This window comes from Paenibacillus sp. PsM32 (assembly GCF_030433815.1).
GTDB lineage: Bacteria > Bacillota > Bacilli > Paenibacillales > Paenibacillaceae > Saccharibacillus > Saccharibacillus kyungheensis.
The window spans coordinates 57,672-115,342 of sequence record NZ_JARUWY010000010.1 but is presented as its reverse complement, the minus strand read 5'-3'; the positions used below and the strand labels follow the sequence as shown (position 1 = coordinate 115,342).

Genomic DNA, 57,671 nt, shown 5'->3' with positions numbered 1-57,671 from the left:
TCGATCTTCAAAATATTCGTGATAACTATCAATATTCACTTGCGATTCGATTACTGACCAATCTGCCATCTGCTCGGCAACATGCTGGTAATCATCAAGAATGGCGCAGTTCAGCTTCATCGTCTAGTACTCCTTTGGTTATTCTATAGAATGATCAGAATACTTTTCAATTTTTCCAACTTTCCATGATCCATCTTTTTCTAAATCCATACTGATGATCCATTCTTTTATTACTTCTCCATAAACTTTGTTGCTGTTTTCATCCCATCCTTTTACATCTACAGAAGTAACTTCAGTAGTTAGCATAGCTTGCTTTTTACTAATATACCACACTGTTGAATGATTAACTTTTATGTTTTTTCCATAATTTTCGCTATTACGATACAATTGATTTTGGATATATATTTTATAATCTTCTTTATGTCCGGGGCGTTTAGCATAGTCTTTTAAATAATTTACATAGGAAGTGGAACGTGAAGATAAATACTTTGTAAAATTCTGATCATTATACGATTGAATAAAACGTTCGAATCCATTCTCGATTTTTGAAATCATTTTCTTTTGATTCGATTGAGTATTTTTTTTTATAGAGATAGCTGTCTCTGGAATATAACCAACATATTCACTCCCATAACTCCTCAGCACTTTCCAACCTTCTCCACGATCTAGTAATGTTAATTTAGTGCTTATTTTTTTAACAAGAACATTAGATTCTATTGTTCCTTCTACATAAATAATTGCTTTGTTTTTTTGAATATAATCCACTTTGTAAATATTAGGCTTGATATTCCATACAAAATCATTAAAAAAAGGAAGGATCTTATAAAATACTTTTTTTTGCATATCTTGATCCAAAATAGAAGGGTCTGGATAACGACTTCCATCTCCATAATAGCTTTTCAGTACTTTATAGAAGTCTGGCTGATCATGTTTTTCCCACGTTTTTATACTAAGATGCTTTTCTGAACTACTATAATCAGAATAACAATTTAATCCTTTTAAAACACTAAGAATTGGCAAATAAAGTGTATCGTTTATCATGTCTCCTTCCACAGGAAACCCAGTCCATTCTGCATTAGAGGGAACTATTCCTGTTTTGTCGATATTAATATAAAATATTGAATCATCGGTATATAAAGTATAGTACTTAAACTCTTGATTATAGCTTGTTTTAAAATCAAATTTTTGGAGGATATCCTTCAAAGGTAACATCAAATATCCATCTTTAGTGTATCCTATCTGTTTTTTAATTAATTCCCCATCGAAGTCTACAGATACTTCAATCATTTTTTGAGAAGATCCTTCAGCACTAATTTGATTATTTTGTAAGCATAGTAACATACTCATAATCAAACCAATGCTTATTATTTTAGTAAACTTTAACATCATACTTATTTCCCCTTTTGATTTCCTTTTCTATTTCATTTATATATTGTATTGCTAACTTGTTAACTGTCTTGTTATATTTTTAATTATTTTATTGTTATAAACTATTTTGAATTTTTCATTTATTGATATTATCTTATGTGTAAATGTTCTTTTTTATATAATTTTGTATTTATTCTGATAAATCTTTTTAAATTTAATCTTGACCTTTCACGATTACACTCCTATAATCAGGAATCAATAACACATCCCAACTTATATCAGGCTTTGACCAAAGACATGATTCACGTTATGCGCTGCCCAGAGAGAAAAGCGATTGCTGAGAGCTTTTTCAGTCGACAAATGTGTAATTACCCCTTTGTAGCCGTATGATTGAACCGATAATGCATTGTGATTATCTTATTAGATCGTACCGCCTAATCCCCGTTAATGGATTCCAATGAGGACTGTTCTCTGCATGATTATAGCGTATTTAGCTATTTCTACAGAGAGGTCAAATTAGGGTGGAACCACGAGCCAAGCGCACTCGTCCCTTTCTGGGACAGTGTGCTTTTTTGCGCTTACATTCTAATACGTTGGAGGAATCTATCATGTCTATTCACATTTCTTTACCTGACGGCTCCATCCGTTCTGTAGATTCACCTGTATCCATTGCTGAGTTCGCATCCTCGATCAGTACAAGTCTTGGTAAGCAAGCCATCGCCGGCAAGATCAATAACAAGCTGGTTGATCTCAATACTATAATTGATCAAGACTGTGCTGCTCAGATCATCACTCTGGACGATCCAGAAGGTTTGGCTATGTATCGTCATAGTACTGCTCACCTGATGGCACAAGCCATTAAGCGTCTATACGGTGATCAACAAGTAAAGCTTGGTATTGGCCCTGTTATTGCAGATGGATTTTATTATGATATCGATATTGCTAACCCTTTATCTGTAGAACAATTGCATGATATTGAGAAAGAAATGCACAAGATTATCAACGAGAACCTGCCTATTGTCCGTAAAGTGATTAGTCGTGCAGAAGCGATAGCTACTTTTACAGACATCCATGATCCTTATAAATTAGAACTAATTCACGATCTACCGCTAGATGCAGAAATTTCAATCTATAAGCAAGGCGAATTTTTCGATCTTTGTCGTGGGCCTCATCTTCCTTCTACTGGCAAAATCAAAGTTTTCAAATTGTTACATGTTGCTGGTGCATACTGGCGTGGTGATTCTAATCGGAAAATGCTACAACGTATCTATGGCACAGCTTTTCCGAAAAAAGCTCAATTAGATGAACATCTTCATATGCTAGAAGAAGCCAAAAAACGTGATCACCGCAAATTAGGCAAAGAACTCGATTTGTTTATGTTTTCAGAAGAAGCACCGGGGATGCCATTTTACTTGCCTAAAGGAATGGCTTTGCGGACAGAACTGGAGAACTTTTCACGTGAGATGCAATTAAAAAATGGTTATCAAGAAGTGCGTACACCGCTCATGATGAATCAACGACTTTGGGAACAATCCGGTCACTGGGATCATTACAAAGATAATATGTATTTTGCTCCTGTTGATGCTGAAGCTTTTGCACTCAAACCGATGAACTGTCCCGGACATATGTTGATCTATAAAAACGATCTTCATTCTTATCGTGAACTTCCTATTCGTATGATGGAGTTCGGTCAGGTGCATCGGCACGAGTTCTCCGGTGCGCTTAACGGTATGATGCGTGTACGCACTTTCTGTCAGGATGATGCTCATATCTATGCTATGCCTCATCAGATTGAAGATGAGATCAATCAGGCAATGACACTTCTCGATGATATGTATAACGTATTTGGATTTGAATACAAAATCGAATTATCGACTCGTCCAGCAGATTATATGGGTGCAGATGAGTTGTGGGATCAGGCGGAACAAGCGCTAAGTAATGTTCTTGATCATCGCGGAATTGAGTATACACTTAATGAAGGTGATGGTGCTTTTTACGGTCCTAAAATTGATTTTCATATCCTAGATGCGCTCAAGCGTAGCTGGCAATGCGGTACAATCCAGCTTGATTTTCAAATGCCTGAAAAATTCGATCTTACTTATATAGGTGAAGACAATCTCAAGCATCGTCCGGTCGTGATTCACCGCGCGATCTACGGTTCGATCGATCGTTTTCTAGGTATTCTAACAGAGCACTATTCCGGTGCTTTCCCTGTCTGGTTAGCTCCTATACAGATCAAGTTGTTACCTGTATCTGAACATTACATTGATTATGCATTACAGGTGAAGCAACAATTAATGCAAGTCGGGATTCGTGTACAGATCGATATCCGTAACGAAAAGTTAGGATACAAAATGCGTGAAGCTCAAATGGAAAAGGTACCTTACATCTTAGTTGTGGGTGAAAATGAGAAAAATGCTCATAGCGCTTCTGTTCGTCAACATGGTGGTGCAGATCTAGGCGTTCTTTCTATAGAAGAAATTATTTCAACAATTATAGAGCAAAACACTGCTAAGTCTCATATTTAAAAAAATGAAACTTTTCTTCTTAATCTAATACCGAATAATTTTTATAAAAAATAAGATATTTACTCATTTTGTTAGCTGGTATCAATATTACTAATGTAATAGAAATTTAGCTCATATCGAATTTATACAGATATGAATCGAGCACACAATAATATACAACCTTTTTTAGCACTCAACTTTATTATCTGTTGTAATGGAGAATATCCTATTAGACCTTAATTTTTAAAAATTAGAAAGGAATTGGTACACCATGACTATTCGTTCTACAGAAACGATTCCTGTCTATTTAGACACTTTGCAATTGAACGCTTCGCAGTTTCGATATGAGCAAGTGAGTCATTCTATTCAAGATAAGACCCATCATCTGATCGCTTTTGATTTCATGATCACAGGCAACCAAGAGTATCACGATGTTACTTCTCATTTATACGGACAGACGTTTGATGTTAAAGTGCCTTCTCACGATCTTCATTTCAAAGGAAGTATTCATAACTATTCGACTTCTGTACCTAAGCTTGCAACAGAAGAAGATACGGTTAATGTGCATTTGGAACTGATCGAGATTCAAGAATAAGCGTTGTTCTATCGTCTCACTATCAAAAACCTTTATAAGGATTGAAGTGCTTATAGACTTCGATCAACTTATAAAGGTTTTTTTGCGCGTACTTTATGTTCTCTTTTATATGTACAAACTAACTTATTGTGATCTGATGTAACCATTTTTAAAACTATTTTGAAAATATCATTAAAATGTGAAACTTTTTACCTGTAGGTTACGTATTATATAGTATACCTAATCAAATTGTTTCAATTTTGGCTAAAATTCATTATTCTCATGGAAAACAAAGAATGTTTTTCACCTTTATGTCTGTTTTTCGTCTAAATGCGACAATTGACATAGACTTCTCATGGTGTCGTTCATCGGTTATTCATATTATAATGGTATAGTTACGAAAGATAAGAGCGTATAGGAAAATAATTGAATTGAGAAGCTATTCATTATTTATAACTGACAATAACTTACTTTCAGCAAAAATACACATGTATTTCAGAGAGGATCTAAATTATTATGAAAAAACTTACTTATTCTTTATCTGCTGCTTTATTAGCTCTTACAATTATCCCTTGGCAAGCAACTACAGCTAGTGCTGAAGAAGCTGTCGCTCCTGTGACTCCTTTTACAACTGAAATTACTGTACAAACTGAAGCTAACTTCACAAATGCAGCAACAGTTGATACTTTTATCAAACAAGCAGTACGTAACCATGTATCTGTAATCAATATGACTGTCAAACAAGATAGTGATGTTAATGGATCATCTGGTTATGCTTTCTATAACAGCGAATTAGTTAAAGAAGCTACTGGTTTTACTGAATTTGATGCACTGGCTGATGTGATCGAAGAAGCTCACCAATACGGCATCAAAGTTAATGCTGTTGTACCACAGTTCCAAGATAAAGCAGCTATTGATAAAAACTCATCTTGGCAAATGCGTACGATCAATGATAAAGGTAGATTTTCAGCTTACACTGGTAATAACGGAAGTACGTACTATGTAAATCCTTTTGAGCCAGATGTACAAACCTATGAACGTTCGATTATTAAAGAAGTTGTGACTAATTACAATGTAGATGGTGTAGTATTAAGCGGTTTGGATTTTGATACGGATCGTGTTGATATGAACAATTCTACTCGTAATGCTTTCCAATCTGCTAATGGATTTGATCCAGATACGATTGATTTTACCAAAAGCAACAGTAACAAATTAAATACTTGGAATACTTGGAAAGCAGAACAATTAGCAGCTTATGTAAAAAATGTTAATGAAGATATCGCAACGATCAAACCTGATCTAGCACTTGGTGTATTCACTGTTTCTCCTACATTAACAGGTACAAGCCAAGACATTTCATTATTCAAAGATAGTGTAGACTTTATTCTTCCTATCGCTGATTTTCAAACTTTAGGTTACTCTGCGGATTGGGTATACAGCAACAACGGTATCCTCAAAGCAACAGAAGCTAAATTAGCAACAACAACACCAAATGCTAAAACAACTACTGAAGAAAAAACAGCGATAACAGTGATTCCTTCATTAAATATTGAATTAAATACAGCTGATGTACAAAATATCTACAATGGTATGCGTACAAACACTCCAACTGTTACTTCTGTCAACTATGCAGTAAAAGGTCAATGGACTGACGCTATGTTCAGTAATGTTGGTGTTCGCAATACGTACTAAGTTACATTTTTAAATACTATAACTATAATCTTATACATGAAAATGAACTCCCTTCTACGGATAGGGAGTTTTTTCTGCTCTTTTGTTATATTTATCTTTTACAGGTATAATCTTTGACTGTTCTATAAAGAGTACTGTACTATTTGTATGATCGAATCAATATGGAAAGTAATTGTTTAACTATAAATAATTGTTATTCATTTCACTAACAATTATTATACGCACTAGAAAGAATACAAAGAATCTGGAGGAAACAAATATGAAAACAAGAACCAAAAAACGTGTCGTTATTGGTCTTATCTGTATTATCGCTGGTATTATTGGCTTAAGCGCTAATAATCTAGGTTTAGGTGGTAAACCAGATTCAATCGTACATAAACAGATGTGGGAATTACCTGTAGGTCAATTGAAAACATTACATATTAACTCAGCTTATGATGTTCAGGTGGATTTTGTAGCAAGTACAAATGGTAAAGATACTGTTCAATTTGAAGGTAAGCTGGATCGCCCGATTTTGAAACAATTACAACAGACTACTATTCAGAATGATACGTTACAACTTTCTTTAGAAGAAGTAACTTCTGGATTTAACTTTTTTCACTTTGATATTACACCTGCTATTCAACATATCACTGTGGCTTTAACCGATCCGGCTCAATTACAACAGTTTACTATGGACGTATCTTCTGCTCATACAACACTCAAAAATGTAGAAGCTACCAATATACAACTCCAGACCAGTTCAGGTGATGTGAAAGCTTATGATTTAAAAGGAACAACTCAATTAAGTACGTCCTCTGGCGATATTCGCTTAGAACACTGGCAAGGTTCTACTTTGCAACTATCATCAGGTTCTGGTGAAATTTATGCACAGCGCTTAGAGGGAGATGTAACGACTACAGCCAGCTCAGGCGATATTGAAATTCAACAATTAGGTGGCGAAGGGCATATCAATTCACAATCTGGTGATATATTGATCACTCTGCAAAAAGGAGCACGCAATGTAGAAGCTTCTGCTCAATCGGGTGATATTGAGATTCATACCAACCATCAATTTGAAGGTTCGTATGAAGCACATACCAATTCAGATGATGTTGAAGTTCCACCGAATAGCACTAACAGCCCCTATACGATCAAAGCAAATACTTCTTCTGGTGATATTGAGATCGAGTAACTAGTAAGTATTGTATAATAGATACACTATTTGTAAATTATTTATGTCTGCATCGATCGCTACGATTAACTTTCTCGATCGGCTACCACCAGAATATCCATATTGCGTGCATGTCGTAATACTTTTTTTAATAACGAATCTCTGCCCCATCTTTTCCAAGGTGGGGTACTTGTCTGTCCAAGAATCATCTGTGTTGCATGATGAGATTGTGCTTCTTCTACGATAGATTGTGCCAGACGTTGACGTAGCGGTTGATATTGAATCTCGAATTCTCCACCTAGACGTACTGTTAAATGGTGTAATTTATCTGCTTTATCCGCTATTGCACCTGCCAGCGAAAATTCGCTACCGATATGAATATACGACACAATCAATTTGGCTTTGAGCCGATAAGCAATACGGAATCCTCGCCGAATAAGACGCTCTGCTTCATGATCTAATTTGACACCTACAAAAATAATTTCTTCTCTTTGCCACGGTCCACGTAATGAATCTTTGCGTTCCCACGATTCTAATCGTTCATCGACATCATCGGCTACTTCTCGCAATGCCAATTCACGCAAAGCAATCAGATTTCCCATTTTAAAAAAGTTACTCAGTGCTTGTTCGACTTTGGATGACGCATAGATTTTGCCTTCTTGTAATCGCTGGCGTAACGTCTGTGGTGTTACATCGATTAACTCTACTTCATCTGCCAAATGCAAAATCGAATCCGGCACAGTCTCCCGTACACGAATCCCAGTGATTTGTTCAACAGCATCGTTCAAACTTTCCAGATGTTGAATATTAACAGTAGAAATGACGGAAATGCCTGCTGCTAGTAACTCTGTAATATCTTCATACCGTTTGCTATTACGACTACCTGGCACATTCGTATGAGCAAGTTCATCCACTAATACCACTTCTGGATTGCGTGCAATGATTTGCTCCACATCTAACTCTTCTAAATGATGATCACCATATTTGATAATTTGTCTGGAAAGTAAAGGCAAAGATGCGGCTTGGTCTGCGGTCTCTTGCCGTCCATGCGTTTCAAGTAATCCGATCACTACATCGATCCCTTGCCGACGTAATTCATTGCCTTCACGTAACATAGTGTATGTTTTGCCGACCCCTGGTGCAGCGCCTACATAGACTTTGAATGTTCCGCGCCGAATATGATCGATTTGACGGGCGATTTCTTCTGAAGGTAAACGGCGATACGAATCTTCTTTTTTAACAGCAGGTAATTTGGTTGTTTTCGCAGGTAAAATACGTTCGCCTTCTTGCTCGGCACGATCTGCCATCAAAAAAATATCAATATCACGTGTCATTAACAAGACTCCATTAATAACAGAGCGATTGATCCATTCTTGCCAGCGATTTTGGCGTGAATGTCCCATCACAATGCGTGTAACCTGATGCTCTTTGGCATAACGAACCACCTGTCTTGGCAGTCTGCGCTTGGAGATCATCGCAACTTCTTCAAATACTCCTCCGACTTGCGTAGATAACTCACGAATCGAACGCTTGAATGTTTCTTCTTCACGATTGAGTTTTCGTGCTTTATTTTGAAAAGAAACCACTAATAAATCTCCACTCAAACGACGGGCAATCTGTTGGCCACGCCGAATATAAATCGATCCATTCCAGTGATATTGTACAGACACCATAATACGCTCTGCTGTTCCTGTCGGGCCGGTCAGTCCCTGTTCTGCACGATGCTTTTCCAGTGTTCCACCGACCCCTTCAGCAACAGTACGTAATGCCAGTTCACGAAGTACAGCTAAATTTCCACGTTCAAAAAAAGCACGATCACTGCTATTATCCAAAAGACCAGCAGAATACCGTTGCAAAATGACTTCTGGGGTAACATCAATTAAGCGAACTTCGTCTGCTTGATGTAGTGTATCTGACGGTACAGTACATTCGACTTCACGACCTATATACTGCTGTGCCAATTGAGCAGAACCTTCCAGCTCATACACATTGACTGTAACCATTACACTGATTCCATGTTCTAATAAATAACGAATATCTTCCCACCGTGTCCGATGCTCTGCTTCAGGTCGATTCATATGAGCCAGATGATCCACTAATACCACTTCTGGATTGCGCTCAATAATTTTTTCCAGATTCAAATCTTTTTGTTCCCATGTCTGTCCTTGCTTATCTTCTTTGATCCAATGAATACTTGGAATGCGTTCTAGATCGCCTAATTGTTGCATCGTTTCCGGACGTTGTAATGTAGATACTGCACATATCACAACATCTATTCCTTCATGACGAAGCATCTGACCATCACGTAACATATGGTACGTTTTACCGGAGCCACTTACGGCTCCGATATATACCTTCAAACGTCCTTGCTTTAATTTGGTGATCATTTGTAACAATTCTTCAGGTGTTTTGCGGCGAAAAGTACTCATGATTTAGACAACTCTTGTTGAAGAGCCATATTCAGTTTTAGTACATTAACAGCAGGTTCTCCGAATATCCCCAACTGTCTGGACATCGTATTTTGTTGAACTAATGTTTGGAGCTGATCTGTGGATACACCGGTCAAATTACTGATTCTTGGTATCTGAGCAGTCGCTGCTTCAGGGCTAATATCAGGATCTAGTCCTGACCCTGAATTGGTAATCAGATCAACAGGTAATGAGGCTACAGGTACATCTGGATTTTGCTTTTGCCATGTGCTGACAGATTCTTGGAGACGTTTCAGTAATTCTGGATTAGACGGTGCAAAGTTGGGCGATCCTGATCCATTTGCATTGTAATCTATACTTGATATCCGTCCTTGAAAATATTGAGGTTCAGTGAATGCTTGTCCGACCAATGCTGAACCAACCACTTGATTGTTACTATTATAAATAAGACTGCCATCCGCTTGCTTGGACATAAATGCTTGCGCAATTCCTGTTACTGCTAATTGATAGACAACACAACAGAGCAGAAATAAAATAACGCTTGTTCGTAAAGTGATCCATACCGTTTTCATACCTGTTCTTTCCCTTCGGTTCTAAGTAGTAACGTATTGGTATTGATAGAAGCCATCATTTTATCTGTATACAATCATGCTTATAAAAAAGTCTGCATAATCAAATCAATACATTTAATACCGACAAACGGAACTGCCACACCGCCGAATCCATAGATAAACAAATTACGACGTAACAATTTGGTCGAGCTCATTGGTTTATAAGCGACACCTTTCATCGCTAATGGAATCAGAATCGGAATAATGATTGCATTAAAGATCAGCGCAGATAAAATAGCAGACATTGGTGAATGTAGATTCATAATATTCAATACTTGCATCTGCGGAATAGCTACCATAAACATCGCTGGAATGATTGCAAAATATTTAGCAATATCGTTAGCGATACTGAATGTTGTTAAGCTACCACGTGTCATCAATAGCTGTTTACCAATCGCAACCACTTCGATAATTTTGGAAGGATCAGAATCCAGATCGATCATATTGGCTGCTTCTTTGGCAGCTACTGTACCACTATTCATCGCAATCCCCACATCCGCTTGTGCAAGTGCAGGAGCATCATTGGTACCATCTCCTGTCATCGCAACCAATTTACCTTCTGCTTGTTCGCGGCGAATAACAGCTATTTTGTCTTCTGGTGTACTTTCAGCAATATAATCATCTACTCCAGCTTCTTTGGCAATGGTTGCTGCTGTTAATGGATTATCACCTGTACACATAATCGTTTTGATACCCATACTACGCATTTGTTCAAACCGTTCTTTCATGCCGGCTTTGACCGTATCTTTGAGGTAAATCAATCCATAGATTTCCTGATCTACAGCAACAGCAAGCGGGGTTCCTCCGGCAGAAGCAATAGCATCGTTATTCGCTTGCAGATTACTAGGAATATTTCCACCTTGAGAACTGACCCATTTTTTTATCGCATCGACAGCACCTTTACGCACTTTACGTCCATCTGCCAGATCCAATCCACTCATACGTGTCTCGGCGCGAAACTCTATAATTTCAGCACCTTCACTTAATGATTGAGAATATTCCCAATTTTGCTTTTTCATCAATTCTAAAACAGAACGTCCTTCAGGTGTTTCGTCAAAAGCAGAACTAACTGCTGCCCATTCGCCGACTTCTTGTGGTGAATGACCTTCTGTAGGTACAAATTCACTAGCCATCCGGTTACCATACGTGATCGTACCTGTTTTATCTAAAATAATCGTATTGATATCACCTGAAGCTTCAACTGCTTTACCAGACATCGCCAACACATTAAAACGTGTTACCCGATCCATCCCGGCGATCCCGATAGCAGACAACAATCCACCAATTGTTGTTGGGATCAAGCAGACTAGCAAAGCAATCAATACCGGAACCGAAAGAACAATATTTAAATAGCTTGCCATAAAAGGAAGTGTTACTACAACCATCAAAAAGATAATTGTTAAGCTTATCAATACTGTGTTTAACGCAATTTCATTAGGTGTCTTCTGTCGTTCTGCTCCTTCGACTAGACTAATCATTCGATCCATAAATGATTCACCTGGATCGCTTGTAATACGAATAATGATCTCATCACTAATTACCATCGTTCCACCCGTTACAGAACTAAAGTCTCCACCAGCTTCTTTAATGACTGGAGCAGATTCACCTGTAATCGCAGATTCATCGACGGAAGCAAGACCTTTAATTACTTCACCATCGCCGGGAATCATTTCACCCTGTACGACTTTGACAACATCACCTTTACGAAGCTGTGTAGACGATACAGCTACTACTTGCTCACCTTCGATTCGATTTGCAATAATTTCTTTTTGCGTATTTTTCATCGAGTCTGCTTGTGCTTTGCCTCGACCTTCTGCTAATGCTTCAGCAAAGTTCGCAAAAAGTATCGTGAATAACAAAATAATGGCTACTGCTATATTGAATCCTGTTGAAACCGATTCGCCAAAAGCATTCGGTACAAAAATGAGTAATAAACTGATAATTAAACCGACTTCAACTACAAACATTACTGGATTACGTGCCATCAGTTTAGGATTTAATTTGATCACAGATTGTTGTAACGCTTTGGAGATCAAGTCCCGGCTCATCATTGATGATTTACTTTTCATTACATTGTTCCTCCACTTAGCACTTATCTGTATAAATGCTATATATTCGAATTCTATCTATAATTCATTGTGTAACAATTATTTATTTTTCTCATCTTACATCATGAGATGAGTGTATCTGTTTCTTTTTACAACGTTAGCATTTCTGCAATCGGTCCAAGTACAACTGCCGGGAAAAACGTAAGCGCACCGACTAAAATAACAGAAATAATAAACATACCGCCGAACAGTGCTTGATCTGTACGCAATGTTCCGCTTGTTTCTGGAACAGGTTTTTTCGCCATTAATGACCCTGCAACAGCTAACAACGTTACCATTGAGAAATAACGACTGATAAACATAACGACACCGGTCATAATATTCCAAAACGGTGTATTATCGCCTAATCCTTCAAATCCTGATCCGTTATTCGCAGCTGATGAAGTAAATTCATACAACGCTTGTGTTAATCCATGATAACCCGGATTAGAAATCGTATCGGATTGTGTCATCACAGCTATTGCTGTTGGAGCTAATACCAATAAAGGTTGAATCAGCAATGTGACTGCAATCAGCTTCATTTCTTTACCTTCAATTTTGCGACCGAGAAATTCAGGTGTTCGTCCAACCATTAGACCGGATAAGAACACAGCAATAATGGCATACATTAGAATATTTAATAACCCTACACCAGAACCGCCAAATACCGTATTAAGCATCATATTCCCAAGTGAAATCAATCCGCCAATAGGTGTTAACGTGTCATGCATGTTATTGACAGCACCTGTCTCTGAAGCGGTTGTGACGACAGAGTAGAATGAAGATTGTGCTTCACCTAACCGTACTTCTTTCCCTTCCATCGATCCAGACTGATGTTGAATACCTAATTGATTAATCAATGGATTCCCTTGAGATTCACTGACAAGAGACACACTAAGCATGACGACAAACATCATCACCATGGATACAAATAATACTCTACCTTGTTTGGAGTTGCCGACCATTTTACCATACGTAAATGGAAGTGACATCGGTACAAGTAACATCATTAACATCTGTAACATGTTACTGAATCCGCCCGGATTTTCAAAAGGATGAGCAGAGTTGGCTCCAAAATATCCGCCACCATTGTTACCTAATTCTTTGATCGCTAGAAATGATCCTATAGGGCCGGTACCAATCTGTTGCTCTGTTCCTTGTAACGTCTGCGCAGTGATTAAAGTATGCAATGTCTGCGGTACACCTAATCCTACAAATACAATTGCCATCACAAATGCTAATGGTAACAAGATTCGTGTGATTGCTCGTACGAGATCTGTAAAGAAATTGCCGAGTGGCTTACCTGTGATTCCTCTAATAAATGCAATAGCGACTGCAATCCCTGTTGCCGGCGATACAAACATCATAAAGATGATCGCTGTCATCTGTGAAAATAAAGACAATCCGCTTTCTCCACTATAATGTTGTAAATTGGTATTTGTAATAAAACTAATCGCTGTATTAAATGCCAGATCAGGACTCATATTGGTAATCCCTGCTGGATTCATTGGTAAAATATGTTGGAAACGAAAGATCATGTACGTAATCAGCAATATCACTGAATTACTGATCAGAACTGCTCCTGCATACTGTTTCCATGTTTGATTTTCATTTTTGATACCGCCGAACCTGTAAATCCATTTCTCTATCGGATAAAACCAACGATCCAAGCGATTGGGTTTATTTTCAAAAGCATAAGCAATATAATGTCCGGTTGGCCGAGCAATAATTATAGCGATGATAATAGTGACTGCAATTCCGATATATGAAAAGATACTCACGATGTTCTCCCCTGACCCATTAGAATTTTTCTGGATAAATCAATGCATAACATAGATAGATTGTTAATCCACCAATAATAATCCACAGCAGCCAAGTCATCGCTTATTCCTTCTTTCTCCGATAGCTACAGATGCCCATTGCAGCAACCCGCTCAACCCTAAAGTCATGATCACCATTAAACCAATCATCAGTATATCCATCATGTGTGTAAGACTCCCTGCATTCATTTTGTAAGTAATCATTTGCTAAAAAAGGCATAAAAAAAGAAGCCTGGAGAAAAGCAGAACTTTTCCCCAGGCCTCTACAAACACGCACACTTATCGTGTACCTGCCGAGTTGCTGGTTAGGAGTTCTCCCCTATACGCTTACGGAGTTAGCTGTCGGATTCGGGCTGGAAGATCGCCCGTTCCGGTAGATACCGGAATTCACCCCATGTTGTGTAGTAACTGACTCTTCGTATCAGTTATCTTCATCAACGGTTGGTTCCCCCGCTTTTCATATGCATATGAAAATTAAGCGTTGTGACATTGTTAACATATCAAAAAACACAGAGTCGTATTACACTGTGTCAGATCGGCACAAGCTTCACACTTCTCTCCTAATCCACGCTTACGAGGTTAGCTGTCGGATTCGGGCGGTGAGAGTCGCCCTACTGCATTGTCTGACTATACCATGGTTAAGTCAGTATGCAGATTCACCCCAACGATTCACATTCCGGCTCTCACACCGTTTTGTGAAATCGCAATTTGGTTCCCCCGTTTTTCGGTTAATACCGAAAACTCAGCGATCAACAAACATTGGAAACTTCATTTATATCAGTTGCTGAATCGTATTCATCAACTGCCTGCAATGAATAATACGCCTGTCCTTGTCAACTGTAAAGCTGAGAAAAGACGCAAAAAAAGCTGTGAATCATCACAGCTTTCATTTTCAGATAACTATTGAAAAGTTATCTATCTCAGGCTCCTATTTTCTCTCTTTTTCATCGTTTATCTACTTTTTTATTTTAGTTACATGATATTCATCATTGTTTTGCAGTAAATTCTGAAAACGATTATGTCATTTGTTACGCAACATCCTATTATTTTGCCTTGTTATGTCAACCTGTATAAATTTCATAAGCAAAATGGTACAACGTGCTGATGTCTGAATTAAGTTGTTTTCCATTGTTGAAAAATTGGATTCTGACTACATCATAGTAATGTCTGTACCGAGATGATTGGAATGTATATTGTCCTACACCCGGGTTATTAATATAGACAGGCATTGTAAAATTACCATACCCATCCGTAGTAGCTGTTCCAGAAATTACTTTGCCATTTAAAATAGTCGTGATATTGGTAGTTACTATAGCATTCCCTACAGGAGTACCTGTTGCATCAAATGCACGACCGGTAATCACAATATTGCTTTTCACACGCCACTTTTTACCTTGTCCATAATCAATAAATCCATAGAGACCACCATCTGTAGTAATATCGCTAACAGTCACTCTTGAGACATCTGCTGTCTGATAATTAACAGATAATTTGTATGGTTTAGTGAGATCGAATGTCGAAGGTGCTAATACTTGAATATAATAAGTGCCCGCAGGTAATGTAACTTGACCATTGGTATTCTGGGCAAGTGTTCCTTGACTCACTAGATTAGCATTAAATAGCTGTAACTGATATGTTCCATACGTCGAGGTGTTGTCTAAACGCAAATTCATTTTAGACTGAGCTGTCAAAGTGACTTTTGTCCAATCTTCATCAAAGCTGTTATCAATATTCTGTGTACTGACAAAAGGAGCAGCTCCGCGATCTTTGGCTAACCATGGATTATCGTCAGGTTCATTAGCATCATACGTATCCGATGTTACAGCAAATACTGTAAATGGATTAGTTGTATCTGCTCCTTGATAAGAACTCACTCTAATAAAATAATAGCCTGCTTTGGCAATATGACTAAGCTGTTCATATTGAGTCGGCCCTTTGGTAGAAAAAGCTACTTGTTGAATCTGGGATGTCTCTTCATTTAAGTAATACAGTGAAAGATCATAATCAATAGCCGTTGAATTAACTACACTTAAAAAAGAAGTTAATTTGGCAGGACTCGTCACTTGTGTATAAAACCAACGACTTTCCCCTTCTGTAGCGATATAACCTTGATACGCTTGTCCAGTCTGAATCAATAATGCTTGATCAGGTGTTGTGTTCGTGCCATACGTATCTGCTGCTATTGTACTCCGCTGAATAGTAGAAGATGGCAAAGTAATAGACTGAGGCAATTCCTTTTTCTTTATAGCAAAATAATCTTTAGAGCTGGTCAATTCCTTGTTTGGCGCAACAGACTGAACCAAAGGGGTAGGGTTACCCAATTCTTTATGTACTGTTAAAGTCTGCGCCTGAGTATGGATACCACCCCAACTTATGCCTAATGTCACAAGCAACGCCGTAATACCTATTACTTTTGTTTTCAAAATACCACTCCTTTTTCAAATATATGTTATTTATTAGTAAATTATACCTAATTAGAAAATTGATAGTCAACTACATTTTTATCATTTTAGGTAAAAAATAATAAAAAAACAAAAAAAGACTCTGTCGCTTTTGAGCTATACAGAGTCTTTGGGACTGATTGGATATGATTAAAGTATCGTATTAACGTATATGACTGTGCCAGATTTCTTCTTCTTCATCTGTCATTTCGCCTACAATTTTGTGGAATTTCACATATTGAGCGAACGAGTTTTTGAGTAATTGAAATTGAGCAAATGAACCGCTAAATTGCTCTAAAGACACCGATTTGGAGATCGTTTCAATATTGCTAATTTGACAGCCACTATTCAATTCCAATTGCTTCAGATTAGGCAGATCGGCAATCGCTGAAATATCGGAAATACGAGTATCATGAATCGTTAACATTTCTAACTGTTCACATGCTTGTAGACAACTCATATCGGCAAAATAAGCATCTTCAATATGCAGTTTGCGCAAAGATAAAGACTGACTGATCTGTTGCCAGTCTTCCGCTGTCCATGCACCAGGCGAACATACTTTCAATTCCCGTAGTCCTGAAATAGAAGATAAAGCTTCTACAGCTTCCCGGGAAGGTGAAGAAAGAGCCAGAGTCGTTAACTGTTGCATCTTCGCCAAAGGCGCATAATCTTGAATATGTGTATCGGTACAATCTAGATTACATAGATGCGGTAACGTTGCTAAAGGATCTAAATCTTCAATCAACGTCCCTTCTAAATTAACAATTTGCAAATAAGGCAATCCACGTAATGGCGTAAGATCACGAATCGGATTGCGAACAAGATATAATTTTTTGAGTTCTCGACAATTTGCAAGCGGTCGAATATCTTGAATCTCATTTACACTTAAAATTAATTCACGTACCTCATGGCAACGTTCAAGTGGTGTAATATCTGTAAGCTGTTCGCGAATCAAAAAGATTTGATGAGCATGGATAAACTCTTCGACCGTATTTGATTTGTTGATAATACGCTCTTGCCAGTCTTGATCTAATTGTTGGAACCATTCTTGTAACGGAATCTCAGGCTCATCAGAAGGTGTATTGGTTTTGGGTAGATCGGCTAACGCATATGCCTGTGCATCTTTGAGCATACGTGATTGTTCGTTGCGACCATACATCCAATACTTGAATCCATCATCTTCTTCGACAGTGTAATTTCCATGACGCACCGTATCACGCATAAAATGAATAAATTCACCCAGACTACGGGCAATCACATACTTCATTTCTTCATCACGTCCAAAGTTAATCACCTGTCCGACTACTCCATGTTCTGCTGGAGCCAAATCGATCCCTAGATGATTCCCTCCGCCATCATGGCAAAACGGAATCCAGTTGCGGTTGATATACTGCTCTTTGATCCAACCGGATGGAATCGAATAATGATCTCCCATCGTCTGATACTCAGGCTCTAGCTCAGACCATATTTTCCACTCGCTAATCATTTCTTCCAGACTCAAAAATTGCAAACCAAAAAAGAATCCCGGACCACTACGAGACTCCCCATTGTGTATATGATACAGTTCTTTAAGATCATCCGGGAAAGAGACACCTATAGTATGTTCAGCCTGCTCTATTTCTTCATCTCCAACCGAAGCTTTTAATGATTCTTCAAGACTGTTCAATTCTGGTCGTAATATGGATTTGATTTCTTCTAACCATGTTCCGATCATTGTTGTTTCCTCCTGTTCCATGAGGCTTTCTTTGTGCTCATGATCATCGTTCTATGTTAAAGTATACCGTTCCTTATTCCGTATACCTAATTTTGCAAAGATAACATCACCTAAAATATAACAAGTATGAACCGATATTAAAGGTAAAGATCATCATTTATCAAAAAGGGCTAGACCAGTATGTACTTTAGATATAGCTCTAACAACATTAATCGAGCAAAGCGCTTCGTTTAAAAATTAAAATAATTTCTCGTGAACCGCCCTGTGCAAGACTGGTATCAAATGTCGATACAAGCTCCCATCCATCAAATCCATAGGCGTTTAATTGCTCTTGTAGTTCTACATCATCTACTTTGCCACCTAGAAAGCCTCCAGCGTGTAATTTGACTGTACGATATTCCCATTGACTCATTATATTCTTCCTTTCTTTTACCGAAATTCATCTTAGATTATAAGCTTACGACTAAATATACACGATTACGTTTCAGGTTTCAAAACGTTGCCTTACAGTAGTATACTTTTATTTTAAAATAAATAGCGAATAGTGTCCCTTCATTGCACGACTATGTTAAACTTAAATTATCTACTTATTTTTTGTACAGGAACAGCACGACCATACTATTGTGGAGGAATTATACAAGACTCATGACGAAGACAATCGGACTTGTCCGCCATTTTAAAGTAAATAAAGAGTTTCCTCTTCGCCAATTTGTTACAGTGAGTGAACTGATCGCCTGGCTAGAAGAGTATGATATCGCTGATATCCACGATGGTACAACAGATCTACGTGGATTCAATTGGGAGAAATGTTTTGCAAGCGATCTACCGCGTGCGATTAAAACGGCACGGTCGATTTATGATGGCGAGATTACAGTGATGCCCGAGTTACGTGAACTTACACCTCCAAGTTTTAATACGAATATACGTATTCCTTTTATCGGCTGGGGCGTTCTTTTCAAAATGGCTCCATTGCTTAGTCGAAGATATCGCCGCATGATTCGGGAAGTAGAAGCACGCATTAATCGAGCATTAGATGTTATTTTATCTTCAGAAGAAGAGCATATTCTGGTAGTGAGTCACTGGGCATTAATGTTGTATATGCGTAAGCAATTGGTCAAACGTGGATTCAAAGGCCCACGTATGAGACAGGTAGAAAATGGAAAACTACATGTCTTTCAAGCGATCACTGTACAGTCTCCTTATCCGATCAAAAATAAACAAACGCATAATCAATTAGATTAATAACTGGCTGGCATCACACAAATATAGACTATGCTGTTCCTGGAAGATGATAAGGAACAGCATAGTCTATTTGAGTCTAGTGTTGAATTAGGTCTATTGGACATATAGTACATTTTCTATTATTCATTTATCGTTCAGCAATCTATATCTATGCTCCATTAGACTGTATAGCGAATGTTTTATTTCAACTTGAATAAAGGGAACAATACGTTCGGTCAAAGTTTAACTGCATCAGATCTTCTTTGCGGATAAAAAAATGAATAACTCCTGCATCCCACCACATATACCCGATATCATCATCACTTTCTATTTCCAACAGCATCAGCATATCTTCAATCTCCTGATCTGCTTGTTGCTCATTGCCTGCACACTGCTCGATTAACCAGTTACGCCGTTTATCTGTATCATATGTATGCTTACCGGTAAGAATCGCTGTAGCGGCTTCAATATAATCGTCTCCATGCTGGGATACTGGATAACCGAACATTTTGCCAATCATTTCATCAGGGTCAGCGTTGAATTGTTCTTTCCATTCCAGATATTGCTCATCTGATATATCATGATTCACTAACTGATCATAGTCCACATAGCTGTAAGAAGGAAATTCAATATTACCTTGAGCATGTACTTCATACGGTACAAATGGCTGTTCAGCATCCTCTTCCAAAATAGTAGTCTCTTCTGGTTCCCGGTAAGCTATAGATGTCATCTCTTGTTCAGAAATATAGAGGATTTGATGCTCAATTTGATAAGCAGGTTCATCTAAGCCAACAAAAAAGCAAAGTAATCCCTGACGCGGAAAAAAATCAGGTAATCGATCGGCACCAACTTCGTTTGCCATTTGAGCCAGATTTAATTGAGCTACTGAAGTCATATATTCACCATTTTGCGTAAGCGGCCACTTGATATGTTCAGGTAGATCAGGGTAACCACCTATTCGCGAAACCCCCAATTGCTGACTACCCTGTTGTCCGCGTTCCAAGTGAATCACAGGATGATGATATGCTTGTAAATAAGGCTCTAATGCAGACATCTGCTTATCAGCTAGCAACGATTGAATATAATCACCTTGAAATGCTTTTGGCATAGAACTCATCAGTACTCTTCCTTTCTATATCGCAATCATGTCCATCATTAAGGCAGTAACATAAGTAATGCAAATCCTGTTACTGGTACTACAATACCTACGCCAATGCCCACATAAGGATAAGGCGTTTTCCAAAAAGAACGAAACTCTTCTTTTTTTGACTTTTCCTGATTCCAAAAAGTAATCTGACGATCAAAACTACGCATCAATTGTAATGCATCTTGTTCACTACACTCGGACAGTCTTTTTTGTAAAGAAGCATATGCCACATCACGTTCATGTTCTTGTGATTGCGATGAATTCATAGTACTGACCCTCCCCATCCTATATTTAAAATGTATTCAAAATCATATGATCATGTTATACAAAATTTCTTTTATTTACTCCATTTGCGTTGTACCACCCAATAATTCAAAAAGCGTACAAACAAACATGCACTGATAATAATTAAAATATAAGCCGTATCTTTTTCCCACGGTGCAAGTCTATCGATTGTCAGAAAAGGGATCAGTACAATAATACTCATTAGCGATAAGCCTGTATTTTCACGATTGTACTTCTGAAAACGATGATATACTGAACGAAAAATCAACAATATAACGATCAAGGACGAGCAAATTAACGGTAAATATTCTAGCAATATAGCACCTCTTTCATCTCTTGCGATCTAGCCAACCATTTATAGAATATATGGAAATTATAGTATAGCGATCAGAAAATTACAAAAGTTGTTTACGGTTCTGATAAAATTTCTTTACTGCGTTCCATCAATGTTCTTAGCTTCACTTCTGTCGCCGAATCTTCTAAGGGAGTATAAATACTACAGCGCAAATCGGTGTTGCCCTGTACTTGCAATGAAGTAAGATCGAATAGCATTTTGCCTGCTTTGGCATGTCTAAATTCAATCACTACTTCCGGTGCAGAACTGACTTTGCTCTGTTCCCACAAATGATAAAAGTCAGGATATAACTCACTCATCTCTGCGATAAACTGCTCATACCACTCATCATCTACATATTGCCCATAATATGCACGAAAAATTGCTAAAAATCCACCTACAAAATCATCCCAATTGACCGCCAAACGACGAAACTCTTTCCGCGAAAATAATAAACCAATCATATTGCGCCCGGGTTCAGGAATACTTTCAAAATCAAGAAATACATGCTTAGCCGCATCATTCCAGCCAACAATATGGCAATGACGATCTGAAATAATAGTAGGACAGTATTGAAGTTGTTGTAAAATTTTGTACAAAGCAGGTGTAATCGCTGGCAGTTCTTCAGATAAAGGTAGTACTGTTGGACTTTTATCCAATGCTAAAGAAAATAAATATTTACGTTCATCGGCTGTTAACAATAAAGCTGACGCTATATTTTCCAGTACAGAAGCCGAGACTTGAATATCTCTACCCTGTTCTAACCATGTGTACCATGTTGTACTTACTCCTGCTAATTGAGCCACTTCTTCTCTTCGCAATCCTGGCGTACGTCGCCGAATCCCTACGATCAATCCTACTTGTTGAGGTAGAATCTTTGCACGTTGTGCTTTGAGAAAAGAAGATAATGCTTGTAAACGATGTTGTTGATTCACTTGATAACCTCCTTAGAGCGAAGCTAATTTTAATACTCGTTTTTTTGTGCATATTGGTATTCTATTGTTTTCTATTTAAATGATTATTTTAAAAAATATACGATAACCTGTTACTTATTATACTAGGATAAACGGTAACTTGTAATAGGATATTTTGCATGACAGAATAAGGATGTAATAAGACGACATTTAGCGCATTAAATACTAATAGATGGATAGTGCCAAACGCTTAGGAGGATAAAATAATGGAACGAGTTGTGATTACAGGGATGGGGATTGTTTCTCCTTTGGGAAATGATGTAGATACATTTTGGGGAAATTTAGTTAACGGACAATCGGGAATTAGTGCGATTGATGCTTTTGATACATCACGACACAAGGCCAAAATTGCCGGGGTTGTGCGTGATTTTGATGGTGATGCTTTATTTGGACGTAAAGAAGCTAGACGAATGGATCGTTTTGTTCAATTTGCTATCGCAGCGGCTGAACAAGCAGTCTCTCATTCAGGGTTGAATCTAGAAGAAAGCGATCGTGAACGCATAGGCGTCTATGTTGGTTCGGGTACAGGAGGTATCCAATCACTACTTGATCAAGATCATATCTTAATAGAACGTGGCCCTGAACGGGTAAGCCCTACACTCGTACCGATGATGATTGCCAATAGCGCAGCAGCGATGATCAGTATCCGTCTAGGTACATGGGGACCCACACTCTCCCCTGTCACTGCTTGTTCGATTGGCAATACAGCCATCGGTGAAGCGATGCGGATGATAGCTTATGGAGATGCAGATGTGATTATTGCAGGAGGAGCAGAAGCCGCGATCAATGAGGTAGCATTAGCTAGCTTCGGGAATGCGACAGCATTGTCTACACGCAATGACGATCCAACCACCGCAAGTCGTCCTTTCGATCAATCACGAGATGGATTTGTGATGGCAGAAGGAGCAGGGATTGTCATACTGGAATCGCTATCTCATGCTTTAGCGAGACAAGCGACTATTTATGCTGAGGTGATTGGTTACGGAGCCAGTTCAGATGCTTACCATATGGTCGCAACACATCCAGAAGGTCGCGGTGCTCATCAAGCGATGAAATCAGCTTTGCGAAATGCAGGCATTACTCCTGAACAAGTCGATGTTATCAGTGCACATGCCACGAGTACAGGCGTAGGCGATCGTTCAGAGACTTATGCGATTAAGCAATTGTTCGGCGAACAGGCTTATCAGATTCCTGTTACTGCTAATAAATCGATGTTAGGGCATATGCTTGGCGCGGCTGGTGGTGCAGAAGCAATCGCACTGGTTCAAATGTTACGTGAAGGCATTATTCCGCCTACTATCAATTTGCAACAACCCGATGATGACTGTGATCTAGATTATGTACCAGATGTCGCACGAAAAGCCGATCTTCAAATTGGATTATCCAACTCGTTCGGCTTTGGCGGTCATAATGCGGTTATTGTTTTGAAAAAGTATGAATAATCATATGTCTATTAAAGAAGCACAAAAATGATGTCTACATTTATTGAACATATTTGGTAATAATCAATTTGTGCTTATAAGGCTCTAACGCTTCGATAATATTTTTTTTCGTATGTCGTTCAAAATGGTGATTCCATTCGATCATATTCATTAATGTGCCAAATGAAAAGCGATCCTGATCGACTTCAGTTCCTATTTTCTGACGCATAAAACGCAAAATCATTCGCCCATCTCGTACTAATGGAGACGGGGTCAAAAAAATAATCTGCTCTGCCATAGCAAAGCTAAACGTTAACCATTCATAATCCTGCCCCTCAACAATCCACGAGTCTTGCGAGACGATATCCAACAACAATTGCTCTCGCAGGGCAGGTATATTTCTACGTTTCTTTTCTCCCGTACCGTTCCACACTAGATTTTCCAGTGCATAATGAGGAATACCCAATCTGCGAGATAATCGACGTGCCAGATGGGTTTTTCCGCTTGCATGGGCGCCAATAATATGTATCTTCCTTGGTGTCATCTACTTTCACTCCTATTCGCTCGATAGCCGCCCATTTCGCACTTATGTATTACATACTATACTAGCATAGGTTTAGTATAAATCGTTAGAGGTAACCTTTAAAAAAATACCAAGTTCTTGTATGATCTTATTCAAATTCATTCGTATTCTTTATTATGGTTAGACGGTTTGCGTATCTTTTGAATCACCTTATTCGTTTACAAGATATACAACGTTGTAGCAAAATGATTTCCGATCATAAAGGGGGCGCCCCACTCATGACACTTTTACACATTCAACCACAGATAGATTGTCCGGCAAAGCCTATCAACCCAATCAATGAGTATAGTAAAGAACAAATGCTGTCTTTATATAAGTACTGTCTGTCATTGACTGGACATGTTGCAGATGCCGAAGATCTTATGCAAGATACTTTTCTCAAAATACTATCTGCCCGGCAAAAAGGCTTACCTATTTCAGAGCAAGAAGCATATACGATTCGAACAGCTCGCAACACATGGGTTGACACAACGCGTAGAAGAACTTATTTCAACAATTATATTGAACAGTATCCATTACTCCTGAGCGATTCGCCAGCACAACCATGTCCACAAGATATTGAACTGGCTGTACAGCAATTAATGGATCTACTATCCCCCTGGCAACAAGCGGTATTTATGTTGCGCGATTTATTTGGCTATTCAGCGGCAGAGACAGCACAGCGGTTAGAGACGACCGAAGGAGCGGTAAAAGCTGCTCTCTATCGAGCAAGGACAATACTTGCCCAAAACAGTGATTGTAAGGATGAATCTATTCAGTTAGCTGAAGATGCAGAGATATTAATGGTCTTGCATCATTATGTGCATGCTCTCTATACAGGTGATGCAGATCAAATCGTGCAGTTAACTTTGATGCGCATGAACAAAGCGACGCAAGATGTTCATGCTGTTGCAACTAACTTGTTACCTTCTCAGACAGAGCATTCTAGTTCCAGCTTCATCCCTGTCGGCTCTAACGCTGTGCATTCCTTTGCGCTATATCACAAGCAGTCTTATCAGTTATTCTCCTCACAGGTAGGTAAGGCTGCTTAACAAGGAGTGCTTGATATGACAACAATCCCTTATGTCGTAGAACAGACGGATCGCGGAGAGCGCAGTTACGATATTTATTCTAGATTATTGAAAGATCGTATTATTATGGTCTCCGGTGAAGTGGAAGATCAGATGGCAAATGTGATTGTCGCCCAACTGCTTCACCTGGCTGCCGAAGATGAACAAAAAGATATTCAGATGTATATTAATTGCCCCGGTGGTTCGGTCTCGGCTGGGTTCGCTATCTATGATACGATGCAATTTATTAAGCCTGATGTATCAACAATCTGTACAGGGATGGCGGCAAGCTTTGGAGCGATTTTGTTAGTCGGTGGCACAATTGGTAAACGGATGGCTTTGCCCAATAGTGAAATTATGATCCATCAACCACTCGGTGGAGCCAAAGGTCAGGCTTCCGATGTGATTCTGTATGCTGATCGCTTGCTTCGTAGTCGAGCCAAATTGAATGAAATCATCGCTGATCGTAGCGGTCAACCTCTGGAAAAAGTAGCGCAAGATTCAGATCGGGATTATTTTTTAACGGCTGAGGAAGCAGTTGCTTATGGGTTGGTGGATCAGGTTGTGACTCGGGTGTAAGGTAATGTAGTAGAATATAAAAATAAACACTCGACAAACTAGTGATTAGTCTGTCGAGTGTTTATTTAAAGTTTATTGCTACATATGAGATTTATAGTCGTTAGCTATAGTAAAATCAGGTTCTTTATTTTCCAGACAATTATGTATGTGATTACTAAGCTCACTAATATCAATAACGGAACTAATAGATGCATGTAGTAACTGTTGTGGATCAGTACGATTCCAGTCCAATATATAACCATTGTAACGAGCCAAACAACGAATAAACTCTCGTTGCATCCGTCCATTTCCTTCTCTAAATGGATGAATAACATTGATTTCAGCCATATAATGAGCAGCTCGAATAACGAAAAAATCTACTGATTTATCTATTAAGTATTGTTCTTCTTTCAATTGTTGAAATAATTGTTCGATTTGTTCAGGAATATATTGTGAAAGTGCAAAAACAAATCCATCTTTAGAGATATCCTCTGTTCTAAATTTGCCAGCAAATGAATATATATCTCTAAACAAATAATGATGAATATTCTGCATATGCTTGATATCAAAGTGGCCAGCAACTGGATACTTATATAATTCAGCATTACGCAAACTACTCATCATTCGTTCATAACGCTCTAATGTATTGACATCACGAATATTTTCTTTGTTTTTTAGTATATCTGTACCTGAATAGCAATAAGATGATTGCTGATGATTATATCGAGACAACTTTTGCCAACTCCAATGCCATTTTCTTGAATTGTGACTCTGTAATCTGACCTGTCAGCTTCATTTTAATCAATTGTTGTTCATTCTCAGGGAGATACATACCCTCCACTGCCAAACTTGCTTTGGCATTTTCAAGCGCTCTATTTGCTTCTTCTTCGTTAAATTTTCTCATCATGAATCCTCCTTTACTTTGAGTAGCTATATGCATAATTATAGCATTTATAATTAGTATAAACTTCATAATTCCTAAAATTTAAAAGAATATCTTTAGGATTAATACTGCTTTAATTGCATGCATATTATCCATATAGCCACTTACATTAAAACCTGATACTACATCGTTTGATTCTTGACTCCCCATTCGCATAATTCTTCCAAGCCTGGCAAAAGTGATGTGCCTTTAGCTGTAAGACTGTATTCAACTTTGGGTGGAATTTGAGGATATTCTTCTCGTTTTACAATACCATCTGCTTCTAATTCTTTCAGTTGCGCACTTAGCGTTTTGTACGTAATTGCACCGATCTGTCTTTTTAACTCATTAAAGCGAACCGTTTGATTTTCAGACAGAAGATAAATAATGACCATCTTCCATTTCCCACCGATGACTGACAAAGTGTAGCCAAAAGGGGTATCTTGAATATTTTTAATTTTGCCATGATATTCAGTCATACTCATGTATACTACTATCCTTTCGGGTAGTACCTATCCAAATAGTGCGTACTACTTTTATATTTGCGTCCAGTTTATACTAACCTTACTTTAAAAGTAAAGGAGATCCAACATGAATACCAAAACAATACGTCTCTTAATGCCACAATGGCAAGGTGGAAATAATCCTAATTACTCTTTCGGCGCTGAACTACTGGCATGGCTAGCTCCAGACAATGATCAACCTCTGATTCATGTTCCTGTTCAACCTTATGATGGTACACCACTTCAAAATGAAGATGGTATGAATGGGCGAACACAACTCATACAACAATTAGAAGCCGCTGAACATCTTATCCAAGCGCATCAACCTGATCGTATCATTATGTTTGGAGGAGACTGCTTGGTCGAACAAGCCCCTTTTGCTTATTTGAATGAAAAATACGATGGTGAATTAGGCTTGATCTGGATCGATGCTCATAGTGACTTAGTTAGATATACCGGATACGATAACGGACATACCCTGCCACTTGGCAATCTTCTCGGTGAAGGCGATACGGAATTTTCTAAGCATGTGAAAGTTCCTTTGAAACCTGAGAATGTCTTTATTGCAGGATTGGCTGTTGCTACAGAAGAAGAAAACAAGTTGATTGCTGAAGCTTTTGAAACACAAGGTATCACTGTAGACGAACACGACACTGAAATGATCGAACGATTAGGTATTCGTACAGCAGGAACAGCAGAGTTAGCACAAAGTACAGAATTGATCAGAACATGGATTCAAGAAAGAGATATCAAACACTTAGCGATTCACCTTGATCTGGATGTGCTTGATCCGCAAGCATTTCGTTCTTTATTGTTCGCCAAGCCTTACGAGCCTTATCTTGTTTCTCCTGCGGGCACGATGCAATTCCCTCAATTGCTCCACCTGTTGAAAGAACTCTCTGAAGAAACAAACGTCGTTGGTTTAGGAATAACCGAACATACACCCTGGGATGCGATTAACTTGAAGAATTTACTTGCAGAAATCCCTATTTTGAATACGTAAAAATTTTCAAATAACGTTCTATTATCTAAAATACCCCCTTACTTTTTTACAAAGTAAGGAGGTATTGTTATTTGATCTTTCTTAATAATATAAATTCGAAAAATACTACTATAAATGAATTCTACTTACAGGCTGAAAACCACTTGTTTTTAAAAATTTCATTTTATGATCAAAATTTTGCATAGAATCAGAACAATCGATATTTTCAAAATCTAATGTATTTAGTGTAGCTTTATCTATTTTCACAGACAAAACTGTAATATCTTCTCTCTGACCATTACTGGAATTTAAAATACTATTAGTAGCATGAACAATAATATAATTTAGAGGTAGTATAGCAAACATATCTCTAGCTATTCTCAATGCACAACTGCATACATAATCTTGCTCTAAGTCATAATACTTTGATTTAGAAATAGCTTTTGTTGAAAGCTTTCCAGTACTAGTCAATGATTTTACTTCTTGAGGAAGAACGTTCTCCGAATTAATTTGGAACTCCACTTCAAGATAAGATGGATCATCCGTGATAAACGTAAACCCACTACCAAATTCACTTAAATCATCCAAAGGGGACAATTCTTCGATCACACTAAAATAAGCATCAATATCACCAGAATTTATCTTTTTAGCTACATTCACTAACCTTTCCCACTCTACAAATTCGTCTTTATCTATCGTAATTGCCTCTTCAATAGCCTGTATTAACTTTAACCTTTTAGAATCACTTTTTAATAATTTTTCCAAAAGACCGGGTTTATACTTCTCTAAATTTTGCCTTGCTAGAACTTCATTTACTCCCTGTGATCCTTGAATATATGGTGGTTCTGAAACTGCAATACTATCCCAATAGATAGGTTCATCACACTCTTTATGTATAGATTTTATTAATTCAATTTGATTTTCGTAATATGCTACTTCGTATTGAGCTTGTTGTTGAGCTTCTAGCTTTTGCTGCTCTTTTTGCATACGAAGTGCTTCTTTTTGCTTATAAGCAGAACTATTGTACTTTCTTTTAGCTTTAGAAGTTGATGTGGAATAAGAAATAGGTGTGCCGGGAATTCTAGCTGTCATCCGCCCTCCTGTCCTCGAATTTATACTATAACGCAACCCCTTTGTTCCGAAGCTTAACCCAGCACTTTTACTTCCCATATTTAATCTTACACCCGGAGCAATTTTAAAACTTTTTCTAAATTTAGCTGACATCTTATATCCTCCTTTATTAATAAAAATCATAATGTAAACTACTAAATGAATATAATTTAAAGCATTAAGATAGTAATTTTTTGATATACTTTTTAGATAAATATAGTTATATTTTAATTATACATCCTAAAATTTGTATATAAAATTATATTTAAGATGAAATGTATCTTTAACACAATAGATATAAAAGGAGATTTCTATTTGCTGAAAATATACATAGTTTTGATAGCTGCTTTTGCTTAGTTCATGTAATCTTACTAATTTTGGAAAAAACATAGAACTAGATAAACAAGCAATTAAAAATGAATGATCCTTCGATTTACAAAGATCATTCATTCTCTCAAAATAGATGTAAATAATATTTTATTCGCAAGCTACACCATCACCATCTCGATCTAAATCAAGGCTATATCCAGGATCATCTTTTGACAAAGGGGCTAATCCAGCATCACGTACTACAGAACAATTTTCGTAATATATTTCATCTTGTAGATTGTCTCCTTCATTAGCTAACTCTGCTGAGTTTGCGTTAAGTACTTCTTTACTTTCAACCACTGTTGATTGCTGAGGTTTTTCTAGTTGGTGATCATCTACCACTTGTTCAGGAGAATCACTATTTGTTTCAACAACTATAGGTTCAGAATCGGACAAAGTTTCTTCATTTCCTGTAACTATTTCCTCAACATTACTTTTCTCTTCAGACTGTATTTGAACTTCTGTTGATTTGAAACCGTTTATTGGAGTTGAGACTGTAGGTTTTTCTGTATATTTACTAATAACAAGTAAAAATGCAATCAGACTTAAGATACCTACAAGCATAAATAGATTTCTTCTTTTCATAAGATACCTCGATTCTCATCTATTATAAATTTATTGTATATTAACATTAAAAGTATTTTTATCTTTATTTTATTATAAATAGAATTCGAAATAAATAATATAATTGATGTTTTAACATTGCTCAATAATAATTTATTTGAAATAGAATATTTTAAGTTTTATTTTACAAAACTACGTTCGGACAGGAGATAAAACATGTCAATATCTTCAATTTTCTCTATTTTGCCTAAGATAATTAATATTTTAGACATTAATATTAGCAATATTGAAAAAATGGAAAGTCGATTTAAAATTGCTCGTAAAATTAATAATTTAGCAATTATTCCTTTAGTTTTTTTAACAACAACTTTTTTGGCATATAAATTATTTAAATTACTAGGAAATGATAATAATCTTTATATTGTTGTATTACTTATTTTGCTATGTACAACAATTGAGATTTATACATCAAAAATGAATTTAAAAAAAGAATTCGAAATAAAATATAACAAAACTATTTATTTTATTTTCAGTTCTATATTAGTACTTTTAGCTGTAATCTTTTATTTCACTTTGATTATGAATATTGGGTATAGTCTTTTTTACAGCTTTAGTTTAACAAATGGATCTATTTTAATTTTGAGCTTGATTGGTTTTTACTTTATATTTAAAATTATTTATCCTTTTATATTTGTTTATCCATTGCAGTTTTCAACCACTTCTATTCCGAAACCTATATTAAAATTTACGTTATCTAATAATTCAGAAATTGAAGCTATTTTAATAAATATTACTAGAAAGGGAGATTACATAGTAAAAAATAAAGATTTACATGCTTCATCGAATAATGAACTAACATTATCTGATAAAGAAATTTTAATTCATAAAACTCATATTGTGAGCATAACTTATTTAGGAGAATTGCCACCTTTAGATAATTCTCCTGAAAAAGAAAATGTTTCTGAAGTATAAAAAGTTGTAGAAAACTAATAACGATTTAAAATAGAACAAACCCTATACTTTGTAATAAGAGTATAGGGTTTCTTTATTTAACTTTATTACATCGTTGACTTATATTACCCCTTCGTCGCTCCTGCCGTTAACCCATGTACCAAGAACCGTTGCAAGAACATATACAACAACGTAATCGGCAATGCGACCAACACCGAACCTGCGGCGAATAGTGTAAATTCTGTACTTGAATACGTGTTGACCAATTCGTACAATCCTACCGCTAAAGTCCAGTTCTCCCTCGAACGTAAGATCAGACGGGCGAAGATAAAGTCGACCCATGCACCGGCGAATGTCGTCAATGCAATATACGTAATAATCGGCATCGACAACGGTAGAATAATACGACTGAAGATCTGAAAGTGACTCGCGCCATCTAGCAAAGCCGATTCTTCCAGTGCTCTTGGAATCGTATCGAAAAAGCCTTTGGCAACAAACATACCCAGTGCCGCACCAGACGTATACACCAGTACAAGTGCCCACGGAGAGTTCAATAGATTCATTTGCAATAAAATAACATATACTGCAATCATACTCATAAATCCTGGGAACATGCCTAGAATCAATACCAGCGACATCATCGTTTGTCTGCCTTTAAAGCGGAAGCGTGACATCGCGTATGCTGTGAGTACCTGAAATAGCGTTCCTAGAATCATACTGGTGATCGCAATTTTAAGTGTGTTCCAATACCATTTTAAGTAAGGCAAGTCTTTATCTGATTGCGAACGGAACAAGTCCATATAATGTTCCAGTGTTAACTTCTGCGGAATCAATGTCTCACTATAGAGTGAATCGCCTTCTTTGAGTGAGGATAGAATAATCCAGAGCGCTGGATAAATACAGCCAATCGCGATCAGTACAAGCAAGATGTAGCTGAACACCAATTTAACACGTTGTTGTTTTCTCATTGGATCATATCCTCCTCTTTAAAGGAACGGCTACGTCGATAGTTATAGAGCGAGAATGCCGCAATAATAATAAAGATAATAATGCCGATCGCTGAAGCAAAGTTATATCGTTGATTTTCGAGAGTCAACTTGTAGAGCCATGTGACCAACAGATCGGTACTACCTGCAAACGCATAATCTCCATTGGCTGGTAATCCATTTGTTAACAAGAAAATAACGTTAAAGTTATTGATATTGCCTGCAAATTGCATAATCAAGATTGGAGCCGTCTGAAACAATACGAACGGCATCGTAATATTACGGAACTTCTGAAAACCTGTTGCCCCATCCACTTCTGCCGCTTCGTATAGATCACGAGGAATCGCTGTCAGGACACCCAGTACAAGGATCATCGACACTGGAATACCGATCCACATATTTACGAGAATAACCGTCACTTTCGCCCAAAACGGATCATTAAGCCACGGTACTGAACCCAGACCCATCATACGCAAATATTGGTTGATCGGGCCAAATTGGAAGTTCAGTAGATTACGCATAATCAAGAGCGAAATAAATTGCGGAATCGCATACGGCAAAATAAATAGCGTACGCCACATACCTTTGAATTTAATCCCTTTTTGTTCGATCAATAACGCAACTAGAATACCGCCAAAATATGTAGTGACTGTTGCCACAACTGCCCAGATAATCGTCCATGTCAGTACACCGATAAAGGTATGACTCCATGATTTGAGTGTTAACAGATTGGTAAAGGTACGGAAGCCTACCCAATCGACTAGATTTTTCGCCGGGATATGATCCGGTGCAGAGTAATTGGTAAATGCCATCAATACCATAAAAATAATCGGCACGATCGTAAATACCAGTACACCAATCGCTGGCAATGTTAAAAGCAAATATGGAAATCCCTGATTACCGATCATTTTCCATGTCTGACGGAACGTATTTCCAACTTCGCCACGTTCTCGCTTTTTGCCGATACGATAAGCGTCTTTGATATTCGCAATATAAAAACATAACAATAATGCGATATACAATAGTGCTACCAGTCCATAGATCATCATAAAAATCGAATGATCTCCCGGTACATTTTGATACAGTCGTCCGACTTTTTCCATACGGGAAGGCTGATCACCAAGTGTGATCAACCCCCAGATATTATTCGCCAGACTGGTAATAATCAGATATACACTAACCAGTTCAGCGATTAGAAAAATAATGCCTTTCGCCCACTGGCGATTATACATTTGCCCGAGTCCCATAATCAGCGCCGATAAGATCGCTGCTATAAGCCCACTACCTACGCCCGTTGTTCGCTCAGGATGGATTAATACTTTTCCCATTGTTATTGCCCTGTCTCAATATTACTCTTCATTTGACTGACTAGATTATCCAGTGCTGCTTTTGGATCTTTATTGTCATTCCAGATTGAAGACATCGCCGCTTCCATCGGAGACCAGAATTGCGCCATTGCTGGGATCGAAGGCATTGGAACTGAATTTTCAAATTGCTTCAAGAAGACAGTTGCAATCGGATCACTTTGTACTTGCTCACTTGCAGCCGCTTTGGTATTGGATGGAAGTGCTCCATTCATCTCAAAGTTCTTGGTCTGCCATTCTTCAGAAGTAATAAAGTCTGCAAACAATTTAGAAGCATTCGGATACTTCGTATAAGCGTTTACAAAATAAGCTTTTACGCCTGAGAAAGGTGTCATCGGTTTACCATTTGGTAGATTCGGATACATACCTACACCGATATTTTTAACCGATTCTTTCAGTGAACCTGTATCCCATGGCCCGCTAATATTCATCGCTAATTTGTTAGAAGTAAATAGTGATTTTTTGATATCTGCATTAATATCTGATGTTTTGAGTGGCAGAATTTTGTTCAATCCTTGAATAAATGTTGCTGCTTCTACTGCTGCTGGATTGTTTAAGCCGATATCTTTGGCATCTGTACCATCGCTACCGAATACATAAGAACCATATCCACCGATAAATGGGAATACATAGTAACCGTTACCGACTTCCCACATGATCGCAAATTTATTGGCTTTGGTATCGTTGAATGTTTTGGCAAAATCAATAACACCGTTCCAGTCTTGCGGTACTTCTTTGATCAAATCTTTGTTATAGAACACTGCTGTAGTCTCCACAGACTTTGGATATCCATATAACATATTGTCATACGTTAACGCTTTGATCGCAATTTCACTGTTACGGGACTTGGTATCTTCTTCGAACCAGTCATTTGGCAATACGACCCCTGCGGATACCCCTTGACCGATCTGATCATGAACACCAGCGAATACATCGCCACCTACACCAGCAGGGCCATCTGTAACCATTTGCCCCATAGATTTGTCCGGCCCTACTTCTGCAAAGCTAACATCTACATTATATTTTTCTTTAAATGCTTTCGCTGCTGCTTCGATAAATGTTTTCTGATCGCCACTATCCCATACTGTTAGCTTAGCGCCTTCTTCAGGAACCATTTCTTGCTGATCTGCTGGTACTTGAGAATCGGTTGCTGCCCCCGGTGTTGTCGTGCCTGCTCCCCCACTATTACAAGCCGATACCAGTAACATCATGATTAACAAGCAACTCATGATTCCCCACTTTTTGCGATTCATCATTCTTTTTTTCCTCCGCTCTATAGTATGATGGCGAGCGCTATTATTATGTACTGTTATCCAGGGTTATGTTGCCTATGTACTTTGACTATATCATTTGCGCAAACGTTTGTTCATATTAGCATATGATACCCCTTACTCCAGTCATAAAAGTCTAATAATCACCACTAAAGGTAAATGATGTTATAAGTAAGCGCTTTATCCAGCAAATCCATCATAACTGAAATATGGGAATTGTAAAAACGTTTGCACAAACAATTTAACGCCATATTCAGGCTTTTTCCAAATATAAATGCTTAAATGCTATCTATTTCTCTGAAAATCATAAAATATCGCCTATTTTCTTTTATGTGATGTATATTTTGCAGTTTACATCTATATAGCATATGTTTTAACATAGATAACACAGATAGTGATGGTTATTTATATTCCAAAAACCATGACCAGGGAGGTACACATGTCGGTTACGATCAAAGATGTCGCTAAAAGAGCGGGCGTATCTCCTTCTACCGTTTCGCGTGTATTGTCTAATCATCCGCGAATCAGCCATGCTACCTCAGAAAAAGTGAGAGAGATTATGGAGGAGATGGGCTACCATCCGAATATGATGGCAAAAAGTTTGGTATCCAAAACAACCAAAAGTCTGGGTGTAATTTTGCCCAAGCCTGCGGAAGAGTTGTTTTTGAATACTTTTTTTATGGAATTAATACGTGGTATTGTGACGCAAGCCAATCGAAGTGGATACGATGTAGTGTTAACTTCAGGTGCTAGTGAAAAAGAAGAAGTGGATGCGGTATCAAGATTGGTATTTGGCGGACGGATTGATGGTGCTATTTTGCTCTATTCTCGTCAAAATGATCCTGTTGTTGATTTTCTTAGTGAAAAAGAGTTCCCTACTGTATTGATTGGACGTAGTGAGCAACATGCTAATGTCCTTTCTGTGGATACTAACAACATCGAAGCCGCAGCAGATGCTACCCGACATCTGATCCAATTAGGGCATCAGCGGATTGGTTTTGTCAGTGGCCCTTCGGAATTGGTTGTATCGATTGATCGTATGAGCGGGTATCAACAAGCTTTGAAAGAAGCTGGACTTCCACTACGGGATGATTGGATCGTTGAAGGTGAATTTTTGCAGGAAAGTGGTTATCGGGCAATGTCCTTTTTTATGAATTTGCCTGAACGTCCAACTGCATTAGTCGTTGTCGATGATATTGTAAGCTTTGGTATTTTGCGCGGATTGCATGAATTGGGATATAAAGTTCCTGAAGATATCTCTATCGTTAGTTTTAACAATATTGCTTTGTCCGAGTTATCGACTCCACCATTAAGCAGTATTGATATCGGTATTTATCATCTAGGATATACAGCTTCTCAAGCATTGATTCAAGCGATTCGTGGTGATGATCATAGTCTACTTTCACAGCGTCATATTGTTCCTCATCGTCTCATTGTACGTGAATCGTCTATGTTTTCCCCTACTCGTGCTGAATAAGTACTATCCTATGAATATGGATAAAGCGACTATACCGGATGATGTTCATCGGGCTAGTCGCTTTTTTTGATATAAAAAGGCTAGTGGATACATACATCCAAAATCTTAGATGATGCGAATAATAGAATAAGAAAGTCATATATGAGGATATAAAAGGTAATAAATGGTTTTATTATACAAATTTACTTTTAATTTATAAAATAATTTTAAGAATTTAATGTTATTTTAAGCTACGCATCACATTTTGTTAAACTAGGCACGATATAATAACTATACAGAAACGATATCGATTCTATCCAAACTTCGTTTCTGTTGTGATAGATAAACAGTTTGATCCAATTATTTCATCCGAGGAGGGTTTACGATGAATAACGATAATAACTTATCTCTATGGATGACCCAATTTCTGTGCAGTCCCGATCCAGTGAAAGAAGAACGTATTGAACAAGCAGAGATTGAGAATAATCCAGTTCTGCTGCAAAGCATCCGTTTTCACTTAGAGCTTCGCAATCGGTATGATCTGCTTGAACATCACACGTTATAATAAAGGATGGACTATGAATACATTCAATCTAACGATTGAACGATCTCACCACAGCGATGATTCGTTCATAAGATAAACCCCTTTTCCATATCCATAGGAAAAGGGGTTTATTATGTTTAGACTTGTCTTTTCTCTTCTGTATATAAAATACGGATATAATCCTCATCTCGATTATCCATATCACCTAGATACATGCGCTCATGTTCAGGAATCGCTTCATAAGCTATCCGAAGATCTTCTTTATGCTCTTCTGTCGGATGTTCTAAATATTTATAATAACGCTTACGACAAATATCTAACAATCCCGGATGTTTGTTCAATTTTTGATAAATATCTAGTACTTGCTTGTATTTATCGGTAATATCTATAATATAACTTCCATTCACCATCACTACATCACCTAGACGATCGAGCGTAATAACCGTAGGTTCTTTTAATTCTGTAAAAAAAGTGCCGTTGCTAAATAATTCTTCTAACTCTTCTATTTTCAACATTTTTTGAAAGCTGGCATTTTGACATTCTATAGTTCCATCTTTGTATACGCTTAAATACACTAGATAATTGGCACCTTCATATTTCATAAAAATAAAAAATCCTTCTCCTGTGACGACTTTGTACCCTACTTCTGATTCTACATAAAAGTCTTGTGCATATGGAGATTGAACGATTTTATATTTCTCGTTTTTCATTTTTTCGGCAAATGAAATCTCGTAGATGTTATCCATACCTGGATTCAGTTGCTGCACGATGTTAGTTATGTAGTCATAGTAGGTATGTGCATTATGGTTCCAAGAACCACTGATTGTTTTATAATCACCCAGACCAAAAATAGAAATGGATTCTCCATCAGGCACCTGCGGTGTTAACCATTCTAGATCGATTTTGTCACGTACTCCTTTAAGATCCGCCAGCTCCCAGCAATTCACCATTCCATCTTCATAAATATCTACATTGATATAAAAGTATTGTCCATTACGGATAAATCCCGGAATCGTCGTTCCTTCTATTGTTTTGTCTCTTCTAATTTTATGCATGAGTACTCTTTCTTCCTTCCCATATTCACTATCTTTTTTATTCATTTACAATAACAGATATCTATTTATTAACCTATTAAGTAATTGTTTAACGTATTATTAGTTATAAATTTTAGGTGATCCTATATTTTTTTTCAATAAAATCCTATAAAAGTATCTATTTATTTTTTATATAGTTAAGTAAATTATGTATTACAGTGTAGCAAAAAGCTCTTACTCTGTAAAATAATCCTAAGATCATTTGCAGAATAAGAGCTGATTGATAGTACATTTATATTGTTTATCATCGCATATCGATATTACCTATAACATATTATATTAATCGTTATCGTAGTCGTCACTATCATTGTCGTTGTCATAATCTTTATCAACAGATAGTACTTTACCTGTAGCGGCATCAATCTCAACTGTAGCTTCGCCACCTGTAATGTTCAAATCTACTTCATAAGTTACTCTACCATCATCGCTATCACGATCTACTTTAGTTACAGTTCCTTTAACTGCTTTTAGAGCGATTGCTTTAGCTTGCGCAGCCGTTTTAACTTTATTGTTAGCATTATTGGTAGCTTGGCTGTTGTTATCATCGTCGTCATTATCATCATTGACTACTTTTAATACCGTTCCGTTTACAGCATCAATATGAACGTCTACATCTTTATTTGAATTTGCTTTGTCCACGTCTACTTCATAATATAATTTTCCATTATTAGTACGTTCCAAATCAACACCGTCAATAGTACCACCAGGCACTTTCGTTAATGCGATTTGCTTCGCTTTTGTTTCACCAATTAACTTGCTAGTTGTTGCTGTTGTACTGTTGGAGTCACTTGAATTATTCGTTGTAGCTGCTGTAACTGTTCCCATTGTTCCCAAAGCGATTGCTGCTGATAATACACCGATACCTAGTTTTTTGTTCATCATGTGATAGTTCCTCCTAGTAATATTGTTATTGAATTTCATTTGTTCTTGCCTCTGTTATTAATATAAAGCTTACAAATGAGATGTCGATTACAATAAGATTAGAATTTGATGAGAAAGGTGATATGCTTGTTACTATTGTTATTTTTCGTTATCTGAATCGTCTGCATCATCCCATGTTACCGACATTACTGCTCCAGACACAGCGTTGATCTGTACTGTTGCTTCTCGCTCATCAGGTGTATCAATATCGACTAAATAATAAGATTGACCTTTATCTTCATCATCTTCATAGTCGGTATCATCGACTTTACCTGGTACTTGAGTAAGAGCAATTCTTTCTGCATCTTTTTCTTTCAATATTAATACAGGTGCTGGTTTGGGTGCATTATTTTTGTCTTTATCTTTGCCTTTACGATCATCTTTGTGTTCGCGGTTGTCTACAGGCGGTACAGGAGCGCCTGCCGGTGGTACGGTAGCATCAGGAGTTACAACACCCGGTTGCTCATTAACCTGCGATTGGTTGTTATCTGATCCGCTGTCATTGCGATGATCATCTTCATTTGTTGTAGCAGAGGATGAATCATCTGTAGAAGACGCCGGATTGCTGTTAGTGTCTGTCGATCCTTGTGAAGATGATGAATTAGTACTATTACTGCTATCATTTGTAGATTCTGTTGGATTAGTAGCTGTTGTAGGTTCTGTTACAGCCGAACTTGATGAATTCGAATCACTGGTTGAACTTGAGTTAGATGAATCGGTATTCGTAGTACTATTTGGTGTTGTCGTTGTCGCTACTGCCGATTGTCCGATCTGTTGAATCGATTGAATCGCTCCACTATTTCCGTTTACTTGAACCTGATACATACCTTGATCTGATTGTAATTGTACTGTATAGATTCCGTTATTTAATGCAGTTTCTGTGACTTTACCCGGATATTGCTTGAGCACTACATTTTTGGCTTGTGTGGATGTTAGCGCTGGACTTGCTTGTGCGATAGACTTCCACCATAATGTCATAACAAACATCAGAATTAATAAAATAACGACTGCTCCAGCTATCCACCATCGTTTATCTTTAATTACAGCAGATAAAGTATTCGTAGATGACGGTGCTACTGTTCTATGCATCTCTCTGCGTCGCATCTAAGGATCACTTCCCCCAATATAATTTCTAATTGCATTGTCATTGTACAGAATCTTTATTAGAATTTGCTGAGAATACTGTAGTTGCCGGCACAAAAATAGTCGGTAACGAAACGATCGCTGTTGTGCCTTTCTTTTCTACACTTTCTAGGCGTATTGTCGCTCCGATTGCATCTGCTATCTCTAATGCTAATGTCAGACCTAACCCTGAACCACCTACATCGGTACGACTACGTGCTTCATCGACCCGGTAAAAGCGGTCAAACACTTTGGATAGCTCTGCTTCTGGAATCCCTATGCCTTGATCGATAATTCGAATACATCGACGCTGTATCGTTACAGTACCGGAATCATCTGAAGCGGGTGAATCTTCTCCAAGTTCAATCACAATATGATCTTCACTATATTTACGTGCATTGTCTAACAAAATAAATAACAATTGTCGCAGTTTGCCTGCATCATTTTGAATGACCAATAAAGAAGGCTTAGATAGCAATTCAGGTGCAACCTTTACATTGATCTGACGTTGATACGCATTGTGGAATCGTTTGACTAATTCATCGACTTCTTCTGTTAGATTAATAGGTTCTATTGATAAGTTCCATTGTTCTTTATGCTTGGCTAATAATAGTAATTGCTCGGTCATTTCTTTCATCCGTACTGCTTCTGAATGAATAGCATCGACAGATTCATGGAACAGTTCCGGTCGATCCATTCCTCTGCGTTTTAGTAGGCTGGCATAACTTTCGATAATCGTGAGTGGTGTTTTGAGTTCATGAGAAGCATTAGACACAAATTGCTTTTGTTTATCATAATTCGTCTCCAGTAAATCGATCATCGCGTTAAATGTTTGACCCATTTCTAATAATTCGTCTTTCGACTTAGGATCTAATGCTAATCGCTTAAACCGTCCACTTCGCTTAATCTCACTCATCGTCGAAGTCATTGCTCCGATCGGACGCATAATAATTCGCCCCAATATATGACCGGATAAAATGACCGGAATCATCGCAATACCTGTAACAGTAATCAATACAATCCGTAGCACTTGCAAATAGTTCTCTGTCTGATGCAAGCTTTCTGTTACCTGCACATTGACTACAGAACCATCTGTCCAGATAACAGGAATCGATACAAATACATATCCATTGGCTTGATACGTAATCTTTTCGGCTTGTAATTCTTTGCTATATGTGACCGTACGTTTACTTAGTTCTTGTTCTGAAGAAGAAGTCACCACTAATGAGTTATTTCCTTTCTCAGTGACGATCCGAATCATACCATCTACAGGCACATAGGCTCGAAGCAATTCAGCCGTAGTCATTGATCCTGCAATTTGTCTAATATTATCTGCTGTTTTATTTGTTTGCGATTCGACTCTTACCAATTGTTCATTAATCGATAGACGGCTAAATACGATATAGACGAGCAGATTGGTCAAAATAAATAACAACGCAAATAAGACCGAAGAATACAAATGTATTTTACTTCTTAGCTTCATCCGGTATCCTTTCTTCTAACTGTTATCCTTGATCACATACCCTACTCCGCGAACAGTATGAATAAGTTCCCGCTCAGGATCTTGATCTACTTTTTTGCGGACATAACGAATATAGACATCAACTACATTGGTATCTCCATAATAATCATACCCCCACACAGCGGTCACAATCTGATCGCGGTTAAGCACTTGACGTTTATTTTTGAGCAGATAAGCTAGTAAATCAAATTCACGCGGAGTAAGTTCTATCTGTTGTTCGCCTCGGATCACTTCTCTTGTTCCTTCATTTAGCTTGAGGTCAGCTACCGTTAACCATGTACCATCTTCATTGTGATCTGTTGTAGCCGAAGACTGTGGACGCTGACGTAGAGCGGCTCGTACACGAGCTAATAATTCTTCAATCTGAAAAGGCTTCGTAATATAATCGTTAGCTCCCAAGTCTAAGCCAGATACTTTATCTTCAACAGAACTTTTGGCAGTTAATAAAATAACTGGTGTCAATCCACCCATATCACGAATACGTCTAAGGATTTCGATTCCATTCATTTCAGGAAGCATCACATCTAATAAGATCAGATCATACGTACTTTCTTGATACAAATCCCATGCTTGCGCGCCATTATAAGCTTGTGAAATATCGTACCCTTCTGCTTCAAGCTCAATCTGTAGCAGTCGAGAAATTTTATGTTCATCTTCTACGATTAAAATATGTTCTTTCAATCTCTGTTCCTCCTTGTTGCTGTATCTACTCTGTTTTCACTTATCCTTTATCATAACAGACCATGCTATGTTCACGAAATTCAGTTGTTGCGCTAACTAATAACCCAATAAAAAAAGATACTTGATACAGCAAGAGAAATCATTCTCTATAGCTATATCAAGTATCTTGTAATCTTATTTTGAAAATAACAATCATAAAATGAAGAGTTTAAGAGTTTTTGTTATCTATCAGCATATCTTTGATTAATCCAATCTGCCCGATAATAGATTCAGGATCATAATAAGAGAATACATCATACGGCAATGTATAGACATGACCTTTTTTCACTGCGGGTAAGTTTTTCCAGAGTGAGTTATCCAGTACTGAACTGATATCAGCTTGTTCAGTTTCATTGTTAAAACAGATAAAAATATAATCAGAGTTCGCATATTCAGGTAATGCTTCTAATGAAATATCTTTAATTTGAGCATCACTATCAATCACTTCTTTTTTTACAATATCTAAAGGTTTTAATTGCAACGCGTCATAAATAGCATATCCACCGCGTCCATAATTCTCACCCAACACAGCCAATTTTTTGCCACGTACATTCAATAATGTCGCTGTTTGTCCGGGTTTTACAATATCTTTGATTTGTTCGCGGGCTTCCATCGCTGTCTGATGATAACGATCTAACCATGCTTGTGCTTGTTGTTGTCGATCTAATAATTTGCCTAATAATTGAATCTCTTCTTGAGGATTGTGATATGCCGTATAAGGAATATAGATCGTTGGTGCAATTTTGGAATATTCATCATACTTCTCCACATCAAAATCATTAATAATGATTAAGTCGGGATTTAGTTCAACTACTTTTTCTAAAGATGTAGGTGTACCGATATCTGCTATGCCTTTTTCTTGCTCTTTCAAAAATGGACTGCCCATCCACCATTCTTTGTTAGCGCCTACTGGAGTAATGCCAAGTGCAATTAATGTACCATGATAATATGTGGATACGACTCGCTGTGGATGGGTTGGAATCGTAACAGGCCCTTTTGCAGTCTCTACCGTTCTTGTAGAAGCTGATGTTGCTGTGTTGGTAGCATCTACAGATGACACTTTATTATTGTTACTACAAGCTGCAAGCAAGGCCACGGTTAGCAACAATATCGTATACGACATCATACTTTTTCTTATCTTTATCCAATAATTCATAATTTCCCCCTGATATTTAATTGATAATCATTATCAGTTGGAATCATATCAAGTTTAATTTATTGCGTCTATGCACAAACATGATCATTTGTTATGACGATCATGATGGGAACTGTTGTAACCACAACTGTAATTGAGCTTCAAGTGAACAAGGATCAAATCCATAAAAAATATTACGATCCATCATATACACTTGCTTGTTCTGTACAGCTGGTAATTGAGACCATGCTACTGATTGTATAACAGGTTCGATCAGCGCAGCCGTTTCCCCTTCTATCGGATAATGAATCACAATCATATGATCGGCTGCATACTCATTCAGTTCCGAACTTTCAATATGCTGACAAATGATATGCTGATCGATAATACGTTCTTGTACGATTGAAGGTGGCTGATGACCTAACTCTTGATAAATAAGGGGCCCGCCCATACTTCGCTGATCCCCGTATACATATATTTTTTCAGAGACAATTTTGTAAATGCCTACAGTCTGATCAGATGGAATATGGCTTGCTAAATATGTTCTCGCTTGCTCTACTTGATCATCCCAGTCATACAACCACTGCTCTGCTTGCTCTACTTTTCCTACTTGTTCAGCTAACCATATCCATTGTTGCTTCCAATCATAATCGTCAATTCGAATTGTCTGTAAAGGCACATATTCTTCAAGCATTTCTTTACCTGCATTGTCTTGATAAGCAAATACAAGATCAGGCTGTAACACATTCATAAGCTGGATCGATTGATCTAGATCAGTATGCAAGATATTCATAGTACTGAGATCAAGCTTACGATGATAGATGTCCCATTTCCATGATTCAAGATAACCTGCTTGAGGAACGATATTCAGATGCAATAACATGGCTGTAAAAGGATAGTTCCATGCAGCATACTGCTTTTTAGCAGATTGATACTGCTTGGGTGATAAAGCAAATAATCGTTTGAACCGTCGACTAAAATAATGCTCATCCGGGTATCCATTACGTTTGGCAATTTCACTGATACTTGCACTAGAATACTGCAAATCTTTTTTAGCTATATTCATACGTAAGCGGTATACATACTCGGTAAAAGAACAACCTTTATACTTACGGAATATTCTTGAAAAATGTTCAGGTGTAATTCCTAATTGAGCAGCGATAACATCACGACGAATCTCTTCACGATAATGCGTTTTTACATAATGAACAGCTTGTTCGATCAGTGTCAGATGGCTGGCTTCAGTAGCGACTGACTGATCGTTCCATATCAGATGTAGCAATTGGTAAAATAATAACTGACTATAGATCTGCTTTTCTACTGTCATTTCTTTTGAATACTCGGTCAGCTCTAACCATTCTTTGCATAATCGCTGAATTTCCAAAGGCGAATGTGTCGCAATAATAGAAGGTAGATGCATAGTAGACCAGCTAGAAGAACTTGGATCATGAGATGTAAATATTAATTTGAACACTTGCAGCGGTTGAGAAGACACATTATACAGAAAGACACCACTTCCAGCAGGGCAAAATAAAACTTGATTGGCATGGATCGGTAAGCGGCTACCTTGAATCTGTGCTTCTGCTTGTCCTTCTTTTACAATAATAAGAGTATCGTGTTCAGCTACCATCCATTCTTTAAGATGGGCTGGTAAATAAGTCATAATCGTCAATGATAAAGGAACCCATACTTGACTGGATAACATATGAGTCTGTTGCTTGTTCTCCTGATGGGATAGTCTATTTCCTTCTACAAATGGATATGCATTTTCTTTTAATTGACGGGTGATCGTAACCACTTCTTCATCTGACAATCTGCCTATGTATTTAACAGTACGATGTTTATTTTTGCCTTGTTCGTCTCGATAAGATTCTACAATACGATAATAAGTATACTGTTGCCCCTGTTTGTGTACGGTTTGCTTTTTCAAAAACATGATCTACATTCCTTTCATTTTAGGACTACAAGTTAAGGACTACAGGGTGTAATAAAAGTACCTCAATCCAGCAGGTACTTTCATTATCACTATACTATTCAAATGTAATTAAGACTTTTATTGTTCTTTCCCACTATAATCAACCGATAATTTTCTGGTAACTTGCAATATCGAGGCGACGACCGAATTTATAACCGACTTCACGAAAATGTGCACATTTCTCATAACCATAACGTTCAAATAAAGCGATACTGTTTACATTTTCGGTACAAACTGTCGCAATCAGTACATGAAATCCACTGTCGATACCCGCTTGTTCGAGAAAAGAAAGAGATTTGCCACCTAATCCTCGTCCCGTCTGTCCGGGCTTGAGATATACAGTGACTTCTGCGGTCACATCATAAGCTTGCTTATTTTTGTGTTGAGTCATCAGTATGTATCCAGCAATACCGGAGCTAGATAAAGAAGACGCCGATTCGGTATCTGAAGACGGTTCATCTATAATCACATATGATTTGTAATGAGTAGGTACATTCATAATCTGTACGCGCATCTGTTCTAGTGATAACGTCTCTGTGTGAAAAGAGACTGTTGTATGTTCTACATAATGATTATAAATCGACAGCACTTCAGGCAAATGCTGTTCTTCGATCGGTTCAAATCGAACGACACTCATATTAACGACGCCTCCATTTACAAAAAATAATGCATTATCCGTTGAGGGCCTGCTAATCCTATAGGACGATGACCCAAATCTTTAAAACCTGCAACCGTATAAGTATGTTGCGCAGCTAGATTACGCTCATTAACTGCTAATAATAACTCATGGATAAATGGAAAATGGTATCTAACCCATGCTGGTAATAACTCCATCGCTTGTCTGGCATACCCTTTACCTTGATATCGAGAATCGATCAATAATGCTCGAATCAGAATCACTTCTGCAAGTAGAGTATCTGTATAATCATCGTAATCCAAAATGCCCTGTCCTGTATGCAACACAAAAAAACCAACCACTTCACGTTCAGCCATAATCACTATCGGATAACGCTGAGGATCAGTCAGCGCTTCTTCTAATGAATCGACAGGTAAAGCTGTAAATTGAAGTTGTTCTTCTGGCAAATGAAATTGAGTCAGGTCTGCAAGATATTCAGGACGATATAATGTTAACTCTACTGTAGTAGAAATAGTCATAGAACAAACTCCTTTGATCAGGTAAGCGTATTAATCAGCAACAATAGCATAGATTTTGGCATCGTGAAATCTACCTTTGACATATAAGTTTTTGCGCATTAAGCCTTCATACTTCATACCAACCTTCTCCATCACACGAGCAGAATTGATATTATCCGGCATACAACGTGCTTCAATTCGTACCAACTTCATCTGATTCCAGCCAAAGTCAAGAATGGCTTCCATCGCTTCCGAAGTATACCCGCGATTCCAAAATTCTCTGGAGAGCGCATACCCTACTTCTGCTTTGAAATGCTTGGTGTTCCAATTAATAAATCCCATTGTTCCGATTAAGCGACCGGATTCTTTATGTTCAATACCCCATTGAGAAACAGCACCTTCTGCATATTTCCCTAGCAAAAATGAAATAAATTGTTTGGTTTCTTCTATCGATTGATGAGCGTGCCAGGTGACATAGCGAGTGACTTCTGGATCGGAAGCATAAGCATACATGTCTTCTACATCATCCATCGTAATCGGACGCAAAATCATTCTTTCCGTTTCCAATACAGGCAGTTCTCCAAAAATATCTTCAATTTTCATATGTATCTGCTCCTTTGATTGAAATAGGTTATATGTATTTTACCATATATGTGCTTCAAGCGTGATTACCAAATCTTGAATAATAATATACAAAAAAACCGCCCTTTTGGACAGCTTTCATTAACATTATAGTAAGAATGAAATAATAAGAACTGCTCTTTGTTAACTTCGATATCCGTGGCGTAGATCAGTCGCTGTAATAATACCTAATACACGTTCTTGCTCCGTAACAATAATACTATCATTGCGGAAATATTCAGCGCGTTGCTCTGCTTGCTGTTGCACATCACTTACACTAGCTCTTACATCCACGATAAGAGGTTTTTGAGTCATTAATTTGACTACACGCTGCATATAGAATCCGTCCATTCCTGCACGTCCATTAACTCGAAAGAAAAAACGACCGCACATCACTAACCCTACCGGACGATGTAGCTTATCGCATACAACAATACTTTCAGCTTCTGGATAACTGAACATAACTTTCAATGTCTGTTCACATGTCTGCTTGGTTGTAACGTGAGGAGCACTACGAAGAAGATCGGTCAGGGTCAATGTCTCTTCAGGTTCATGAGGCGGTTCAGGCATAGTAGCTGTCTGCATAGGAGTGACTTCATATTTCTTAACTTGTCTCAGTAAGGGCTTCAGCATCTGACTAATCATGATTGATCGCCTTCTTTCTGTAATAAGAGCTTATGTTTATCCTACTCTTCTAAGATTAAAGGCGATAACGAATCATGTGAAATAGATGTAAATCATAGCTAACTAGACAACGTTATTTATCGTTTAATGTCCACTGATCACGCCAGTTGAGCACGATAGATCCATCATCAGCAATCTCTATCGGTAACCAGATATAACGGGAGTCTTTGAGATTATCTTTTTTCCAGCGATCTCCCATATAAATAAATGTACCAGGTGCTCCTTCTACCGGAAGAATGTGTGTACTTTGAGAATCAAATGTTGTTTGACTCGCAGGTGCAAAGTTTTTCAAAGGTGCCCAGGGGCCAAAAATATGATCTGCTACTGTATACTTAGCCACATTCGGGTCCCATCCTGTTGCTCCTGATGTCACCATATAATATTTGCCATTATGCTTGAACATCGCAGGTGCTTCACGTTGCGCACCCGGGAATACACGTACATAGTCTTCACCATATACAGCTTGATACTCTTGATCACGCTCTACGTTGCCTTCTTTATGCCAGCCAGTAATATCAGTATAAGAATCATTTAATTTGGAAATATATATCGTCAAATTCTCTTCACTGGAATAGACAAGATATGCTGTTCCATCATCATCTTTAAAAAGAGTCATATCTCTTGCCATACCGGGTTGATCCGGTTGTCCATTATATTCTGCATCTTTGGGAGCTCGATCCATACGATGCCCTTCTCCATAGACAAAAGGCCCTGTAGGTGAATCAGATAATGCATATCCTGCTTGAGCTTTGGCGTAGTTCGCTGTCGATGTAGCACTTGGCCCGTCAGTATGCATCCACATTACATATTTACCAGTTTTCTCATTATAAATTACTTTAGGGCGTTCTATGATTCGGTTTGTTCCAATATCGTTAAGTATGTTAGCCGTATCTTTACGTCCAGCATATAGCTTAGAAATCAACGGATCATTTGTAAAATCATCTTCCGATTCAATCGCTGTCAAAGCTAGCCCTTTATCCTCCCAATTGTAAAGGTCTTTGGAAGCATACACATGAACACCACGAGCAGGTAGATATCCATTTGTTTTATCTTCTCCATACCAGTAGTAAGTCTGATCTTGCTGGTTATACAGTATGCCTCCACCATGTGCTTGAATAGGTACACCGCTGGTATCATTCCAGACTGCACCGGGCGTAAATGACGTATTGGCAGCTATATTCATTTCTGATGAAGTACTAGAACTTGCCGCCGAGGACATCTGTACAGGCATGATGAGTGAAGACAATAATATTGACCCGCAGACAAGGGGTACCCATTTTTTCCTTGTAGACCATAGATTCATAACGTTGCCTCCTTTTATTTTGTATACGCTTACAAAAATGAATAAAAATATACTCCCCACACAGGAAGTATATTTTCTTATTGTAGTAAAAACCATTTTTTAAGTCAAATATACAATAAAAGGAATATTGAAATTTTCAATAGTATGGCGATACTCACTATCATACATAGCTCTATTTGAAATAAATTAACAATCAGTTCCCGATTGATAAATCTTACTTATCTGCTGTCCATATCTGATATCGTTTATCATCATTCCACATATTATTGAAAATGGTAACCCATTGCTCTGCTAGATTAGTATCATGGATAGCTACTAATACTTCATCATTTTCTTCGCTCGATTCATCTGTGTAATTAAATGATCCTACTGTTGCTATTTTACGATCAGCAATTAGCATTTTTTCATGCATTTTGCCTTCAAATGTATTAATTTTGATGATTGCTCCTGCATCCACTAAGGCTTGTAACGCTTTGATCTGAGATTTTTTTTCTACTTTTGTTTTGTCTGTCAAAATATGCACTTGTACACCACGCTTTTGCGCTTCTACCAATGCTTGAATAATCGATTCACGTGACAAATTATAAATCGCTACATCCAATGTAGCTTGTGATTGATTGATCAGATTTATAATCAACTGATCGGGCTTCTGCCCTTCCGAAGTAAATACATAATCAATCGTTGTGCCTGCTTTTGCTTTGGCATCTGTAGAAGCCGATGGAGAAGATTCCATATTTGTAGAAGAGACATAACTGGAGTTCTCATGTAGTGGAACAGAATAGACTTCAGGAGAGATCGTTTTTGACGTATTGGAACATGCACTTACTATCCATACTGTACTCGTCAAAAGAATACCTATCAGACAGAATTTGCGACGTAATATAGTCATAATTTGCAAAATCCTTTCTTTGTAAAACAAATTCGTTCTATGCTCATCCCTATCATTGTATTTGTGAGCGTATTGTTATGATTGGCACCAAGGAGACTGCTTTTACTGCAATTTGCCAACAAATCAATACCTTTTATTATAAACGAATGATCTTTGTAATCAAAATTGCACCAAAATATACCCTATAATCTGGATATCATACAGGAGTTCAGTCTCTACAACACGAATAGTATAACCATCCTGTACAATTTGGAGATGAACATACAATGATTAAAGGAATAAGTCAGGCTGGATTAGGTTCTATGTCAACAGAGGAATTAGTACGTTCTGCTCGTAAGTATGGATTCGGTGCTGTAGATATCAATGCAGATACACTAATTGCTGATCATGGTCTGGAAGGAACCCGTCAATTGCTGGAAGATCACCATGTTATCGTAGGGTCTATCGGTCTAGCTGTAGAGTGGCGTCAGACTGATGCTATTTTTCGTGAACAATTAACATCACTTGCTGTCACCGCTTATCATGCTTCTTTGCTTGGATGTAAATCTTGTTGTACATATATTTTACCTGCAACAGATGAATTGCCTGCTACCTACATGGCACAAAGTATTGTACGTCTGCGCCAGATTGCCTCGATCTTAGATGCTTACGGTATTAGACTGGGACTGGAATTTGTAGGCCCTCATCATTTGCGTACTGCGTGGAAGCATCCCTTTATTCATACGGTTGCAGATACACTGACAATGATTGATGGGATCGATCGTAGTAATGTTGGCTTGTTGGTCGATGCTTATCATTGCTATACCACTGAATTTACAGCAGATGATATTCGTCAATTACGCGCAGATCAGATTGTCCATGTGCATATTAATGATGCCAAAGACGTACCACTTGATCAAGTTCTCGATAATGATCGGCTATATCCTGCTGAAGGTGTGATTGATCTGCCTGCTTTTCTACAAGCTTTACAAGATATCGGCTATACAGGCGTGGTCACGCAAGAAATTCTAACCCAAGAATCTCCAACAGATTCGACAAGTTTATTATGGGAGCGTTCCCAACGTGGATTTGATCATGTATTTCGCAATATCTCTACCCTTTGATTAGACATTGATTGTTACCGCTTCATACCAATAGCAGACGATAATATATACAAATAAGGTCGACCATAAATAAGCCATACGCCAGACTTCTTGTGCTTATCCTAAGAAGTCTGGTGTATGGCTATAATGAACGTGCAACAATCAAATTATACTATGTGCACTAATCTGTTATATTAACTCTGTTGCTCTATCACAAAAAGACTATACTCCGCATATCCTATCGTCCCTTGATCTTGATCTGTTGATTGGACTATTTCACTAACTTTGTTAAGATCAACTGCAAATATCCCTACTTTGGCTCCGACCCAATGCCCTGGATGAACTGATGCTACATATGGAATATCTACAAAATTCGTACCGTCCAGACTATAACTAAACTGAGATTGAGCAGCATGCAGAATCGAGACTGGAATCTGATCTTCCCTCGCATCACTGATCGGTGACAAATGATGGGTTGATTCATTGTCTAACCATACCGATACACGCATATAGATAGGATTAGGCATATACGGTTGTGAAGAAATGGCTTCCAGATCATCGAGTATAGTATGCCACACTTCCTGTTCTACAGGATGCTCTAGCTCTTGTCCATCTTCATCTTGATGGGTATAACCTCGGATCAACGATAATCGATATTGTTGCTCTGCATTCTTCTCTATCGCTAAATACGTATATGTTCGTCCAAATAATGTCATTCCGAATCGTTCGGTAATAGATTGAGGATAAATGTGTAGACAAGTCGTTGCTGTAAAATCTGTCGAAGGTAATTTTTGCAATAACAATTGGGGTGCTTCATACAATAATGCTTGATCAGTCACATTTGCTAACTGAGAAGGAAATGCACAAGCATATAATCGTATTGCTTGATGTTCATAATCGTTAGCATACCAGTCTGGTTGAATATTAGCTTGCCATTGCCACTGTAATCCAAATGCCATAGTCGCTCTACTGATAAGTTGAATCTGTTCATCATACAATGAATAACGGGAACTCAAGGAATCTTCAGATGCTGTCGACCGAGGAACAACAGGCATACGCCACATTTCTACCGGCTCGCCTGCTGTATCACCTTGTTGATATTGCCCGATAATCGGCCACCCATCACTCCACTCCATCGGTTGAAGATGAGTAATCCGCCCATAAGCGTATTTATCTTGAAAATGTAAAAACCACGATTCTCCCGCTGTCGTCTCTACCCAGCTTCCTTGATGAGGGCCATTGATATGACTATTGCCTTGCTGAAGTATAATTCGATCTTCATAAGGCCCAAAAATATGCTCCGAACGCAAAACGACTTGCCAACCATGACTGACACCGCCCGCAGGAGCAAATATGTAATACATGCCTTCCCGTTTGTACCATTTAGGCCCTTCCATAACTGGATGCACTAATCCACCATCATAAATGATCTGCCCTTCCCCTTGAAGTTCACGACCATCTGCACTCATACGGAATGCTTGTAACTTACTTCGAATCCCTGTACGACTATAAGCAAAAGCATGAACAAGATACGCTTGACCATCTTCATCCCAAAATGGACATGGATCGATCCACCCTTTTACTTTTTTCAATAAATGCGGTGCTGTCCATGGGCCGGTTGGTTCTTTGGCGGAACACATAAATATCCCTTCATCCGGTGTGCTAAAAAATACCCAAAAGCGCCCATTGTGATAACGAAGACTGGGTGCCCATACGCCTTCTCCATGTCTGGGTAGATCATAATCAGACGATCTTTCAAGAAATTGGAGCTCAGGCAAAATATAATGAATCAATTTCCAATGCACAAGATCGGTAGAATGAAGTAGCGGTAATCCCGGAACATGTGCAAAACTAGAAGCTACCATGTAGAAATCATCACCTACAGCTATAGCATCAGGATCGGAATAATCTTCATGAATAATAGGATTGTTGTAAAATGATTCATTGGGACGTAAGCTCATCTTTAACTTCCTCCTATAATCTATTTTGTTAACGTGTTCATTTCTACTTCTATCATAACCTGATTCTGTATTGAATTAAAAGTATACGCTTACAATATAAGTTAAAAGATATATTTTTAATTACAAAAATAAAGAAGCAGTTCATTGAACTACTTCTTGTCTTTATCCTTTTAAAGCCTTTTGCAAAGAATCTTTCATCACTTCTACAAAGTTATTCCGCTTTTCTTCAGACAGCTCTAGCAAAGACAGATAAGGATTTAAGTCCTCTAATTCGACTAGCAAGAGTTCTCCTTGTTCATTTCGACAGGCATCAATTCGTTGAATACCCCAATGGATATTATTCCATTCAATAAAACGTTTAGCAAAATGCAAGTCTTTATCAGTAGGTGTATATTCTTTTAATTCCCATCGCTTGTCTTTATCAGGTGCATAAAGCGCATATTGAAATTGTTTATCAATAAAATAAAAAGAAACTTCATATTCAAAATGGATCAATGGCTGTATTAATGTATCTTTTGAATGAGCCTTCACTTCTTCAACCAGTTTATCTTTTTCAACAAACTTTAATCCAACTGAATCTGCTCCATCTTTAGGTTTTATAATGTACATATGCCCGTGAGGAAGTTTGTCCAAATGATCGATAGTATCAATAGTCGGTATAACAGGCAATTGAGCATTTGTTAATTCAATCAAATATTCTTTCCCGTTCATGTCCGCTTTTCCATCCAACGAATTATACGTATTTAAATGTTTAGCAATAACTCGTTTACGAAATGCTTCGTATTTGACTTTAAAATTAGCAACAGGACCTGCATTTCGAAAAACGATTAAATCTGTATGATCTTCAAATGCTTCAATATCTTCGGGATGACAAATAACCAGATGAAAAGTTTCTCTTAATTTTGAGGTTAAAAACAAATCTTCTTCATAATAGTTTCTTCCTTTGGCGGGATAATATAAATCAGTCACAAACAATATTGTATGTATGATCATCATACCTTCCTTGATATATTTTTGAGTATAGTGAACTTCTCATCTATTCAGAATACAGCCATTTTAGTAGTTAATACCGGTTTCGTCAATTAAGGAACTTTGCGCTCGAAATAATGGCGTATAAATAAAAATATCTTTATTTTATCATTTTGATTGACTTCATTTACATGGTTATCATTCACCATACAGCAACTCATAGTACAGCTTAACAGACCGCTCAAGAAATAGAACAAACAGGTGGTACAGTTCTTGGAATCTGGCTGATATTGTCTATAAACAACATCCGAGAAACAACATCCGAGCAAGTGGTTAATCTTGTATTTTTCTTACTTTCTGATCAGGTATCTTACATTAGCGTTACAGATCTGATCAAGCATCTCATATTAGCGGTACAGAAATGTATGTAGAGGGTACAGAATCATTACTTTCTTAATACAAAAAATATTAAGTACATCCTTATGTACTATTTAAAGTACAAAAAAGCGCCCTGCAATAAGCATGTGGCGCTTTTTTATTTGCTGTAAATGCAAAATATGATGCTCTGTTACTTAAGCATATGTTTAGACGTACGCGTTACGTGTATAAGACAACAAAGATTCTACATTAACGATCGGAATAATTTTGCCATTCACTTCAAAAGCATTTGGTAAAATATCGCGACTATTTGCTTCTGGATTTTCTTTTAATTCTGATTCTTCTACAGTTGCTGTGTTGTCTAACTCATCTACCAATAAAGCAACACGAGTACGGCGAAGCAAAATCATTTTGTCTGTTTCTTTAGGTTCTTCATAAGAAACAGCTAGTACTTTACGCAGATTAACCAACGGATATAATGCTCCACGAATTGTAATTAATCCTTCATGCCAATCTTCTGAAAATGGCAATGGTGTTCCTTTTTTAGCAGTTTGAATTTCATCAATTTCATTAAAGTTAATAGCGTAAGCTTGACCTGCTACATAAAATACGATCAATTCGATTTTCATTATGATTAGCTCCTCGAACAATATAATCTGACATTTGCCTATATATATACTTTATCGACCAAATGGTTCATATTCTTTACTACTTTCTTGATCTATCTACATGTACGTACATTTAACACTGAAAAATAACGATTGCAGACAAGTATATGATCTAATTTGATCAATATTCTTGAAATATGTTTAAATAAGTGCTACTATTTAGAAAATTAGTGTATGTATCAGTTTATTATTAATGTTTATATAAACTATAAATGTACGTACATATTTTTAATATTAAATTTGTAAGCGTTACCTGAAAAGAAATCAGGATAATGCTATACCTCACTTCAAGGAGACGATATCATGACCAACTTACCTGAATTCAAAAATCCGATTGTGGAGCAACGTGCTGATCCATGGATCTACAAACATACAGATGGATATTACTATTTCACTGCTTCTGTACCTGAATATGATCGACTAGACGTAAGACGTGCTCAGACGATTCAAGGATTAGCAGATGCTCCTGCGGTAACCGTATGGCGCAAACCAGATCAGGGACCTCTTAGCAACTTAATCTGGGCTCCAGAACTTCATTATATTAATGAGAAATGGTATATCTACTTTGCTGCTGCTGATGTACCTGAACCGGTGAATGGTACGTTTAATCACCGTATGTATGTGATCGAGACAGATGCGGCTAATCCTTTGGAAGGTCAATGGGTTGAAAAAGGACAAGTTGTTACAGCGTGGGAATCTTTTGCTCTAGATGCAACCACTTTCCAACATCAAGGGAAATTGTATTATGTATGGGCACAACGTGATTATGATATTCCGGGCAACTCCAATCTATACATTTCAGAAATGGAAAATCCGTGGACACTTAAAGGAACATATACGATGTTGACCAAGCCAGAACTGGATTGGGAAGTGATTGGTTTCCTTGTAAATGAAGGGCCAGCTGTACTCAAACGTAACGGTAAAATCTTTATTACGTATTCTGCAAGCGCTACCGATGAGAACTATTGCATGGGTCTACTGACTGCTGACGAGAATAGCGATCTGTTAGATGCGAGCTCATGGCACAAATCACCACAACCAGTATTTACAAGTGCTGCTGAAAATGGACAATATGGCCCTGGTCATAATAGCTTTACTCGTACAGAAGATGATCAACATGATGTACTTGTCTATCATGGACGTAATTACACTGAAATTACAGGCGATCCGCTATATGATCCTAACCGTCATACACGCGCACAAGTGATTACATGGAATGAAGATGGTACACCGAATTTTGGTAAACCTGTTCCTGATGCAGGATTTGTTCGTTCATAAATAAAGGCTTTGTTTGATTTTAAATACAGATGTTCTTAAATACAGATTTTGTTCTTTTATAAAGAGAGACAACGATATGGATACGGAGATGAATGAATCATGAAGTTAAACAATATCAAATTACCAAAATGGAATTTTTGGAATTTCGGCGGATTGTTCTTTTTCTACTTTTTAATCTGGGCGGTTGTACTTGCGTTCTTACCGATCTGGTTAAAAGAAGAAGCAGGACTTGATGCTAGCCATACTGGACTTGTCTTTTCAGCGATTTCGTTAATTGCTTTATGTTATCAACCGTTTTTCGGAGTGATCTCGGATAAACTAGGATTCCGCAAAAATCTATTCTGGTTTGTTGTTATTGTTGCTTTATTTATGGGACCTTTCTTCACCTTTTTATTTATTCCACTTCTTCAATATAATATTTGGGTAGGCGCGATTATTGGCGGTATTTACCTGAGTGCTGTGTTCCAGGGTGGCGTTGGGGTTGTCGAAGCATATATTGAGCGTGCGAGTCGTGCAAGCTCTATCGAATATGGTCGTGTACGTCTGTTCGGTTCGATAGCCGGTGCTACGGCAACATTAATCGGTGGAATGATGTATCTGTATAATCCAATTAGTATTTTCTGGTTCGCTTCTTGTTCTGCGGCTGTACTAGGGATTCTATTGCATACAGCCAAAGTTGATCCTTCTGCGAGTGCAGCAGGTGTACCTGCGGATTCCAACGAAGCTTCCAGTGAAATTACAAAAGAACGTGTATTTTCGATTTTCAAACTCAAAAACTTCTGGTTCTTGTCTCTATTGATTGTCGGTACAGCTAGTGTGTACGATGTGTTCGATCAGCAGTTCCCGAACTATTATAATCAATTTTTTGCATCGCCTTCACTAGGTACACAGCGCTTTAGTGAACTGGTATCGTTACAGACAGCAATAGAAGCGATATTGATGATCTTTATGCCATTTATTATTAACAAAATCGGTGCTAAAAATGGACTACTGCTATTCGGATTACTTACATTTGTACGTATTTTTGGAACCGCTATCGCAACAGATACTGTCAGCTTATCATTGCTACGTCTGATCGCTGCTGTTGAAATGCCGTTATTGTTAGTATCTATTTTCAAATACATTACAAGTGTGTTCGATATTCGTTTGTCCGCTACGATCTATTTGTTAGCGTTTAACTTTGCCAAACAAGCGGCAATCGTTGTCTTTTCCAGTATTGCAGGTA

Annotated in this window: 54 protein-coding genes and 2 riboswitches (2 of these 56 cut by a window edge); of the genes, 15 read left to right on the top strand and 39 right to left on the bottom strand. The window is 37.7% G+C overall.

All coding sequences use genetic code 11. From position 1 onward, the window contains the following. Together QCD85_RS18025 and QCD85_RS18020 are read right to left on the bottom strand one after the other, a co-directional pair. On the bottom strand, positions 1-120 hold the beginning of the coding sequence (locus QCD85_RS18025; protein ID WP_301263446.1) for a D-2-hydroxyacid dehydrogenase family protein. It extends 852 nt beyond the left edge of the window; the window shows 120 of its 972 coding nt (coding positions 1-120); it begins with the start codon at positions 118-120; the stop codon falls past the left edge of the window. Positions 121-138: 18 nt separating this feature from the next. Continuing rightward, a complete protein-coding gene (locus tag QCD85_RS18020; RefSeq protein ID WP_301263445.1) occupies positions 139-1,389 on the bottom strand; it encodes a stalk domain-containing protein in 1,251 nt (416 codons plus the stop codon). 587 nt (positions 1,390-1,976) lie between these two features. On the opposite strand from QCD85_RS18020, the gene thrS reads away from it, so the two are divergent. The 4 genes from thrS (at position 1,977) to QCD85_RS18000 (ending at position 7,315) form a co-directional block, all read left to right on the top strand. Continuing rightward, positions 1,977-3,896: a threonine--tRNA ligase gene (gene thrS, locus QCD85_RS18015; RefSeq protein ID WP_301263444.1), complete on the top strand. Its 1,920-nt coding sequence runs from the start codon at positions 1,977-1,979 to the stop codon at positions 3,894-3,896. A gap of 250 nt (positions 3,897-4,146) precedes the next feature. Further along, entirely contained in the window at positions 4,147-4,470 is a 324-nt protein-coding gene (locus QCD85_RS18010; RefSeq protein ID WP_301263443.1) for a DUF3219 family protein, read from the top strand. 495 nt (positions 4,471-4,965) lie between these two features. Further along, positions 4,966-6,141 (top strand): family 10 glycosylhydrolase, encoded by a 1,176-nt coding sequence (locus QCD85_RS18005; RefSeq protein ID WP_301263442.1) that lies wholly within the window; start codon positions 4,966-4,968, stop codon positions 6,139-6,141. Between the two features lie 259 nt (positions 6,142-6,400). After that, entirely contained in the window at positions 6,401-7,315 is a 915-nt protein-coding gene (locus QCD85_RS18000; RefSeq protein ID WP_301263441.1) for a DUF4097 family beta strand repeat-containing protein, read from the top strand. A 65-nt stretch (positions 7,316-7,380) separates the two neighbouring features. Here QCD85_RS18000 and QCD85_RS17995 read toward each other — a convergent pair whose 3' ends face one another. The 8 genes from QCD85_RS17995 to QCD85_RS17965 form a co-directional block, all read right to left on the bottom strand. Beyond that, positions 7,381-9,723 (bottom strand): histidine kinase, encoded by a 2,343-nt coding sequence (locus QCD85_RS17995; RefSeq protein WP_301263440.1) that lies wholly within the window; start codon positions 9,721-9,723, stop codon positions 7,381-7,383. Further along, positions 9,720-10,295, bottom strand: coding sequence for a potassium-transporting ATPase subunit KdpC (gene kdpC / locus QCD85_RS17990; RefSeq protein ID WP_301263439.1), 576 nt, complete (start codon positions 10,293-10,295; stop codon positions 9,720-9,722). Before kdpC ends, QCD85_RS17995 begins: the two co-directional genes overlap by 4 nt. 80 nt (positions 10,296-10,375) lie before the next feature. Next, on the bottom strand, positions 10,376-12,403 hold the full coding sequence (gene kdpB / locus QCD85_RS17985) for a potassium-transporting ATPase subunit KdpB (protein ID WP_301263438.1): 2,028 nt from the start codon (positions 12,401-12,403) through the stop codon (positions 10,376-10,378). A gap of 128 nt (positions 12,404-12,531) precedes the next feature. Next, entirely contained in the window at positions 12,532-14,202 is a 1,671-nt protein-coding gene (kdpA, locus tag QCD85_RS17980) for a potassium-transporting ATPase subunit KdpA (protein ID WP_301263437.1), read from the bottom strand. Positions 14,203-14,221: 19 nt separating this feature from the next. Then, entirely contained in the window at positions 14,222-14,302 is an 81-nt protein-coding gene (gene kdpF, locus QCD85_RS23960) for a K(+)-transporting ATPase subunit F (protein ID WP_083243537.1), read from the bottom strand. A gap of 248 nt (positions 14,303-14,550) precedes the next feature. Continuing rightward, a riboswitch (cyclic di-AMP (ydaO/yuaA leader) is annotated at positions 14,551-14,732 on the bottom strand. Positions 14,733-14,794: 62 nt separating this feature from the next. Next, positions 14,795-14,999, bottom strand: a riboswitch (cyclic di-AMP (ydaO/yuaA leader). A 303-nt stretch (positions 15,000-15,302) separates the two neighbouring features. Then, entirely contained in the window at positions 15,303-16,664 is a 1,362-nt protein-coding gene (locus QCD85_RS17975) for a carboxypeptidase regulatory-like domain-containing protein (protein ID WP_301263436.1), read from the bottom strand. Between the two features lie 181 nt (positions 16,665-16,845). Continuing rightward, positions 16,846-18,396 (bottom strand): SMI1/KNR4 family protein, encoded by a 1,551-nt coding sequence (locus QCD85_RS17970; RefSeq protein ID WP_301263435.1) that lies wholly within the window; start codon positions 18,394-18,396, stop codon positions 16,846-16,848. A gap of 208 nt (positions 18,397-18,604) precedes the next feature. Then, complete coding sequence (locus QCD85_RS17965) at positions 18,605-18,808, bottom strand: DUF4177 domain-containing protein (protein WP_273616030.1); 204 nt, start codon at positions 18,806-18,808, stop codon at positions 18,605-18,607. A gap of 233 nt (positions 18,809-19,041) precedes the next feature. Here QCD85_RS17965 and QCD85_RS17960 point away from each other — a divergent pair, with 233 nt between their 5' ends. Further along, positions 19,042-19,638: a histidine phosphatase family protein gene (locus QCD85_RS17960; RefSeq protein WP_273616029.1), complete on the top strand. Its 597-nt coding sequence runs from the start codon at positions 19,042-19,044 to the stop codon at positions 19,636-19,638. A gap of 184 nt (positions 19,639-19,822) precedes the next feature. Here the strand turns inward: QCD85_RS17960 and QCD85_RS17955 are convergent, their stop codons facing one another. The 4 genes from QCD85_RS17955 to QCD85_RS17940 form a co-directional block, all read right to left on the bottom strand. Next, positions 19,823-20,734 (bottom strand): YwqG family protein, encoded by a 912-nt coding sequence (locus QCD85_RS17955; protein WP_301263434.1) that lies wholly within the window; start codon positions 20,732-20,734, stop codon positions 19,823-19,825. Between the two features lie 38 nt (positions 20,735-20,772). Then, positions 20,773-21,030, bottom strand: coding sequence for a hypothetical protein (locus QCD85_RS17950; protein WP_301263433.1), 258 nt, complete (start codon positions 21,028-21,030; stop codon positions 20,773-20,775). A 71-nt stretch (positions 21,031-21,101) separates the two neighbouring features. Continuing rightward, on the bottom strand, positions 21,102-21,365 hold the full coding sequence (locus QCD85_RS17945; RefSeq protein ID WP_273616026.1) for a hypothetical protein: 264 nt from the start codon (positions 21,363-21,365) through the stop codon (positions 21,102-21,104). A gap of 92 nt (positions 21,366-21,457) precedes the next feature. Next, positions 21,458-22,318, bottom strand: coding sequence for a helix-turn-helix transcriptional regulator (locus QCD85_RS17940; RefSeq protein WP_273616025.1), 861 nt, complete (start codon positions 22,316-22,318; stop codon positions 21,458-21,460). Between the two features lie 245 nt (positions 22,319-22,563). Between QCD85_RS17940 and fabF the strand changes: the two genes are divergently transcribed. After that, positions 22,564-23,799 carry a beta-ketoacyl-ACP synthase II gene (gene fabF / locus QCD85_RS17935; RefSeq protein ID WP_301263432.1) on the top strand — a complete coding sequence of 412 codons (1,236 nt, stop codon included), beginning with the start codon at positions 22,564-22,566 and terminating at the stop codon, positions 23,797-23,799. A 40-nt stretch (positions 23,800-23,839) separates the two neighbouring features. Here the strand turns inward: fabF and QCD85_RS17930 are convergent, their stop codons facing one another. Beyond that, positions 23,840-24,322, bottom strand: coding sequence for a DNA topology modulation protein FlaR (locus QCD85_RS17930; RefSeq protein ID WP_137225016.1), 483 nt, complete (start codon positions 24,320-24,322; stop codon positions 23,840-23,842). Positions 24,323-24,579: 257 nt separating this feature from the next. Between QCD85_RS17930 and QCD85_RS17925 the strand changes: the two genes are divergently transcribed. Beyond that, the gene (locus tag QCD85_RS17925; protein ID WP_301263431.1) at positions 24,580-25,392 is read left to right on the top strand and encodes an RNA polymerase sigma factor; all 813 of its coding nucleotides are present in this window, start codon (positions 24,580-24,582) and stop codon (positions 25,390-25,392) included. A 15-nt stretch (positions 25,393-25,407) separates the two neighbouring features. After that, complete coding sequence (gene clpP, locus QCD85_RS17920; protein ID WP_301263430.1) at positions 25,408-25,989, top strand: ATP-dependent Clp endopeptidase proteolytic subunit ClpP; 582 nt, start codon at positions 25,408-25,410, stop codon at positions 25,987-25,989. A gap of 78 nt (positions 25,990-26,067) precedes the next feature. Here the strand turns inward: clpP and QCD85_RS17915 are convergent, their stop codons facing one another. The 3 genes from QCD85_RS17915 to QCD85_RS17905 all read right to left on the bottom strand — a co-directional run bounded on the left by QCD85_RS17915 (position 26,068) and on the right by QCD85_RS17905 (position 27,375). Beyond that, entirely contained in the window at positions 26,068-26,700 is a 633-nt protein-coding gene (locus tag QCD85_RS17915; protein ID WP_301263429.1) for a Fic/DOC family protein, read from the bottom strand. After that, complete coding sequence (locus QCD85_RS17910) at positions 26,687-26,872, bottom strand: hypothetical protein (protein WP_273616019.1); 186 nt, start codon at positions 26,870-26,872, stop codon at positions 26,687-26,689. Before QCD85_RS17910 ends, QCD85_RS17915 begins: the two co-directional genes overlap by 14 nt. Before the next feature lie 161 nt (positions 26,873-27,033). Then, on the bottom strand, positions 27,034-27,375 hold the full coding sequence (locus QCD85_RS17905) for a winged helix-turn-helix transcriptional regulator (RefSeq protein WP_301263428.1): 342 nt from the start codon (positions 27,373-27,375) through the stop codon (positions 27,034-27,036). Positions 27,376-27,481: 106 nt separating this feature from the next. Here QCD85_RS17905 and QCD85_RS17900 point away from each other — a divergent pair, with 106 nt between their 5' ends. Continuing rightward, on the top strand, positions 27,482-28,396 hold the full coding sequence (locus QCD85_RS17900; RefSeq protein WP_301263427.1) for an arginase family protein: 915 nt from the start codon (positions 27,482-27,484) through the stop codon (positions 28,394-28,396). 108 nt (positions 28,397-28,504) lie between these two features. Here the strand turns inward: QCD85_RS17900 and QCD85_RS17895 are convergent, their stop codons facing one another. Then, positions 28,505-29,599 carry a DUF4236 domain-containing protein gene (locus QCD85_RS17895; protein ID WP_301263426.1) on the bottom strand — a complete coding sequence of 365 codons (1,095 nt, stop codon included), beginning with the start codon at positions 29,597-29,599 and terminating at the stop codon, positions 28,505-28,507. 363 nt (positions 29,600-29,962) lie between these two features. Next, a complete protein-coding gene (locus tag QCD85_RS17890) occupies positions 29,963-30,439 on the bottom strand; it encodes an excalibur calcium-binding domain-containing protein (RefSeq protein ID WP_301263425.1) in 477 nt (158 codons plus the stop codon). A 195-nt stretch (positions 30,440-30,634) separates the two neighbouring features. Between QCD85_RS17890 and QCD85_RS17885 the strand changes: the two genes are divergently transcribed. Beyond that, a complete protein-coding gene (locus QCD85_RS17885) occupies positions 30,635-31,390 on the top strand; it encodes a hypothetical protein (RefSeq protein WP_301263424.1) in 756 nt (251 codons plus the stop codon). A 104-nt stretch (positions 31,391-31,494) separates the two neighbouring features. Here the strand turns inward: QCD85_RS17885 and QCD85_RS17880 are convergent, their stop codons facing one another. The 3 genes from QCD85_RS17880 to QCD85_RS17870 are packed head-to-tail and all read right to left on the bottom strand — an operon-like array spanning position 31,495 to position 34,975. Then, positions 31,495-32,337, bottom strand: a complete 843-nt coding sequence (locus QCD85_RS17880; RefSeq protein ID WP_069328176.1) for a sugar ABC transporter permease — start codon at positions 32,335-32,337, stop codon at positions 31,495-31,497. Then, a complete protein-coding gene (locus QCD85_RS17875; RefSeq protein WP_274170140.1) occupies positions 32,334-33,683 on the bottom strand; it encodes a sugar ABC transporter permease in 1,350 nt (449 codons plus the stop codon). The genes QCD85_RS17880 and QCD85_RS17875 overlap by 4 nt, the downstream gene beginning before the upstream one ends. Positions 33,684-33,685: 2 nt before the next feature. Further along, the gene (locus tag QCD85_RS17870; RefSeq protein WP_273616010.1) at positions 33,686-34,975 is read right to left on the bottom strand and encodes a sugar ABC transporter substrate-binding protein; all 1,290 of its coding nucleotides are present in this window, start codon (positions 34,973-34,975) and stop codon (positions 33,686-33,688) included. A gap of 454 nt (positions 34,976-35,429) precedes the next feature. Here QCD85_RS17870 and QCD85_RS17865 point away from each other — a divergent pair, with 454 nt between their 5' ends. Together QCD85_RS17865 and QCD85_RS17860 are read left to right on the top strand one after the other, a co-directional pair. Then, positions 35,430-36,467, top strand: a complete 1,038-nt coding sequence (locus tag QCD85_RS17865) for a LacI family DNA-binding transcriptional regulator (RefSeq protein WP_273616009.1) — start codon at positions 35,430-35,432, stop codon at positions 36,465-36,467. 364 nt (positions 36,468-36,831) lie between these two features. Beyond that, positions 36,832-37,011 carry a hypothetical protein gene (locus QCD85_RS17860; protein WP_273616008.1) on the top strand — a complete coding sequence of 60 codons (180 nt, stop codon included), beginning with the start codon at positions 36,832-36,834 and terminating at the stop codon, positions 37,009-37,011. Positions 37,012-37,127: 116 nt separating this feature from the next. Here the strand turns inward: QCD85_RS17860 and QCD85_RS17855 are convergent, their stop codons facing one another. From QCD85_RS17855 to QCD85_RS17795, 13 genes are all read right to left on the bottom strand, one after another. Continuing rightward, on the bottom strand, positions 37,128-38,045 hold the full coding sequence (locus tag QCD85_RS17855) for a DUF7638 domain-containing protein (RefSeq protein ID WP_273616007.1): 918 nt from the start codon (positions 38,043-38,045) through the stop codon (positions 37,128-37,130). A 318-nt stretch (positions 38,046-38,363) separates the two neighbouring features. Beyond that, entirely contained in the window at positions 38,364-38,966 is a 603-nt protein-coding gene (locus QCD85_RS17850) for a PepSY domain-containing protein (RefSeq protein WP_273616006.1), read from the bottom strand. Positions 38,967-39,104: 138 nt separating this feature from the next. Beyond that, positions 39,105-40,109 carry a PepSY domain-containing protein gene (locus QCD85_RS17845; RefSeq protein WP_301263423.1) on the bottom strand — a complete coding sequence of 335 codons (1,005 nt, stop codon included), beginning with the start codon at positions 40,107-40,109 and terminating at the stop codon, positions 39,105-39,107. A gap of 40 nt (positions 40,110-40,149) precedes the next feature. After that, positions 40,150-41,610, bottom strand: coding sequence for a sensor histidine kinase (locus QCD85_RS17840; protein WP_301263422.1), 1,461 nt, complete (start codon positions 41,608-41,610; stop codon positions 40,150-40,152). 15 nt (positions 41,611-41,625) lie between these two features. Continuing rightward, entirely contained in the window at positions 41,626-42,330 is a 705-nt protein-coding gene (locus QCD85_RS17835; protein ID WP_301263421.1) for a response regulator transcription factor, read from the bottom strand. Positions 42,331-42,538: 208 nt separating this feature from the next. Then, positions 42,539-43,525, bottom strand: a complete 987-nt coding sequence (locus QCD85_RS17830; protein ID WP_301263420.1) for an ABC transporter substrate-binding protein — start codon at positions 43,523-43,525, stop codon at positions 42,539-42,541. 100 nt (positions 43,526-43,625) lie between these two features. Then, positions 43,626-45,440: an AraC family transcriptional regulator gene (locus tag QCD85_RS17825; protein ID WP_301263419.1), complete on the bottom strand. Its 1,815-nt coding sequence runs from the start codon at positions 45,438-45,440 to the stop codon at positions 43,626-43,628. A gap of 139 nt (positions 45,441-45,579) precedes the next feature. Then, positions 45,580-46,116 (bottom strand): GNAT family N-acetyltransferase, encoded by a 537-nt coding sequence (locus QCD85_RS17820; RefSeq protein WP_301263418.1) that lies wholly within the window; start codon positions 46,114-46,116, stop codon positions 45,580-45,582. 17 nt (positions 46,117-46,133) lie between these two features. Then, entirely contained in the window at positions 46,134-46,634 is a 501-nt protein-coding gene (locus QCD85_RS17815; RefSeq protein WP_301263417.1) for a GNAT family N-acetyltransferase, read from the bottom strand. 30 nt (positions 46,635-46,664) lie between these two features. Then, the gene (locus tag QCD85_RS17810) at positions 46,665-47,216 is read right to left on the bottom strand and encodes a GNAT family N-acetyltransferase (RefSeq protein WP_273615998.1); all 552 of its coding nucleotides are present in this window, start codon (positions 47,214-47,216) and stop codon (positions 46,665-46,667) included. Positions 47,217-47,378: 162 nt separating this feature from the next. Continuing rightward, positions 47,379-47,879 (bottom strand): CBS domain-containing protein, encoded by a 501-nt coding sequence (locus tag QCD85_RS17805; protein ID WP_301263416.1) that lies wholly within the window; start codon positions 47,877-47,879, stop codon positions 47,379-47,381. A gap of 112 nt (positions 47,880-47,991) precedes the next feature. Then, positions 47,992-49,221 carry a glycoside hydrolase family 43 protein gene (locus tag QCD85_RS17800; protein WP_301263415.1) on the bottom strand — a complete coding sequence of 410 codons (1,230 nt, stop codon included), beginning with the start codon at positions 49,219-49,221 and terminating at the stop codon, positions 47,992-47,994. Between the two features lie 214 nt (positions 49,222-49,435). After that, positions 49,436-50,110, bottom strand: coding sequence for a phospholipase D-like domain-containing protein (locus tag QCD85_RS17795; RefSeq protein ID WP_301263414.1), 675 nt, complete (start codon positions 50,108-50,110; stop codon positions 49,436-49,438). A 266-nt stretch (positions 50,111-50,376) separates the two neighbouring features. On the opposite strand from QCD85_RS17795, the gene QCD85_RS17790 reads away from it, so the two are divergent. Continuing rightward, entirely contained in the window at positions 50,377-51,213 is an 837-nt protein-coding gene (locus QCD85_RS17790) for a sugar phosphate isomerase/epimerase family protein (protein ID WP_301263413.1), read from the top strand. 173 nt (positions 51,214-51,386) lie between these two features. Here QCD85_RS17790 and QCD85_RS17785 read toward each other — a convergent pair whose 3' ends face one another. The 3 genes from QCD85_RS17785 to QCD85_RS17775 form a co-directional block, all read right to left on the bottom strand. Further along, positions 51,387-53,153, bottom strand: coding sequence for a glycoside hydrolase family 43 protein (locus tag QCD85_RS17785; RefSeq protein ID WP_301263412.1), 1,767 nt, complete (start codon positions 53,151-53,153; stop codon positions 51,387-51,389). A 162-nt stretch (positions 53,154-53,315) separates the two neighbouring features. Continuing rightward, positions 53,316-54,140 (bottom strand): hypothetical protein, encoded by an 825-nt coding sequence (locus QCD85_RS17780; protein WP_367317662.1) that lies wholly within the window; start codon positions 54,138-54,140, stop codon positions 53,316-53,318. Between the two features lie 566 nt (positions 54,141-54,706). Further along, positions 54,707-55,129 carry a chemotaxis protein CheW gene (locus QCD85_RS17775; protein WP_204824337.1) on the bottom strand — a complete coding sequence of 141 codons (423 nt, stop codon included), beginning with the start codon at positions 55,127-55,129 and terminating at the stop codon, positions 54,707-54,709. Positions 55,130-55,471: 342 nt separating this feature from the next. Between QCD85_RS17775 and QCD85_RS17770 the strand changes: the two genes are divergently transcribed. After that, positions 55,472-56,446, top strand: coding sequence for a glycoside hydrolase family 43 protein (locus QCD85_RS17770; RefSeq protein ID WP_273615991.1), 975 nt, complete (start codon positions 55,472-55,474; stop codon positions 56,444-56,446). Positions 56,447-56,545: 99 nt separating this feature from the next. Beyond that, positions 56,546-57,671 carry the 5' portion of an MFS transporter gene (locus QCD85_RS17765; RefSeq protein WP_273615990.1) on the top strand. 176 nt of this gene lie beyond the right edge of the window, so only the first 1,126 of its 1,302 coding nucleotides appear in the window; it begins with the start codon at positions 56,546-56,548; its stop codon lies beyond the right edge, outside the window.

What these genes read in the sequence shown, in the direction of transcription:
- kdpF (WP_083243537.1), bottom strand. Translation starts at nt 14,302, where the DNA reads ATGACTTGGCTGCTGTGGATTATTATTGGTGGATTAACAATCTATCTA.
- QCD85_RS17925 (WP_301263431.1), top strand. Translation starts at nt 24,580, where the DNA reads ATGACACTTTTACACATTCAACCACAGATAGATTGTCCGGCAAAGCCT.
- fabF (WP_301263432.1), top strand. Translation starts at nt 22,564, where the DNA reads ATGGAACGAGTTGTGATTACAGGGATGGGGATTGTTTCTCCTTTGGGA.
- kdpB (WP_301263438.1), bottom strand. Translation starts at nt 12,403, where the DNA reads ATGAAAAGTAAATCATCAATGATGAGCCGGGACTTGATCTCCAAAGCG.
- QCD85_RS17905 (WP_301263428.1), bottom strand. Translation starts at nt 27,375, where the DNA reads ATGAGTATGACTGAATATCATGGCAAAATTAAAAATATTCAAGATACC.
- QCD85_RS17880 (WP_069328176.1), bottom strand. Translation starts at nt 32,337, where the DNA reads ATGAGAAAACAACAACGTGTTAAATTGGTGTTCAGCTACATCTTGCTT.
- QCD85_RS17810 (WP_273615998.1), bottom strand. Translation starts at nt 47,216, where the DNA reads ATGAAAATTGAAGATATTTTTGGAGAACTGCCTGTATTGGAAACGGAA.
- QCD85_RS17800 (WP_301263415.1), bottom strand. Translation starts at nt 49,221, where the DNA reads ATGAATCTATGGTCTACAAGGAAAAAATGGGTACCCCTTGTCTGCGGG.
- QCD85_RS17960 (WP_273616029.1), top strand. Translation starts at nt 19,042, where the DNA reads ATGACGAAGACAATCGGACTTGTCCGCCATTTTAAAGTAAATAAAGAG.
- QCD85_RS17805 (WP_301263416.1), bottom strand. Translation starts at nt 47,879, where the DNA reads ATGATTAGTCAGATGCTGAAGCCCTTACTGAGACAAGTTAAGAAATAT.
- QCD85_RS17770 (WP_273615991.1), top strand. Translation starts at nt 55,472, where the DNA reads ATGACCAACTTACCTGAATTCAAAAATCCGATTGTGGAGCAACGTGCT.
- QCD85_RS17830 (WP_301263420.1), bottom strand. Translation starts at nt 43,525, where the DNA reads ATGAATTATTGGATAAAGATAAGAAAAAGTATGATGTCGTATACGATA.
- QCD85_RS17860 (WP_273616008.1), top strand. Translation starts at nt 36,832, where the DNA reads ATGAATAACGATAATAACTTATCTCTATGGATGACCCAATTTCTGTGC.
- kdpC (WP_301263439.1), bottom strand. Translation starts at nt 10,295, where the DNA reads ATGAAAACGGTATGGATCACTTTACGAACAAGCGTTATTTTATTTCTG.
- QCD85_RS17775 (WP_204824337.1), bottom strand. Translation starts at nt 55,129, where the DNA reads ATGAAAATCGAATTGATCGTATTTTATGTAGCAGGTCAAGCTTACGCT.
- QCD85_RS17965 (WP_273616030.1), bottom strand. Translation starts at nt 18,808, where the DNA reads ATGAGTCAATGGGAATATCGTACAGTCAAATTACACGCTGGAGGCTTT.
- QCD85_RS17825 (WP_301263419.1), bottom strand. Translation starts at nt 45,440, where the DNA reads ATGTTTTTGAAAAAGCAAACCGTACACAAACAGGGGCAACAGTATACT.
- QCD85_RS17890 (WP_301263425.1), bottom strand. Translation starts at nt 30,439, where the DNA reads ATGAAAAGAAGAAATCTATTTATGCTTGTAGGTATCTTAAGTCTGATT.
- QCD85_RS17850 (WP_273616006.1), bottom strand. Translation starts at nt 38,966, where the DNA reads ATGATGAACAAAAAACTAGGTATCGGTGTATTATCAGCAGCAATCGCT.
- QCD85_RS17875 (WP_274170140.1), bottom strand. Translation starts at nt 33,683, where the DNA reads ATGGGAAAAGTATTAATCCATCCTGAGCGAACAACGGGCGTAGGTAGT.
- QCD85_RS18010 (WP_301263443.1), top strand. Translation starts at nt 4,147, where the DNA reads ATGACTATTCGTTCTACAGAAACGATTCCTGTCTATTTAGACACTTTG.
- QCD85_RS17795 (WP_301263414.1), bottom strand. Translation starts at nt 50,110, where the DNA reads ATGACTATATTACGTCGCAAATTCTGTCTGATAGGTATTCTTTTGACG.
- QCD85_RS17930 (WP_137225016.1), bottom strand. Translation starts at nt 24,322, where the DNA reads ATGACACCAAGGAAGATACATATTATTGGCGCCCATGCAAGCGGAAAA.
- QCD85_RS17855 (WP_273616007.1), bottom strand. Translation starts at nt 38,045, where the DNA reads ATGCATAAAATTAGAAGAGACAAAACAATAGAAGGAACGACGATTCCG.
- QCD85_RS18020 (WP_301263445.1), bottom strand. Translation starts at nt 1,389, where the DNA reads ATGATGTTAAAGTTTACTAAAATAATAAGCATTGGTTTGATTATGAGT.
- QCD85_RS17895 (WP_301263426.1), bottom strand. Translation starts at nt 29,599, where the DNA reads ATGTCAGCTAAATTTAGAAAAAGTTTTAAAATTGCTCCGGGTGTAAGA.
- QCD85_RS17900 (WP_301263427.1), top strand. Translation starts at nt 27,482, where the DNA reads ATGAATACCAAAACAATACGTCTCTTAATGCCACAATGGCAAGGTGGA.
- QCD85_RS17840 (WP_301263422.1), bottom strand. Translation starts at nt 41,610, where the DNA reads ATGAAGCTAAGAAGTAAAATACATTTGTATTCTTCGGTCTTATTTGCG.
- QCD85_RS17820 (WP_301263418.1), bottom strand. Translation starts at nt 46,116, where the DNA reads ATGAGTGTCGTTCGATTTGAACCGATCGAAGAACAGCATTTGCCTGAA.
- QCD85_RS17950 (WP_301263433.1), bottom strand. Translation starts at nt 21,030, where the DNA reads ATGAATTCATCGCAATCACAAGAACATGAACGTGATGTGGCATATGCT.
- QCD85_RS17870 (WP_273616010.1), bottom strand. Translation starts at nt 34,975, where the DNA reads ATGATGAATCGCAAAAAGTGGGGAATCATGAGTTGCTTGTTAATCATG.
- QCD85_RS17885 (WP_301263424.1), top strand. Translation starts at nt 30,635, where the DNA reads ATGTCAATATCTTCAATTTTCTCTATTTTGCCTAAGATAATTAATATT.
- QCD85_RS17815 (WP_301263417.1), bottom strand. Translation starts at nt 46,634, where the DNA reads ATGACTATTTCTACTACAGTAGAGTTAACATTATATCGTCCTGAATAT.
- QCD85_RS18000 (WP_301263441.1), top strand. Translation starts at nt 6,401, where the DNA reads ATGAAAACAAGAACCAAAAAACGTGTCGTTATTGGTCTTATCTGTATT.
- QCD85_RS17910 (WP_273616019.1), bottom strand. Translation starts at nt 26,872, where the DNA reads ATGAGAAAATTTAACGAAGAAGAAGCAAATAGAGCGCTTGAAAATGCC.
- QCD85_RS17845 (WP_301263423.1), bottom strand. Translation starts at nt 40,109, where the DNA reads ATGCGACGCAGAGAGATGCATAGAACAGTAGCACCGTCATCTACGAAT.
- thrS (WP_301263444.1), top strand. Translation starts at nt 1,977, where the DNA reads ATGTCTATTCACATTTCTTTACCTGACGGCTCCATCCGTTCTGTAGAT.
- clpP (WP_301263430.1), top strand. Translation starts at nt 25,408, where the DNA reads ATGACAACAATCCCTTATGTCGTAGAACAGACGGATCGCGGAGAGCGC.
- QCD85_RS17955 (WP_301263434.1), bottom strand. Translation starts at nt 20,734, where the DNA reads ATGAGTTCTATGCCAAAAGCATTTCAAGGTGATTATATTCAATCGTTG.
- QCD85_RS17970 (WP_301263435.1), bottom strand. Translation starts at nt 18,396, where the DNA reads ATGATCGGAACATGGTTAGAAGAAATCAAATCCATATTACGACCAGAA.
- QCD85_RS17785 (WP_301263412.1), bottom strand. Translation starts at nt 53,153, where the DNA reads ATGAGCTTACGTCCCAATGAATCATTTTACAACAATCCTATTATTCAT.
- QCD85_RS17865 (WP_273616009.1), top strand. Translation starts at nt 35,430, where the DNA reads ATGTCGGTTACGATCAAAGATGTCGCTAAAAGAGCGGGCGTATCTCCT.
- QCD85_RS17995 (WP_301263440.1), bottom strand. Translation starts at nt 9,723, where the DNA reads ATGAGTACTTTTCGCCGCAAAACACCTGAAGAATTGTTACAAATGATC.
- QCD85_RS18005 (WP_301263442.1), top strand. Translation starts at nt 4,966, where the DNA reads ATGAAAAAACTTACTTATTCTTTATCTGCTGCTTTATTAGCTCTTACA.
- QCD85_RS17790 (WP_301263413.1), top strand. Translation starts at nt 50,377, where the DNA reads ATGATTAAAGGAATAAGTCAGGCTGGATTAGGTTCTATGTCAACAGAG.